We start from the raw sequence: 55949 nt of genomic DNA on the forward strand, positions 1-55949 counted from the left end.
CGCGTCGAGCGCCTCGCCCCACGGCTCAGGCTTCATGACCATTCCGGCTCCGCCGCCGTAGGGCGTGTCGTCGACGGTGCGGTGGCGGTCGTGGGTGAACTCCCGCAGGTCGTGCACGCGGACATCCAGGATGCCGGCGCCGCGCGCCTTCCCGAGCAGCGACACCTCGAGGACGTCGAAGAACGCCGGGAAGATCGTGACGACGTCGATGCGCACGTCAGCGCTCGACGTCGGAGTCGTCGGATGCCGGGGTCGCGTCGATCGCGTCCGCACCGGCATCCGTCTCGTCGTCGCCGGGAAGGTCCTCGAACAGGCCGGCGGGCGGCGTCACGATGACGCGTCCGGCGGCGATGTCGACCTGGGGGACGATCGCGGCCACGAACGGCACGAGGATCTCGTCATCGGTCCCGGTCGGCCGGACCACGAGCAGATCCTGCGCGGGCAGATGGTCGACGCGGATCACGCGGCCTACGCTCGCGCCGTCCCGGAAGACGTCGAGTCCGGTGAGCTGGTGGTCGTACCAGGCGTCGTCCTCAGCGGGAGCCGACTCGTCCTGGTCGATCCACAGGATGGCGCGGACGATGCTCTCCGCGGCGGTGCGGTCCTCGACCTCGTCGAAGAAGACCACGGGGTGCGAGTTCATCCAGCGGAACTCGCGGACGGTCACCGTCTTGCCGTGCCACGGTGAGGACTCCGGCACCTGCAGTGTGAAGACGGCACCGGGGACGAATCGTCCGTCCGGGTCGTCGGTGTACAGCTCGAGCTTGAGGGCGCCCTTCAGGCCGTGGGCCTTGACGAGTCGCCCGACGCGCAGCTGTGTGCGCGCGGGTCCTGCAGCGGCCATGTCAGTCGTCCGCGACGTCGACACGGACGCGCGCACCGTCGGCGAGAGCCGACACGAGAGTGCGCAGCGCCTTCGCCGTGCGCCCGCCGCGCCCGATCACCCGGCCCCGGTCATCGGGGTGCACGCGCACCTCGAGGACGTCGCCGCGGGGCGACGACGAGGAACGGATGGTGACATCGTCCGGGTGATCGACGATCCCCTTGACGATGTGCTCGAGCGCGGCGGAGAGCAACGGACTTACTCGGCGTCGGTCTGCTCGGCCTCGGCGCCAGCCTCGACCTCGGCAGCCTCGTCGGCGGCGGGAGCAGGCTCTTCAGCCTTCTTCTCGGCCTTCGGCTTGATGACGGACTTCTTGGCGGAGTCCAGCTGGAACTCCTCTTTCGCCCCGGCGGTGCGCACGGTCGAGACCGCGTTCGCGTCGCCCTTGAACTTGCCCCAGTCGCCGGTCAGCTTCAGCAGCGCCGCGACCTGCTCGGTCGGCTGCGCGCCGACGGACAGCCAGTACTGCGCCCGCTCGGAGTCGACCTCGATGAACGACGGCTCCTCGGTGGGGTGGTACTTGCCGATCTCCTCGATGACACGACCATCGCGCTTGGTGCGCGAGTCGGCGACGACGATGCGGTAGTAGGGCGCGCGGATCTTGCCGAGGCGCTTGAGACGGATCTTGACAGCCACAATTCTCCTGAGTGGTGTTGTGAGGTGATGAACGACGCCTGGGCTGTGGGGTGCACACCCGGCGGAAGCTCTGCGGGTGGACTGCGGTGCCGGATAGAGGGTCGAGCGCGCGGTCCAAAGGACTATTTTGCCAGATCGTGACGCATGCTGCGAACCACCGCGCGACGACGTGTCAGACTGACCCCATGTCGGTGCCCTTCGCGACCTCCGCCCGCTCCACCGTCGGGCTCGAGTGGGAACTCATGCTGGTCGACCCCGACACCGGGGATCTCGTGTCTCGCGCACCCGAGCTCGTGCCGGAGCTCGAGGAGCGCACGGAGCTGGAGCGCTACACCGTCACCGGTGAGCTGCTGACGAACACAGTGGAGGTCACGAGCGGCGTCGGTGACACGGTCGCCGCCGCGGTCGACGACATCGCGGACGCGATCGCGGAGGTCCGCCGCCTCACGACCCCGCGCGGCATCGACCTGATGTGCGCCGGGAGCCACCCGTTCGCGCAGTGGTACGACCAGCAGGTCACCGACAAGACCCGTTACAACAAGCTCATCGAGCGCACCCAATGGTGGGGGCGCAACATGATGATCTGGGGCATCCACGTGCACGTCGGGGTCGAAGACGTCAATAAGGTCCTTCCGATCATCGGGGCGCTGTCGATCTACCTGCCGCACCTGCAAGCGCTGTCCGCATCGAGCCCCTTCTGGGCCGGGGAGCGCACCGGCTACGCCTCGAACCGTTCGCTGGTGTTCCAGCAGCTACCTACCGCCGGCCTGCCATGGCCGCTGGCCGACTGGGCGCAGTTCGAGCACTACCTCGACGACATGGTCGGCACCGGTGTCATACAGGATGCGACCGAGGTGCGCTGGGACATTCGCCCGGCGCCGCGCTGGGGCACGATCGAGGTTCGGGCCTGCGACGGCATGTCGACGCTGCCGGAGCTCGCCGCCGTCGCGGCGCTCGTGCAGACGCTCGTGGAGCACTTCTCCCGTCGGCTGGACGAGGGCGAGACTCTGCCGAGCCTGCAGCCTTGGTTCGTTCGGGAGAACAAGTGGCGCGCCGCACGTTACGGGCTGGGGGCGCGGGTCATCGTCGACCCCTCGGGGACGCAGCGTCTCGTCGCGGAGCATCTGCGCGAGACGATGGCCGACCTCGCCCTGATCGCCCAGGAACTGCACTGCGCCCGCGAGTTCGCCGGGCTGGAGACGATCCTCGACGAGGGCGCCAGCTACGCGCGGCAGCTTGTCGTCGCCGATGCCGCCGAGGGCGACCTGCGCGCCGTCGTCCAGCATCTGCTGCGCGAGTTCCGGCAGGGCCCGAGCTTGCGCGAGCACCTCGCGGAGCACGCCTGAGCGCTACGGCGCGCTACCGGTCCGGGCGATCCCCTCGGCATCCGCTTCGGGGACCCATTCCGATAATCCGTGCTCGGTCTTCTGCCAGTAGTGCGGCTTCGTGATGAGTTGCCACAGCGCCTTGTAGGACGCAATGGAGTGCAACAACCAGTAGATGGGGTTCAGCAGCGCCCACGCGACGAGCCGGAACGCCCCGCGCTTGTACGGTCCCATCATGTTCAGGTAGACCATCAGCGTGTTGCCGGCGACGAAGTTGAGAAGACAGAGCCACAGCACCAGCGGCGGAAATACCGCGCTCAACTCGGCGAGCGGAACCAGGAACGACGCGATGAGGATCACCGTGAACGGGATGACACCGAGGAAGGTGATGGGCGTTCCACCGATGAGCAGGGCGAACGCCCCGAATCGACGCCACCCGATGTTGCGCAGCAGGCGCACGGGGCGGCGGGCATGCACGAGGGCGGTCTGCATATACCCCTTGATCCAGCGGCTGCGCTGACCGATGAAGATGCCGATCCGGGAGGTCGCCTCCTCCATCGTGGTGGAGTCGACGACGCCGACGCGGTATCCCAGGGCACTCGCGCGGATCCCGAGGTCGGCGTCCTCGGTCACGTTGTAGGGGTCCCAGCCGCCGAGCTCCCGCAGCGCCGCGGTGCGGAAGTGGTTGGACGTGCCGCCGAGCGGGATCGGGAGGTCGCGCACGTCGAGCCCGGGCAGCATGTAGTCGAACCAGTAGCTGTACTCGAGGGCGAACATGCGGGTGAGCACGTTCTCCCGCGCGTTGAAGTAATTGAGCGCCGCCTGCATGACGACGGTCTCGGGGGTGCTTCGGTGGAAGGCGACCACGGTCTTCTTGAGCTGGTCCGGCTCCGGCGCGTCCTCCGCGTCGTAGATGACCAGGAACTCCCCGCGAGCCACCTGCAGCCCGACGTTGCAGGCGCGCGGCTTGGTTTGCGGGGTCCCCTTCGGAATCGTGACGACGACGAAGTTGTCGGGCGGGTTCGACAGGGCGATCGCATCCCGGGTCTCGTCGTCCTCCTCCTCGACCAGGATGAGAACCTCGAGGCGCTCGGCGGGGTAGTCCAAGCGGCCGAGGTTCTCCACGAGCCTGCCCACGATGCGCGCCTCGCGGAACACGGGCACCAGCACGGTGTAGATCGGGAGCTCGTCGTCCTCCAGCGCCCTCAGATCGTCGGCGGCGATGCGCTCGGCGAGATCGAAGCGCGAGCCGAACAGCGCGATGCTGAACTTGAACACGGTCGAGGCGAGAAAGACGACGCTCGCGGCGCCGATCACGGTGATCAGCGTCTGCAGAGGCCAGAGGATCCCCGCGGCGACGAGAAGGATCAGGACGACGGCCAAGCACACCTGCTGCGTGCGGGAGAGGACCGTCTTGGCCGACAGCTCCTGGTCGCGCTGCGCCAGCCCCTCCGACGCCTCAAAAGCGAAGTCCGCCCCGAACTGCGCCATGACAGCGCCGACGATCCGCGACTGCAGCATCGGCTCGACGGTTATCGGCGAGCCGATCAGCTTCTCGACCCGAGCCCGTTGGGAGCGCCCGAGCGGCTGCGCCGCCCCGACGACCACGACGTCGCCCTCGCGACGCAGGGGGAGCCACCCATTCCGGACGTATTCGTGACGGAGCTCGCGCTCGAGCAGTGCGGAGGCGACATCCGGTCCGGTCATAGCGCGCCTCCCGTGAGAGTGGACATCCAGGTGAGGATGGTGGGACGTCCGAATGCGCTCACCCAGCCGATGCACAGGAGCAGGAGAGCCGTCCCCCCGAGGATCCATGCGTGCGGGCGCGTACGCGGCCGTTGGATGAGGGCGATGGCGAACAGCAGCGACATGACGAAGCTGTTGCCCGCGGTGCCCGGGGGCGCGTAGCCGAGGAGGTACGCGAGCGTGGTGCTGACGGTCAGGAGCACCCCGACAAGCCCGAGCCACAGGTATCCCAGCACGCCCGCGGCGAGAGCGATCACGACCGTGGGCGAGTAGTAGAGCGCACCGGCCGGGGTGGCCAGAGCGCTGAGCAGCGTGTCGGCGTTCGACTGACTCCACGCAGGGGCACCCCCGAGCATGGCGAACGGCCCCACCCGGAAAGCGACTCCGAGCGCCGCGAACGCCGCGTAGAACGCGACGGTGGGATAGGCGATCACGAGCGCATTGGCGAGGCGGGCACGTTGCCGGGATTGCACCAGGACCAGGCTGGCCGCCGCGACGACGAGCACGGCGAACGCCGCGGTCGTGTCCGAGAACGCAGCTAGTGCCAGCAGCAAGCCCGCACGGAATCCCGCTTGCGTGTTGGCGAACGTGGTGAAGCGCAGGAGTGCGATCATCGCGAACCCGAAGAATGTCAGGCTCAGCACGGCCTGGAAGTTCGTCGTGACGATGTAGAAGAACATCGGCGTCAGGCTGAGCGTCACGACGAGCGCCACCGCGAGCGGGCGAGGAACCGCCTTGCGCTCCAGCGACTGGACGATCAGCTGCACGAGGAATGCCCCGACGACACAGCCTGCGATCGACAGTCCGAACGCACCACCGGGGATGACGGATGCAAGTATGCCGGTGATCAGCGGATGGAGCGCCTCGATGGGCTCGATGCCCGCCCCGAGTCGGAGATCGGCGATGCGCGCTGCCAGCTCCGCGTTGGCCGTCGCGGTCTGCTGCCCGTCGGAGGCGATCTCGAACCACACCGCGACAGCGGCGAAGATGAGGAAGAATCCGAATCGGAGCAACCATCGCTTCCACCGGCGAGCGGGGAACTTCGGCAGCACGCCCGACGCGCTCTCGATGTAGAGCGGCGTATCACGGTCGAAGAGTGTCGTCTGTGTCACCGCAATATACCCGCGCCCTCTCCCGTGGGCGCCGACACGGGCCCGACGACGTTTCGATCAGACTAGTTGGTGCGCGCGCCGGCCCGACGTGCGCCCGGGGCGTGCGCTTCCACTGCGCTGCCCTCGGGGCGATGCGGGTCAGCCCTTGCCGAAGAACTTCTGGATCTCAGCGAGGTCGGACTCGGACGGCTGCGGTGCGCCGCCTCCCAGACCGAAGCCCGAACCGGTCGGCGCGGTCTGCGCGGCCGCGGCGATGCCGGCGTTCTCTGCCGCGCGCTTGGCGGGGTTGCCCGACCGCGAGCCGCCGCCCTTCTTCTGCTTGTTCCCGCGCTTGGCCGAGGCGCCGGGCTTGCCGCCGAGCGATCCCATGCCGGGGATCGAGGGAACCCCGCCGCGCGCGACGGTCTTCATCATCTTCGCCGCCTGATCGAACCGCTGCACGAGCTGGTTGACGTCGGTCACGGTCATTCCCGACCCGCGCGCGATGCGCAGCCGGCGGGACCCGTTCAGGACCTTGGGGTTGCGCCGCTCCCCCGGCGTCATCGATCGGATGATGGCCTCGGTGCGGTCGATCTCACGATCGTCGAAGTTCTCGAGCTGCTGCTTCATCTGGCCCATGCCCGGCAGCATCCCGAGCATCTTCTTCATCGAGCCCATCTTCTTCATCTGCTGCAGCTGCTCGAGGAAGTCCTCCAGCGTGAACTGCTCGGTCGCAAGCTTCTCGGCGACCTTGCGCGCTTCTTCCTCGTCGAACGCCTGCTGCGCCTGCTCGATGAGGGTGAGGATGTCACCGAGGTCGAGGATGCGGCTGGCCATGCGATCGGGGTGGAACGCCTCGAGGTCGTCGAGGCCCTCGCCGGTCGACGCGAAGATGATGGGTCGGCCCGTGACGGATGCCACCGACAGCGCCGCACCGCCCCGCGCGTCGCCGTCGAGCTTGGACAGCACGACACCGGTGAAGTCGACGCCGTCCTGGAACGCCTTGGCGGTGTTCACGGCATCCTGACCGATCATCGCGTCGATGACGAACAGGACCTCGTCGGGGTCGGTGGCCTTGCGGATGTCGGAGGCCTGCTTCATCAGCTCGGCGTCGACGCCGAGGCGGCCGGCGGTGTCGATGATGACGACGTCGTGCTGCTTCTGCCGGGCGTAATCCACGCCGTCCTTCGCGACCTTCACGGGGTTGCCGATGCCGTTGCCCGGCTCGGGGGCGTAGATCGCGGCGCCGGCCTGCTGGGCGACGACCTGCAGCTGGTTGACGGCGTTGGGGCGCTGGAGGTCACAGGCGACGAGCAGCGGCGTGTGGCCGTCCTTCTCGAGCTGCTTGGCGAGCTTGCCCGCGAAGGTCGTCTTACCGGAACCCTGCAGGCCCGCGAGCATGATGACGGTCGGGGCGGTCTTCGCGAACTGCAGGCGACGCTGCTGGCCGCCGAGGATCGCGATGAGCTCCTCGTTGACGATCTGCACGACCTGCTGCGCGGGGTTCAGGGCCTTGTTGACCTCGTCGCCGAGCGCGCGCTCGCGCACCTTCGCCGTGAAGTCCTTCACGACCGGCAGCGCCACGTCGGCATCGAGCAGCGCACGCCGGATCTCGCGGACAGTCCCGTCGACGTCGGCGGGCGTGAGCTTGCCCTTGGTGCGGAGGTTGCGGAACGTCTCTGTCAGCCGGTCGCTGAGGGTGCCGAAAGTCGCCATGATGGCTCGATTCTACCGGCCGCGTCTTCCGCGCCCGGCGCGCAAGCTAACGGCAAGTTCGGTGCCGCGACACGCCGCAGGCGCGGGCGCAATCGCGGCGTGTCGCGCAGCATCCCTTGCAGTTGGTGTCGTGGACTCGACTGCGCCCCGAGTCAGAGAGGACGGATGCCGCGGCGAGGGCCTCGTCGAGAAGGCCGCCGAGGTCGCCGCGCGCGGTGCCGGCGGACGCCCACGCCCACACAGCGGCGAGAACGGCCGCGGCAGCCACCCCCGCCCGCACGTCTGCGATGAGCCGCGGTGCACCGCCCGCGACGAGCCGGTCCGACACGGCACGGGCGAGCCGTCCGGTGCGCAGCGCCCGCTCGTCGTCGAGGTCGCCGGCGATGCCCATCGCGTCGGCGTTCGTGATCGCAAGCGCGAGCGCGTCGGGGGCGAAGCGGTCCACGAGCGTGTGCAGCGCGTCCCGCACCGGCGTGCCCGCGGTCAGCGCCGCCACCGCGGCATCCATCCGCCCATCGAACCCGCCCCAGAGGACATCGGCCTTCGAGCCGAAGTAGTTGAAGAAGCTCGACCGGCTCACGCCCGCGCGGCGAGTGATCTCCGCGACGGTCGTGTCCGCGTAGCCGCGCTCGAGGAACAGCTCACAGGCCGCCTCCGCGATCGTGTCGCGCGAGGTCGCCCGGGGCCGTCCGCGCGCGTCGGCGCCCGCGCTCATCGCAGCGGCCCCGGCACCCACAAGACGTCACCGTCGACATCGCCCTCCGGACGCGTCCCCGCGACGATGACGTCGGCGCAGGTCCACGGGCGCTGCGCGTCCTGATAGGCGAGCTCGGCGGCCATCCAGTCGTGCCAGAAGGCGATGGATGCCGCCTCGTCCCCGTTCCCTCCGTGCGCGATATCGCGGGCGATGCCGCGGCGCTCGGCCTCGGCGACGTCGGACTGCACCCAGACGACGGCATCGACGACGTCGGCGAGCTCGCGGCACGCGGCACCCACGCCCTCGAGCACAACGAAGGTCGTGGCCGCCGGCACATCGATCGCACCGGCGCGCTCGTGGGCATCCCACGCGGGCGGGCGGTAGTGCACGTCGCGCCCCGCCGCGAGCGGTGCAACCAGCCCTTCGAGCACGAGCGGACTCCACGCGAACATCGGGGCGTGCCACGCGAAGTCATCCGTGCCGATGTGCACGGCGCCGGGCAGGTGATCGACGAGACGCGCCGCCAGGGTCGACTTGCCGCCGCCGCTGCGGCCGTCGACCGCGATGATCCGGGTGCGCCCCGGGCGTTCGGCGACCGAGGTGAGGTGCGCGGTCAGCTGGCTGACCGGAGTGCGCTGCCACGCGCCGACCGCGGGCTCCCCCGGCGCGGGCCTCAGTTCGACGCGGAGCGGGTCGAGGTGCATGCGCTCACCCTAACGCGAGCGCTCGCGGCGCCGCCGTGACGTATTGTTGGTCTGCGTCCAAGAAACGCGACGGCAGACCAGTCAGGAGAGACGATGCTCGACATCCGCACGGTGGGGCTCGCGCCCGACCTCGTCCCCTACACCGAGGGCTGGGCCCTGCAACGCGAGATCCACGCCGACGTCGTCGCCGGGACGCGTCCGGACACCCTGCTGCTCGTCGAGCACGAGCCGGTGTTCACTGCCGGCGCCCGTACGGCTCGGCACGAACGGCCGACGGATGGGACGCCGGTCGTCGACGTCGACCGCGGCGGCAAGATCACGTGGCACGGTCCGGGTCAGCTCGTCGGGTACCCGATCGTGCGGCTGCACGAGCCCGTCGACGTCGTCGCGCACGTGCGGCGACTCGAAGGGATCCTCATCGACGTGCTCGCGGGTCTCAGCGTCGACGGCTATCGCGTCGAAGGGCGCAGCGGTGTGTGGGTGCGTCGGCCCCTGTCCGAGGACAAGATCGCCGCGATCGGCGTGCGTGTGCAGCGGGGCGTCACGATGCACGGCTTCGCGCTCAACTGTGACAACTCCCTGCTGCCGTTCTCGCAGATCGTCCCGTGCGGCATCTCGGATGCCGGGGTCACGACCCTCTCCGAAATGCTCGGTCGCGACATCCGCCCCGTCGACGTGGTGGATGCCGTGAGCGCCGCCTTCCAGGCATCCTTCGCCGCCCCCGTGTCCGGATCCGAGGTCGCGGCATGAGCGGCTGCGGTGTGACTCCGACCGGCGAGGCGGGTCCCGCGAACGCACCGGAGGGGCGCAAGCTCCTGCGTCTCGAGGTGCGCAACGCGCAGACCCCCATCGAGCGCAAGCCGGAGTGGATCAAGACCAAGGCCAAGATGGGGCCGGAGTACCAGGCGCTGCAGGCGCTCGTGAAGGGCGAGGAGCTGCACACGGTCTGCCAGGAGGCCGGGTGCCCCAACATCTACGAGTGCTGGGAGGACCGCGAGGCGACGTTCCTCATCGGCGGCTCGCAGTGCACGCGCCGCTGCGACTTCTGCCAGATCGACACCGGCAAGCCGGCCGCCTACGACACCGACGAGCCGCGTCGCGTCGCGGACAGCGTCCGCCGGATGCAGCTGCGCTACGCCACCGTGACGTGCGTCGCCCGCGACGACCTGCCCGACGGCGGGGCGTGGCTCAACGCCGAGACGATCCGTCAGATCCACGCCGTCAACCCGGGAACGGGCGTCGAACTGCTCGCGACCGACTTCAACGGCGAGCCCGCGCTGCTCAGCGAGGTGTTCGATGCGCGGCCCGAGGTCTTCGCCCACAACGTCGAGACGGTCCCGCGTATCTTCAAGCGCATCCGACCCGCGTTCCGGTACGAGCGCTCCCTCGACGTGCTGACGCAGGCGCGGAACGCCGGGCTCATCACGAAGTCGAACCTGATCCTCGGGATGGGCGAAGAGCCCGAGGAGGTCGTGCACGCACTGCAGGATCTGCATGACGCCGGCACCGACATCGTGACGATCACGCAGTACCTGCGTCCGACGCCACGCCACCTGCCGGTCGCACGCTGGGTGAAGCCGCAGGAGTTCGTCGAGTTCAAGGAGGAGGCCGAACGGATCGGCTTCCTCGGGGTCCTCGCCGGCCCCCTCGTGCGCTCGTCCTATCGCGCGGGGCGCCTCTGGGCGCGGTCGATGGCGGCGAAGGGGCGCGCATTGCCCGCGGACCTCGCGCACCTGGCAGACGCCGACCTGGGGTTCGCCCAGGCCGTCTGAGTCAGTCGGCGCTCGTCACCGACTGCACGTCGCCGTCGCTCGTGAGGTTCACGAGGAGAACCTCGTCGGTGGCGTCGGGATCGAGCGCATACTCCAGCACCGCGAACGGGTCGGAGCCGCCGTGCTCGTCGGCGAGGATCGTCATGCTCACCAGCTGCAGCGAGCGGATGATGTCGATGTGGACGTCGCCGGAGATGTCCACCAGCACATCGTCGAGGTCTTCCCCGAGGCTCTCCTGCTGCTGCAGCAGGTACTCCGTGACCTCACTCGTGCGGTCGTCGAGCTCGGCGACCATGGCGTTCCGCGACGCCAGGTCGATCTGCTCGAGCGAGGAGATCATCGCGGCGGCGACGTCGAGGGCGGCCTGGGACACGTCGTCCTGGTCGGGAGCGGTGAGGTCGACCGTCACCCGCTGATCGGCGAAGTCGACCACCTCCGACCAGAAGATCGAACCGTCGGGTCCCGATTCCAGCAGTCCGAAGTAGTCGTGCTCGATCGCCATGGCCCTATGCAACCACCCTCCGGCGCCTCAGTCCACCAGCGCCGCGGCGAAGACGTGCGGCGTGAAGCCGGTGAGGTCGCCGATGCCCTCACCCTGGCCGAGGAGCTTGACCGGGATGCCGGTGCGCTCCTGCACGGCGAGCACGAACCCGCCCCGGGCCGACCCGTCGAGCTTCGTCAGGACGAGCCCGGTCACTCCGGCATGCTCGAGGAAGGACTCGGCCTGCATGACGCCGTTCTGGCCCGTCGTCGCATCGAGCACGAGCAGCACCTCGCTGATCGGCGCCTGCTTCTCGATGACGCGGCGGATCTTCGTCAGCTCGTCCATGAGCCCGTTCTTGGTGTGCAGTCGTCCCGCCGTGTCGACGAGGACGATCTCGGTGCCGTGCTGCTTTGCGTAGTCGATGGTCTGATAGGCGACGGATGCCGGGTCCTGACCCTCGTGCTGGGGCCGCACGATCGTCGCTCCCCCGCGCTCGGCCCATGTCGCGAGCTGGTCGACGGCGGCGGCGCGGAAGGTGTCGGCCGCCCCGACCACGACGGAGCGACCGTAGCGCTGCAGGAACTTCGCGAACTTGCCGATCGTCGTCGTCTTGCCGACGCCGTTCACCCCGACCACCAGCACGACGGCCGGACGCTCGGTGAGTCGCAGCGTGGTGTCGAACTTGGCGAAGTGCTCCTCGAGGGTCTCCTTCAGCATCCGCTGCAGGTCACGCGGATCGGTCGTGCGGAAGCGCTCGACCTTTTCCCGCAACTCCTCCACGATCCGCTCCGTGATGTCGGGGCCGAAATCCGCCGTGAGGAGCGCCGTCTCGAGGTCCTCCCACGTGTTCTCGTCGATCGTGGGCTTGACGAACATGCCGCGCAGCGCGCGACCGAGCGACCAGGAGTTCTCCGCCATGGTTCCAGCCTAGAGGCGCGTCCGTCGCCTCCGGCGTCAGACGGCCTCGCGCTCGCGCACGCGCTGCCCGACGACGGCCGAGACGCCGTCCTGCCGCATCGAGACGCCGTAGAGCGCGTCGGCGATCTCCATGGTGCGCTTCTGATGAGTGATGACGATGAGCTGGCTCGACGCACGCAGCTGCTCGAACACCCCGAGCAGTCGCCCAAGGTTCGCATCGTCGAGCGCGGCCTCGACCTCGTCGAGGATGTAGAACGGGCTCGGCCGCGCCTTGAAGATCGCCGTCAGGAGCGCGACCGCGGCGAGCGACCGCTCACCGCCGGACAGCAGTGACAGGCGCTCGATCTTCTTGCCCACCGGACGCACCGACACCTCGATGCCCGTCGTGAGCGGGTTGTCGGGATCGGTCAGCGAGATGCTGCCCGACCCTCCCGGGAAGAGGATCGGGAACACCTCGCCGAACGCCGTCTTGGTGTCTTCGAACGCCGCGAGGAAGATCGTCTGCATCCGCTCATCGAGGTCGGCGATGATCGTCTGCAGGTCGGTGCGGGTCTGGACCAGGTCGGCGAGCTGCTCGGTGAGGAACGCGTGACGCTGCTCCAGCGCCGCGTACTCCTCGAGCGCGAGCGGATTGACGCGGCCCAGCTGCCCGAGCTTGCGCTCGGCCTCCTGCAGCCGCCGCCGCTGAGCCGCACGATCGAACGGCGTCGGCTCCCCCTCGCCGTCGTCGGCGGGGATCGGCTGATCAGGTCCATATTCCGAAACAAGAATATTCTCGTCGAGGCTGAGCTCGGACGCGACGCGTTCGAGCAGGCTCGTCACGTGCAGACGCTTCTCGTGCATCTGCAGCTCGAGCCCGTGGACGCTTTCGGTGAGCCGGCTCAGCCGCTCGCGGACGGCGGCATCCTCCGCGCGCAGCGCGGTGAGCTCGCTCGTCAGCGCGCTGCGAGCCTGCTCGGCCAGCTGGAGCTCGACACGCGCCTGCGTGACCGAACGGTCGACCGAGTCGAGCACCGGCGGCAGCGTCTCGGCGACCTCGGCGGCCAGCTCCCGCTGCGCACGGCGGATGACCGCGCGCCGGGCGGCCTCCTCGGCCGCGACGCGTTCGCGCTCGCGCTGGCGGACGAGCTGGTCCACGCGTGCCTCGCCGGCGCGGACGCGCTCTTTGAGGGTCTCGACCTCGAGTCGCGCGCGCATCTCACGGTCACGGGCCGTCTCCAACGCCTCGAGCAGGCCGTCCCGCGCCGACGCGTCGAGGATGGGGCGCGGGGCCTGCTGTGCCGTCTGCAGGGCGTCGTCCGCGGCACGCGCGGTCTTCTCGGCGTCGGCGACCGCCGCCTGCGCCTGGCCGAGACCAGCCTCGAGGCGCTCGCACTCCGCGACGGCAGCCTCGTGCCGCACGGTCGCGCGGTTGACCTGCTCGGTGTGCGCGGCGAGGGCGGCATCGTGCTCGCGGAGGCTCTGCAGTGCGTCCTTCGTGTGGCGCCGTGCCGACTCCCACGCCGCCTGCGCCTCGGCCAGCGCCTCCCGCAGCGAATCGGCGACGACGCGGATCTCGGCCAGCCGCTCCTCGGCGCCGTCCCGCTCCGCCGCGAGCTCCAGGCGAGAGCGGCCGCCGCCGGAACCTGCACGCACGGTGAACGGCGTGACGACCTCGCCCGCTCGGGTCACGATGGTCACCGGCGCCCCCGCCGTCGCCGTCGTGAGCGTGCGTGCGGCGTCGTGTGCGGCCGCGAGGTCGTGGACGATCGCGACGTAGGCGAGCAGACCCCGCACGCCCTCCGGCCCGGTCACGACATCGGCCGCCGGCGTCGCCCCTTCGACGCCGGTGAGATCCGGTGCGGGGGCCGACGCCGACGCCAGCAGGATGTCCACGCGGCCGAGGTCGTCCTCGCGCGCCGTGCGCGCCACGTCGAGGGCGGCGGCGATGTCGTCGACGAGCACGCCCTCCGACAGCGCGCCGAGTGCGGCGGCGACGGCGGCCTCGAACCCCGGCTTCACCTTCACGGCGTCACCGACCAGCCCTCGGATGCCACGGCCACCGCGCTCGATGAGGGCAGCGGCCGCGTTGCGCACATCGAGGGCGCGGCTCAGCGCCGCGGACTGCGCGGTGAGCGACTCGACCTCGCGTTCGGCCGCGTGCAGGCGTTCCCGCAGCGCCGACACCTGGGCCTCGGCGTCGGCGGCGTCACGCTGGGCACGTTCGTACGCCGCCGCGTGCTCCGCAGAGGATCCCTCCGGGACGAGGTCGGGATCGACGCCGGCGAGCACCTCCTCGGCCTCGGCGCGTCGCTGCTGGGCCGCCTCGAGGGCGCGCTGCTGGCGCTCCACCGCCGCGCGCACCGCGTCCAGGCGGGATCCCGCGGCATCGGCGGCGCCGCGCAACTTCGTCAGCCGCATATCGTGCTCGGAGACGAGCGCGCTCTGCGCCGCGATGTCGGCGTCGAGGGCGTCGAGCTCGGCGCGCGCCCGGATGACGTCGCGGCCGGCGGTGGCGGCGGCATCCTGCGCACCGCCGAGACCCGCGGCGATCTCGTCGACTTCGGCGCGCGCCTCGTCGATCGCGCCCTGGCTGACGGTCGTGACCTCGATCGCGAGCTGTCCGTCGTCCTCCAGCAGCGCGAGCCGCTGCCCCGCCAACGAGTAGAGCCCGCGCAGTCGCTCCTGCACACGCTCCAGCGCGAAGGCGGTGCTCCGGGCGGCGTCGACGGCCTCAGAACGCTGCTGAGCCTCCAGCGCGTCGATGTGCAGCTTCAGCTGCTCGGCCTGGTCCTGCAGCACCAGACGCTCGGCGTGTCGCTCCTGCTCGTTGCGCGCATGGTCGGCCAGCTGTGCCCGAAGCCCCACGAGATCGTCGGCGAACAGCCGCGCCTTGGCGTCACGCACGACAGCCGCGATCGTGGCGGCCTCCCGCGCGATCTCCGCCTGCTTGCCGAGCGGCTTCAACTGTCGACGCAACTCCCCCGCGAGGTCGCTGAGCCGCGTGAGGTTCGCCTCCATCGCCTCGAGCTTGCGGAGCGTCTTCTCCTTGCGGCGACGGTGCTTGAGAATGCCGGCGGCCTCCTCGATGAAGCCGCGGCGGTCCTCGGGGCTCGCCTGCAGCACGCTGTCCAGGCGCCCTTGACCCACGATGACGTGCATCTCGCGGCCGAGGCCGGAGTCGCTCAGCAGCTCCTGCACGTCCAGCAAGCGGCAGCTGTCGCCGTTGATCGCGTACTCGCTGGTGCCGTTGCGGAACAGCGTCCGGCTGATCGTGACCTCGGAGTACTCGATCGGCAACGCGCCGTCGGCGTTGTCGATCGTGAGCTGCACCTCGGCACGGCCGAGCGGGCCGCGCGTGGACGTCCCGGCGAAGATGACGTCCTCCATCTTGCCGCCGCGCAGCGTCTTGGCGCCCTGCTCGCCCATCACCCAGGCGAGGGCGTCGACGACGTTCGATTTGCCCGACCCGTTGGGTCCGACGATGCAGGTCACGCCGGGTTCGAGCGCGAAGGTCGTCGGCTGGGCGAACGACTTGAAGCCCTTGAGCGTCAGGCTCTTCAAATGCATTCGGGCGTCCTCCGCGGGCAGGGTGTGCGGACCACGCTAGCGGAACCGATCCGCAATCCCGTCTTGACGCGGCGCATGCGGAGGGTCTAGCGTGACAGATCGCGTCTGAAGTCGAGAGGAGGTCCCAGAAATGATGATGCACATTGACACCGCCGGAGCGCTCGCTCCCGTCGTTGCGTTCACCGGGACCGGCTCCTTCGGCGCATTCCGCCGCACGGCCGGCTGACCGTCGCACGGGAGAACTCCGTCCGGGGACGGACCTGAGCATCCCGCACGCCCTTCTCGCGCCTTCGTCGCCTCCGCGACCACGCGCCGCTGCCGCAGCCCGGCACCGCCTTCGGAGCGCTCGCTCCCTCACGAAAGAACCGCACATCATGCATCCCTTCACCGCGTCATCGCTCGACGCCACCTCACATGAGAACCGCCGCCTCCGGCTCGCTCAGCGCGATCGGCTGCAGCGGGAGCAGGACTGGCAGCGTCTCCTGCAGATCCGCCCGTTCCTGTGACGCCGCTCCCCTTCGGCCGGGGCGTCATCACGACGCCCCGGCCGAAGAGCCGGCAGACGATCACCGACACCGACACCACCCAGGACATCCCATGAGCCACATCCCCGGGGTCGAGTTCCGACCCCTCACCATCCCGGCATCCGTCGACGACACCGATGCCGCCGACTTCCGCGAGTTCACCCGCGTACGCAACCTCGTGTACCGCGAGATGTCCGGCAACGATGACGACGCCAAGACGCCGGCAGAACTGCTGCCGCACTACCAGAGCGATGTCGACGAGATCCGCCACGCGTGGGCGGTCGTCGCCGACGGCGTTTTCATCGGCCGCGCCGGCGTCGACATCCCGCTGGAGGAGGGCTCGCGCACCGCCTACTGGCTGATCGAATTGCTCGCGAGCCACCACGGGCGGGGCATCGGCTCCGCCGCGTACGAGCTCATCGAGCAGACGGCGCGGACGCACGGCCGGACCGTGCTGCAGTCGTGGGCCGAGCACCGCGATGCCCCGGGTCCGCGCCTGGAGGCGCCGACCGGCTTCGGCTCGATCCCGACGGACCACGCCGCCCGCTTCTTCCTACGGCACGGATACACGCTCGAGCAGATCAACCGGCAGAGCGCGCTCGATCTCACCACCGCGGACGAAACGGTCGCGACCCTCCTCGCCGAGGCGAAACGTGCCGCGGAGGGCTATCGCGTCGTGCAATGGAACCTCCCCACGCCGGCCGAGTACGTCGAGGGCTACGCGTGGATGAAGTCGCGCATGTCGACCGACGCCCCCAACGCCGATCTCGAGGTCGACGAGGAAGTGTGGGATGCCGACCGGGTCGCCCGTCATGATGCGAAGTACATCGCCGCAGGTCAGACGGTTCTCGTGACCGCGGCTGTGCACGAAGCCACGGGCGGGCTCGTCGCTTTCAACGAGCTGGTGCGCGGCGGCGACCCCGACGCGGCCAGCCACCAGGAGGACACCCTCGTCCTGCGCGAGCACCGTGGCCACAAGCTGGGACAGCTCGTCAAGTGCGCGGGCCTGACCCGGTGGCGCGCGACCGAGGCCCCAGCCTCGCCGAAGGTGATCACCTACAACGCGGAGGAGAACCGTCCGATGCTCGACATCAACGAGGCGATCGGCTTCGTCCCCGTCGTGTACGAGGGCGCGTGGAAGAAGGTGCTGTCGTGAGGTGAACGGTCACCGGCGCCGCTGACAGCGCGGGCAGAAGTGACTCGACCGGTTGGTGAACGACACGCGGACGATCGGCGTGCCGCAGCGAGGGCACGGCTGCGACGTCCGCCCGTATGCGTTCAACGAGTGCGCGAAGTAACCGGCCTGACCGTTGACATTCACGTACTGCGCGTCGAAGCTCGTGCCGCCCTCGGCCAGCGCCTTCTGCAGCACCGCGCGCACATCGGCGAGCAGGCGCCCCGCCGCCCGCGCCGACAGCGCGGCGGCGGGGGTCTCGGGGTGGATGCGCGCCGCCCAGAGGGCCTCGTCGGCATAGATGTTGCCGATTCCGCTGAGCACCGTCTGATCCAGCAGCACGCGTTTGATCGCGGAGCGCTTCGCGCGGACCGCAGCGATCACGGCGCGGTCGTCGACGGCGGGGTCCAGCGCGTCGCGGGCGATGTGCGCCACTTGCGACGGGGTGGCCGCGGCATCCGTCCCCCATCCGCCCGCGGCGCCGTCGGGGGTCGGGACCAGGGTGTCGACGGCGAGTGATCCGAACGTGCGCTGGTCGCTGAAGACGACGTCGATCTCGCCGTGCGACGGATGCTGGATGTGCAGGCGCACGCGCTCGTGACGCTCGTCGGGGGCGCCGGGGGCCCGCAGCAGCAGCTGGCCGCTCATGCCGAGGTGGGCCACGACGGCCTTCCGCGGTCCTCGGGCGCCGGCCTCCGCCGATGCGGACAGTGGCAGCCACAGGAACTTGCCCCGCCGCGCCGCCGCCGTGATGGTGCGACCGGTGAGGGCGCGTTCGAACGACGCGGCATCTCCGGTGTGGCGGGTCAGTGCCCGCGGGTCGTGAGCATCGACCGCGACGATGCGCGCGCCGACGACGGCCGGCTCCAGTCCCGCCCTGACGACCTCGACCTCGGGCAGTTCAGGCACGGTCGCTCAGCGCGTGCCAGACGGCGAGGGCAGCGGCCATCTCCGCCTGCTTCTTGCTCGACCCGGTACCGCTGCGGGCGACATCGCCGACAGCGACGGTCGCGGTGAAGACGCGGTGGTGGTCGGGGCCCTCGGCCTCCACGACGTACGCCGGCGGGGCGAGATCAAGTCGCGCCGCGAGCTCCTGCAGGCTGGTCTTCGGGTCCATGGCCGCGCCGTATCGCTCGGGGTCGGCCATGAGCGGCTGCACGAGCCGGAGCACGAGGCCGGTTGCGGCATCCGGACCCGCCGACAGATAGGCGGCACCGATGACGGCTTCCATGGTGTCGGCGAGGATCGAGTCCTTGTCGCGGCCGCCCGTCTGATCCTCGCCGCGGCCCAGGCGCAGATGCGCGCCGAGCCCGATGCTGCGGGCGACTTCGGCCAGCGCGACGGTGGAGACGACACTCGCGCGTCGCTTGGCCAGCGCGCCCTCATCGAGTTCGGGGTGGGTCGTGAACAGGTGGACCGTCACGGCCTGGCCGAGGATCGAGTCGCCGAGGAACTCCAGCCGCTCGTTGTGCGGCGTCCCGCCCTTCTCATACGCGAAGGAGCGGTGCGTGAGCGCCAGCGACAGAAGCTCGGGGTCGATGTCGACCCCGAGCTTGTCGGTGAGCACCGCGTGCTCCGTCACAGCATCCGTCATCGGGAAGCTGCCGCGATCAGATGTCGGCGACCTTGCGGCCCTTGTACTCGAGGAACAGCTCGGTGCCCTGCGAGTCGGTGACGACCTTCGCCTGGTGCGGGCGGCTGTAGACGACCTTGCCGTTCTCGACGGTCTTGACGAGGGCGGGCGCCTCGGCCTTCCACTGCGCGCGACGCGAACGGGTGTTGGAGCGGGAGACCTTCCGCTTCGGGGGGTTACCTGCCATGGCTAGCTCTTCTCTGTATCGGAGGCGAGGGGGCGCGCGGCCACATCGTCCTGGTCTGGGGTGAGGGCCTTCAGCGCGGCCCAGCGCTCGTCGATCGGGGTTTCCGGCACGGTTCCTGCGGCCAGCTTGTCGCCCGTGACCGGATCAAGGCCGGGGCAGTCCGGCTGGCACACCGGCTGGAACGGAAGCGACAGGACGATCGAATCCCTGACCGGAGTTTCAAGATCCACGTGGTCGTCTTGAACCTCGAAGTCGGTCGCTTCCGTCCCAGGATACCCGAAGAGCTCCTGAAACTCGACTTCGACAGGCCGGTCGATGTCCTCGAGACAGCGCCCGCACACCCCGCGGTACGTCGTGTCCACCTCTGTCGTGACGAGGATGCCCTCGTGCACGGACTCGAGTCGCACCCGCAGCTGCACAGGTTCGCCCTGTGCCACGTACACGAGCCCCTCGCCCCACTTGGCCGGGGCGGGCACCTCGACGTCGAACTCCCGCATCTCTCCGGCGCGGTGCGCGATGTCACGCACCGGGAAGACGAACGGACCGCTCACATGCTTTCTGACCACCCGGCAATGCTATCCGCCGGCGGCACCGCGGGGGCCGTCAGCCCTCGCGCGCGCCGGTGTCGAGGAAGCGGGCCACGGGTCCGGGCACGAACGGTGCGACGTCGCCGCCGAGAGCAGCGACCTGGCGCACGAGCGAACTGGAGACCATCGCGTGTGCAGGGTCGGGCAGCAGGAAGACGGTCTCGATCGCGGCGAGGTGACGGTTCACGATCGCCATCGGCGTCTCGTAGGCCACGTCGACCTGTGAGCGGATGCCCTTGACGAGCACGCCCGCGTCGACGTCCTCGGCGTAGTCGACGAGCAGACCCATGCTCCACGACGCGACGATGACGTTGCCCTCGATCTCCTGCTCGGCGATGGACTGCTCCAGGAGCGTCAGACGCTGCGCGATCGGGAGCATCGCCTCCTTGCCGGGGTTGTGCACGACGAGCACGTGCAGCTCGTCGTACAGCGCGGCCGCGCGGCGGATGACGTCGAGGTGTCCGAGGGTCGGCGGGTCGAAGGATCCAGGGACGACCGCGATGCGGTTGTTCATGCGTTCAGCCTAACGGCGCGGCGGGGTGGGATTTCGACGCGCTGCGATCGATCAGCCATGTGCCGCGCCGCGTCAGTTCTTCGCGAGTGCGGCGCGCTCCTGCTGGCCCACCCGCCGTTCGATGGCCGCGGCGAGGCCGGGATGCCGCAGCAGTGCCGGGTCCTCGTCGAGCACCTGCTCCGCCGCCGCACGCGCGAGCGCGATGAGGTCCGCGTCGGCGACCACCCGCAGCAGGCGCAGCGACGTGCGCGCGCCCGACTGGGCGTCGCCCAGAACGTCGCCCTCACCGCGCAGCTCGAGGTCGACCTCCGCGAGCGCGAAGCCGTCGGTCGTGGCCGCGACGGCGTCCACGCGGGAGCGGGCGGGGCTGCCGGCGGGAGCCTCGGTGACGAGCAGGCAGAGCCCGGGAACGGCGCCGCGACCGACGCGGCCGCGCAGCTGGTGCAGCTGGGACACGCCGAACCGATCGGCCTCCAGGATCACCATGGTCGACGCGTTGGGGACGTCCACACCGACCTCGACGACCGTCGTAGCGACGAGCACGTCGATCTCGCCGCGCGCGAACGCCTGCATCACGGCATCCTTCTGCTCCCCCGGCATGCGTCCGTGCAGCGTCTCGACGCGCAGCGCGTCGTATGCCGGAAGCTGCGCGAGCATCTCCCGCACCTGAACCACCCCCCAGCGGGTGCGCGGCTGCTCGCCCTCGAGCACCGGCGCCTCATCGGCGGCATCCTTCGCATCCTTCCCCGTCGCCTCGGCGTCGATCGCGGCGCAGACGACGAACACCTGGTGCCCCGCGGCGACCTCCTCGACCACCCGCTCCCACACCCGGGCGAACCAGGCGGGCTTCTCGGCCAGCGGCGCGACGTGGGTGGCGATGCCGGCACGGCCGGCCGGCATGGTGCGGATCGTGGAGACGTCGAGGTCGCCGAAGACCGTCATCGCGACGGTGCGCGGGATCGGGGTCGCGGTCAGCACGAGCACGTGCGGGGCCGTGCCCTTCGCGCGCAGCGTCTCACGCTGTTCGACACCGAAACGGTGCTGCTCGTCCACGACGACGAGGCCGAGGTCGGCGAACGTCGTGGACGCGCTCAGCAGCGCATGGGTGCCGACGACGATCCGTGCCTGACCGGATGCCGCGCGCAGCGCCGCCTTGCGACGCTCCGCCGCCGGCAGCTGCCCGGTGAGAAGCGTCGGCATGAGCTCGGGGGCGAGCTGCGGCCCCAGCATCCGTGCGATGGAGCGCACGTGCTGCGCGGCGAGCACCTCGGTCGGGGCGATGAGCGCGGATTGGCCGCCGGACTCGGCGACCTGCAGCATGGCACGCAACGCGACGAGCGTCTTTCCGGAGCCGACCTCGCCCTGCACGAGACGGTTCATCGGCCAGTCGCCGGCGAGGTCCGCGCTGATCCGGTCGCCGACGGCGATCTGATCGGGCGTCCGCGCGAACGGCAGGCTCTCGTCGAAGGCGGCCAGCAGGGCGCCCGGGCGGCGCGCGGTGGCCGACATGGCACGCACGAACTGCCGCTGCTGCAGCAGCGCCGTCTGCAGCACGAACGCCTCGTGCATGCGCAAGGTGCGTCGCGCGGCGTCGACCTGATCGATGAAATCCGGCGCGTGGATGCGTTGCAGCGCTGTGCGCATGTCGAGGAGGCCCTGCGCGAGCCGGAACTCCTCCGGCAGCGGGTCGGCGACGTCGCCGAGCTTGCCCAGCACATCGGCGACCGCCTTCTGCACCTGCCACGTGGCCACGGTGCTGGTGGCGGGATAGATCGGGATGGGGGTGTTCTGGTTCGCCTCGGCCGTCAGCCGGGCGAGGTCCACGTCCTCGAACAGCTGGTAATCGGGGTGGGTCAGCTGCTGATGCCCCTTGAAGACACCGACCTTGCCGGAGAAGATGCCCTGACGTCCCACCTGCAGGTCGTTCTGCCGCCACGACTGGTTGAAGAACGTCAGCACGAGCGCCCCAGCGCCGTCGCTGATCACGACCTCGAGGATCGACCCGCGTCGCTGCTTCATCGAGCGCGATGACACCGAGCGCACCTCGGCGACGATGGTGACCTGCTCCCCCAGCGGCAGGGAATCGATCGGCGTGAGCTCCCCACGTCGCGCGTAGCGGCGCGGGTAATGCGTCAGCAGGTCGGCGACGGTGTCCATGCCGAACGCGCGCTCGAACAGCTTCGCCGTCGCGGCGCCGAGCGCATCGACGAGGCGCGTCTCGAGCGTCAGCACGGGCATGCGTCGAGTCTATGCAGGTGCGGCGACACCCCGTCCGCGCCGTACAGTGACAGGGTGATCCGCCGCCTTCTCGCCCGCCTGTTCTGGCTGTGCAGCCGCTGGCGCCTGCGCACGGAGCCGGCGCCGACGCGGCCGACCGTGCTCGTGGGCGCTCCCCACACCTCGAACTGGGACTTCGTCCTCATGCTGGCGATCGCCTGGCGCCTCGGCATCCACATCCGCTGGCTCGGCAAGGCGAGCCTGTTCGCCGGCTGGCGCGGCCCCGTTATGCGGGCGCTGGGCGGCATCGCCGTGGATCGGGCCGACGCGGCCCGGGTCGTCGCCGAGATCGTCGCCCGCGTCAACGCCGGCGAGGTGTTCAGCCTCGTCGTGACCCCCGACGGCACCCGCGGCGGCAACGCGTACTGGAAGAGCGGGTTCTACCGGATCGCGAGAGAGACCGGGATGCCGGTCACGCTCGGCTACGTCGACCGCACCACGATGACAACGGGGCTCGGGCCGACGATCGAGCTCACCGGGGACGTCGCCGCCGACATGGACCGCATCCGCGCGTTCTACGCCGACAAGGCCGGGCTGCGCCCGGAGCGCCGCATCGAGCCGCGCCTGAGCAGCGAGGGCGCGGAGCCGTCGGTCTGACGCGGTTAGGGTGAGGCTGTGACCCGCATCATCGCCGGAGCCGCCGGATCGCTGACGCTCGCCGTGCCCGATGCCGGCACGCGACCCACGAGCGATCGCGTGCGCGAGTCGCTGTTCAGTGCGCTGGAGTCGGCCGATCTCATCGCGGATGCGGCGGTCCTCGACCTCTACGCCGGTTCGGGGGCACTGGGGCTCGAGGCCGTCAGCCGCGGGGCGGCCTCGGCGGACCTCGTGGAGAAGGCGTCCCGGGCCGCGTCGGTGGCCGAGCGGAACGCCCGCGCGATCGGCCGGGCCGTTCCGGGGGCATCCGTTCGCGTGCACCGCGCGAGCGCCGACGCGTATCTGCGGTCGGCGAACGGCGTCTTCGACCTGGTGTTCCTCGACCCGCCCTACGATGTCGGCGAGACCGAGCTGTCCTCGACGCTGTCGCTGCTCGTGCCACACCTCGCCGCGGGGGCCACCGTCGTGATCGAGCGCGCCTCGCGCTCCGCGGAGCCTTCGCTGCCGCCCGGTCTCACCCACGACCGCGCGAAGAAATACGGCGACACGACCCTGTGGTGGGCGCTCCGCGCCTGACCCGGCGGGGCGTTCCGGGCGGATGCCGGGGGCTCAGCCGCGGCCGGCGTCCCAGTCGCGGTGCGGATCCCAGCCGAGGTGGCCTGTGACGGGTGCGCCGCCGACGGTGACGGCCGGCGACCCCTCGCGCGGGGCGACGCGGCCCACAGCGCGGAAGCCCGCCGGCAGGCGCACCTCGGGCGGGAAGCACACCAGCAGGGCGTGGCCTTCGCCGCCGCGGAGGTCGTCGGCATCCATCCCCGCATCGAGGTCGATCGACACGCGCGACGCGTCGGCCAGGCGCGTCGCGTCCAGCAGCAGACCGTCCGAGACGTCCATCATCGCCGTCGCACCGGCACCGGCCGCCACCGGCCCCAGCGCGATCGGAGGCCGGGGCCGCAGCTGAGCCGCAAGGTCGTCGCGCTCCGCCGCGGTCAGCGCCCCGGCATCCACCGGCACCGGTCGCCCCTCCGCGTCGCGGAAACGATCGAACAGCAGGGCAAGGCCGCGCGCGGCCGCGCCGAGCTCCCCCGCCACCGCGACGACATCGCCCGGTCGGGCACCGGAGCGAAGCACCGGTGGCCTCCCGTCGAGCACGCCGATCGCCGTCACCGCGATCGTCAGGGTGTCGGATGCCGTGAGGTCACCGCCCTCGACGGCGCATCCGGGGGCGAGATCGGCACAGGCCTCGCGGAGCCCCCGCGCGAGATCCTCGACGAAACCGACGGTCGTCTCGTCGGGCAGCGCGAGCGCGACGAACAGCGCCGTCGGACGCGCACCCATCGCCGCGACGTCGGCGAGATTCACCGCCGCGGACTTGAACCCGAGGTCGAACCCACCCGACCAGGCGAGGCGGAAATCCGGTCCGTGCACGAGCGTGTCGGTGGTCACGACGATGCGACCGCCCGGCGCCGACAGCACGGCGGCGTCATCCCCCGGCCCCACCTCCGCCCGCGACGCGTCGCCGAGCACGGCCAGGATGCGGGCGAGGAGCGCCCGCTCGCCCAGGTCGCCGACCGTCTGCGCGCCGGGGTCCGTCATCCCTCCACGGTAGCCTGGAGGGGTGCCCCGCCTCCGCCTGCTCGCCCTGCCCCTGGCCGTCGCGGTGATGTTCGGCGGTGCGGCCTGCAGTTCGACGGTCTCGATGACCCCGGCGAAGGGTGCGAACGACCCCGCCTGCGCCGAGGTCAGCGTGCGCCTTCCCGACACCGTCGACGGTCAGGAGCGCCGCTGGACCGACGCGCAGGCGACCGGGGCATGGGGAAGCCCCGCGACGGTCCTTCTGACGTGCGGGCTGGCGGCGCCCGGCCCCTCGACCCTCGACTGCCAGACCGTGGACAACGTCGACTGGCTCATCGATGGCAGCGAGGCGCCGCACTACCGATTCACCACGTTCGGGCGCACGCCCGCCGTCGAGGTGTATCTCGACTACGACGCGGTCAGCGGCCGCGACGTGCTGAACGCCCTCGCGGCCGCCGTGAAGACGCTGCCGACCGACGGCCGCTCGTGCACCGAGCGTCCCACCACCTGACGCGACGGTTCAGCGTACGCGGGCGAGATCGATCAGCTCGCCGATCAGTTCGGGGTAGCTCATCCCGGTGGCGATCCAGCACTTCGGGAACATCGAGATCGGCGTGAACCCCGGCATCGTGTTCACCTCGTTGACGAAGAACTCTGTTCCGGTGAAGAAGAAGTCCACGCGGGCGAGGCCCTCGCCGCCGACGGCCTCGAAGGCGCGCACGGCGATCCGCTGCATCTCGGCGAGCTCTCCCGGCGCCAGGTCGGCGGGACAGACGAGGTCGATGCCGGGAGCGTCGAGGTACTTCGCGTCGAAGTCGTAGAACTCCCGCCCGCTGATGACGATCTCCCCCGCGACGCTCACTCGCGGGCCCTCGCCGTCGCGACCGGCCAGGACGCCGCACTCGACTTCGCGGCCGACGACCGCCTGCTCCACGAGCACCGCCGGATCCTCCGCGAACGCGATGTCCAGCGCCGCATCGAGCTCGGACCAGTCCGACACCTTCGACACGCCGACGCTCGATCCAGCCCGAGCAGGCTTGACGAAGGCGGGCAGCCCCAGGGCCCGGATCCGGCGCTCCCACAGCGTGCGGTCGCGGTCGAGGTCGCGCCGGGTGACGGTGACCCACGGCACGACGGGGACACCGGCGGCCTTCAGAACGCTCTTGGTGGTGTGCTTGTCCATGCCGATCGCCGACATCAGCAGGCCCGCCCCGACGTACGGCAGGTCGAGAAGCTCCAGGAAGCCCTGAATCGTGCCGTCCTCGCCGAAGCGGCCGTGGAGGATCGGGAAGACCACGTCGACTTCGCCGAGGGAGCGGATGCCGTCGGCATCCGTCACGCGCAGCTCGCGCGATCGCGCCGAATCGGGCCAGAGGATGCGGGTGCCGTTGTCGACCACCTCGGGGAGGTGTCCGGGATCGAGCGCGAACTTGTCCGGGTCGTCGTCCTCGAGGATGAATGCCCCGTCGCGCGTGATGCCGATGGGGATGACGTCGAAGCGGCCGCGGTCAATCGCCCGCAGCACGCCCCCGGCCGTTGCGGAACTGATCGAGTGCTCGCTGGAGCGACCGCCGAAAAGCACCGCCACCGCCGTCCTGTCCATTCTGGGTCCTCTCGCCCGTGGGCCTGTCGTCGTCCGTCGTGAGATGGGGCGCGATGTCGCGCGGGTTCATCGTGCCGTCGAGCACGCGCTTGACCTGCTCGACGATGGGCATCGCGACGCCGGACTCACGCGCCAGCTGCAGCACGGGCGCCACCGAGGCGAGTCCCTCCGCCGTCTGGTTCATCTGCTTCACGACGTCCTGGAAGCTGTAGCCCTGCCCGAGCAGGCGGCCGGCGGTGTTGTTGCGGCTGAGGGGCGACTGGCAGGTCGCGATGAGGTCGCCGAGGCCCGCGAGGCCCTGCAGCGTCTCGTGCTGGGCGCCCTGAGCCACCGCGAAGTCGGTCATCTCGACGAGGCCGCGCGTGATGATGGAGGCTTTGGTGTTCTCGCCGTAGCCGACGCCGTCGACGATGCCGATGGCGACGGCGATGAGGTTCTTCAGCACGCCGCCGAACTCGGTGCCGATGACGTCGGTGTTCACGAAGGTGCGGAAGTACGCGTTCCGGGCGCGCAGCGCGACGGCTTCGGCGGTCTCCCGGCTCGTCGAGGAGATGACGGCGGCCGTCGGCTGCTCGCGGGCGATCTCGAGGGCGAGGTTGGGGCCGGACGCCACGGCGATGCGCGCTGGGTCGCAGTGCAGCTCCTGCTCGATGACCTGACTCATCCGCAGGCCGGTGCGCTTCTCGACGCCCTTCATCAGCGAGACGACCGGAGCGTCGGTGGCTGACACGAGCGGCCGGACGGCCTTGAGGTTCTGTCGGAGCGCCTGGCTGGAGATCGCGAGGTACACCTGCGATGCGCCCTCGAGCGCCTCGGACAGATGATGGGTGGCCGACATCGACCGCGGCAGGTTGATGCCGGGGAGGTACTCGCTGTTGCGGTGCCCCTCCTGGATCTCCTGCGCGAGCTCGGCGCGCCGCGCCCACATGACGACATGGGCGCCGCCGTCGGCGAGCACCTTGCCGAAGGTCGTGCCCCAGCTGCCCGCACCGATCACGGCGACGCGGGGCAATGCGGAATCGGACCGACGCGCAGACAATCTAGGGTTCAAGGCGCCCCGTTTCGTTCTGCCCGTGCGCCGCCGGGTTCCAGCGCTCCGCGGGCGGGTTCTCCCCGCGCAGTTCGCCCAGCAGGCCCGAGATGTCCGCCATGACGGCGTCGGTCGCCGCGATCAGGGCGGCGCCACCGGAGGGGCGGCGGTACGGGGCGAGGTCGGTGGGCGGGCCGAGCCTGACCTGCACGCGCTTGCGCGGCGGCCAGAAGCTGAGCTTGCCGTAGCGGGGTAGGATGCGCTGCACGCCCCACGTGGCCACCGGGATGACGGGGATGTCGCCGGCGAGGGCGAGCCGGACCGCCCCGGTCTTGCCGCGCATCGGCCACATGTCGGGGTCACGGGTGAGTGAGCCTTCGGGATACACGATGACGCCGCGGTCGTGCTCGACGAGCGCCTCGGACTGCTCCAGCGTCACCTTCGCGGCCGCCGACGAGGAGGAGCGGGCGACGGGCACCATGCCGGTCGCACGGAGCGCCGCGCCCAGGACGGGCACCCGGAACAGGCTCTCCTTCGCCATGAACCGGGGAGCGCGGCCCATGCGCCAGGTCGCGACGGCGATGATCAGCGGGTCGAACTCGCTGTAGTGGTTGGGGGCGAGGACGTAGGGACCCTCGGCGGGCAGGTGCTCGGCGCCGCTGATCTCGATCCGCGCGAACCAGCCCACGGCGGGGATGACGGCGGCCGCCAGCGGCCAGAAGACGCTCGGCCGGGTCTTCTCGGGCGACGCGGCGCGCCGCGCAGGACGGGGCGCCGTGCTCATCCGACGACGTCGAAGTCGGCGCCGAGCGCCGTGAGCTTGTCGAGGAACTTCTCGTAGCCGCGCCGGATGATGTCGACGCCGCGCACCGTGGAGGTGCCCTGCGCCGCCAGCGCGGCGATGACGTAGCTGTACCCGCCGCGGAGGTCGGGGACGACGACGTCGGCGCCGTGCAGCGGGGTCGGACCCGTGATGACGGCGGCCTGCTCGAGCGCGCGACGCGCGACCCGGCGGTCGGGACTGGCGAGACCCTCGGGGTGCACGACGATGTCCGCGCCCATCTTGTTGAGCGCCTGCGTGAACCCCAGACGGTTCTCATAGACGGTCTCGTGGACCGTCGACACGCCGTCGGCCTGGGTCAGCGCCACGATGAGCGGCTGCTGCCAATCGGTCATGAAGCCGGGGTGCACGTCGGTCTCGACCATGACGGGCTTGAGCGGACCGCCACGGCGGAACCGGATCCCCTCCTCCGTGATGTCGAAGTCGCCACCGGCCTTGCGGAAGACGTTGAGGAAGGTCAGCATCTCCTGCTGCTTAGCGCCCGCGACGAGGATGTCACCGTCGGTGGCGAGGGCCGCGCACGCCCACGACGCCGCCTCGTTGCGGTCGAAGATCGACCGGTGGTCGTAGCCGCGCAGCGACTCGACGCCTTCGATGAAGATGACGCGATTGGGCTCATAGGAGATGATCGCGCCCATCTTCTGCAGCACCGCGATGAGATCCATGATCTCGGGCTCGATCGCGGCGCCCCGCAGCTCGGTCGTCCCCTTGGCGCGCACGGCGGTGAGGAGCACCTGCTCGGTGGCTCCGACACTGGGGTACGGCAGCTGGATGTTCGCCCCGTGCAGGCCGTTGGGCGCCGACAGGCGGATCCCGCTCGGCAGCTTGTCGACGGTCGCGCCGAAGGCGCGCAGCGCGTCGAGGTGGAAGTCGATCGGACGGTCGCCGATCCGGCATCCGCCGAGGTCGGGGATGAACGCCTGGCCGAGCAGGTGCAGCAGCGGGCCGCAGAAGAGGATCGGGATGCGGGAGGCGCCGGCGTGCGCGTCGATCTCCTCCATATGGGCCGACACCGCGCCGCGCGGGTCGAGCCGCAGCACGCCCTCGCCGTCGTCGGTGATCGTCACGCCGTGGACCTCGAGCAGCGACCGCACGACCTGCACGTCGCTGATGTCGGGCACGTCCCGGAGCACACTCTCGGTCTCGCCGAGGAGGGAGGCCACCATCGCCTTCGTCGCGAGGTTCTTCGCGCCCTTGACCTCGACGCGTCCGCGCAGGGGCCGGCCGCCGCGGATCTCGAGGACTGAGCCCGCTCCGCCGGAGGGTGTGGACGCCGAGGCGCTGAGCAGGGTGTTCATCGATCGGACCTCATTCGGTGTGTCGGCGATGTGCGCCGAGGACGTTTCAGACGGAGCCCCTGATGGGGGCATCGCCTCAGCGGACGGGGAGCGTCCGCGGCCGCCACGCCTCCCGGCGCGACTCGAACTGCGCGATCCTGTCTTCGTTGCGCAGCGTCAGCCCGATGTCGTCGAGCCCTTCGAGGAGCCGCCATCTAGTGTAATCGTCGATGTCGAAGGGGACCCGGAGGTCGCCGATCACGGCGGTGCGCTCGGCGAGGTCTACCGTCATCTCGATGCCCGGGGCCGCGTCGATGGCCGCCCACACCGCTTCGAGGTCGTCCTCGGAGATCACGCCCGTCACCAGGCCCTGCTTGCCCGCGTTGCCGCGGAAGATGTCGGCGAACTTGGGACTGAGCACGGCCTTGAAGCCGTAGTCCCGCAGCGCCCAGACGGCGTGCTCGCGGCTGGACCCGGTGCCGAAGTCCGGACCGGCGACGAGGATGGATGCCGACGCGAACGCGGGCTGGTTGAGGATGAACCCGGGGTCCTGACGCCAGTTGGCGAAGAGGGCGTCGTCGAAGCCGGTCTTCGTGACCCGCTTGAGGTAGACCGCGGGGATGATCTGGTCGGTGTCGACCGCCGAGCGCTTCAGGGCCGCGGCCACACCGGTGTGCGTCGTGAACTTCTCCATGTCAGGCCTCGACCTTCAGGGCGGCGGGCAGGTCGGACGGGCTCGCGAGTCTGCCCATCACGGCGGTCGCGGCCGCCACGAGCGGCGAGACCAGGTGCGTGCGACCACCCTTGCCCTGCCGGCCCTCGAAGTTGCGGTTGCTCGTGGACGCGCAGCGCTCCCCCGGTGCGAGCTGGTCGGGGTTCATGCCGAGGCACATCGAGCACCCCGCGAAGCGCCACTCAGCGCCGAAGTCGGTGAACACCTTGTCGAGGCCCTCGGCTTCGGCCTCCAGGCGCACCCGCGCCGAGCCCGGGACGACCATGACGCGCACGCCCTCGGCCTTGCGGCGGCCCTCGATGACCGAGGCGAACGCGCGGAGGTCCTCGATGCGGCTGTTCGTGCACGAGCCCATGAACACGGCATCCACCGTCACGTCCTTCAGCGGGGTTCCCGCCTGCAGATCCATGTACTGCAGCGCCCGCTCGGCGGCGGCACGCTCGTTGGGGTCGGTGAAGGATGCCGGGTCGGGCACGACGTCGCTCAGCGAGACGCCCTGGCCGGGGTTCGTGCCCCAGGTGACGAACGGCTCGAGCTCTGCCGCATCGAGGAAGACCTCGGCGTCGTACACGGCGCCCTCGTCGCTCGGGAGCGTTCGCCAGTAGGCGACCGCGTCCTCCCAGTCCTGCCCCTGCGGGGCGTGCGGCTTGTCCTTCACGTACGCGAAGGTGGTCTCGTCCGGGGCGATCATGCCGGCGCGTGCGCCGGCCTCGATCGACATGTTGCACATCGTCATCCGGCCCTCCATCGACAGCGACCGGATGGCGCTGCCGCGGAACTCCAGGACGTAGCCCTGGCCGCCGTTGGCGCCGATCTTCGCGATGATCGCGAGGATGATGTCCTTCGCGGTGACGCCGGGCTTCAGCTCACCCTCGACCGTGATCGCCATCGTCTTGAAGGGCTTGAGCGGCAGGGTCTGGGTGGCCAGGACGTGCTCGACCTCGCTCGTGCCGATGCCGAACGCCATCGCCCCGAACGCGCCGTGAGTGGAGGTGTGACTGTCGCCGCAGACGACGGTGATGCCGGGCATCGTCAGTCCCAGCTGCGGGCCGACGACGTGGACGATGCCCTGCTCCTTGTCGCCCAGCGAGTGCAGCCGGACGCCGAACTCCGCCGCGTTGCGACGCAGCGTCTCGATCTGCGTGCGGCTGGTGAGGTCGGCGATGGGCTTGTCGATCTCGAGCGTCGGGGTGTTGTGGTCCTCCGTCGCGATCGTGAGGTCGAGGCGCCGCACCGGCCGGCCCTCCGCGCGCAGCCCGTCGAAGGCCTGCGGGCTCGTGACCTCGTGAACGAGGTGCAGGTCGATGTAGATGAGGTCGGGCTGGCCGTCTTCGCCCTTGACGACGAGGTGGTCGTCCCACACCTTCTCGGCGAGGGTGCGCGGGCGGTCGGGGATGGTTGTGCTCATGTCTGTCTCGTTCTCCTGAGTGGGATCAAGCCCGCGACGGACTCCGCGACGAGGGAGGGCTCAGAACGAGGTCTCGCCGCGGCCGCTAAGGAGAAGACGAGCGATCCGCACGGGGTCAGACTACCACCGTGCGGATCGCCGTCTGCGCGGCGCCTGCCGTCAGCGGCCGTCGACGGTCGGGGGCGTGCCCTTCTCGTCGGCCACCCGTTCGGCGGCTTCGACCGGTGTCTGCGCGGGAGCGGCGGGCGCCGCCAGACGCTCCCGACGGGACGCGATGAGGCTCGCGGCGGTCGCGACGACCATCGAGAGGATGATGACGCCGAGCGACATCCACGTCGAGATCTCCGGAGCCCAGTCGATGTGCTCGCCGCCGTTGATGAACGGCAGCTCGTTGACGTGCATGGCGTGGAAGAACAGCTTCACGCCGATGAAGGCGAGGATGAACGCGATGCCGTAGTGCAGGTACTTCAAGCGGTCGAGCAGATCGCCGAGGAGGAAGTAGAGCTGACGCAGCCCCATCAGCGCGAACAGGTTCGCGGTGAAGACGATGAACGGGTTCTGGGTGATGCCGAAGATCGCCGGGATCGAGTCGATCGCGAAGAGCAGGTCGGTCATGCCGATCGCGGCGAACACGATGATCATCGGCGTGAAGATCTTCTTGCCGTTGACGACCGTGCGCACCTTGGCGCCGTCGTAGTGATCACTGATGTCGACCATGCGACGCAGGGTGCGCACGATGAACGACTCCTGCTTGACGTCGTCGTCGTGGTCTCCGCCGGGGAATGCCTGTCGCCATGCGGTCCAGATGAGGAACGCCCCGAAGATGTAGAACACCCAGCTGAACTGCTCGATGATCGCCGCCCCCGCGAGGATGAACAGACCGCGCAGGATGAGGGCGATGATGATCCCCACCATGAGGACTTCCTGCTGGTAGCGCCGCGGGACAGCGAACTGCCCCATGATCAGCACGAACACGAACAGGTTGTCGATCGACAGGCTGTACTCCGTGAGCCAGCCGGCGATGAACTGGCCGGCGAACTCGTGGCCGGCGAACAGCCACAGCATCCCCGCGAAGATGAGGGCGAGCGTGACGTAGAAGACGACCCAGAGGGTCGACTCCCGGGTGGAGGGGATGTGGGGGCGCTTGAGGATGAGCAGCAGGTCGGCGACGAGGATGAGCACCAGGACGACGAGCGAGCCGACTTCGAACCAGACGGGAAGCTCCATGCGGGCCTTTCGGAGGGAAGACGAAACGTCGAAAGTCTCTCCCCCGCTCCCGGATCACCGGGGCGGCGCGTGCCCGGAACCCCGACGACGGGGCCCGTACTGACGGGTCACGCGAAACGGGATACTCCCTCTCGCTCGCACAAGGATAGACGAGTTCTGAGACGGTCGTGACGCGCCCGACACTCTCTTCTCGGAAGGCACCTTCTTCCGAGACGATGAGGGGACCATGAGCGACACCGGCATCCGGACCGACGCCGAACTGGTCGCGGCGGCAGCCGCGGGCAGTCAGGCGGCCTTTCGCGCGCTGTATCGCGCCTATATCCGCCCCGTGTTCTGGGTCGCGCACGCCCTCGTGGGCACGCGGGCGGATGCCGAGGATGTCGCGCAGGAGACCTTCCTCGCGGCGTGGCGGAAGCTTCCCGGCCTCGACCTCGCGGGTGACTCGCTGCTGCCGTGGCTCGTGACGATCTGCCGGTTTCAGGCGGCGAATCGCGTCCGGCGTCAGCAGCGCGAACGCGCACACCTCGCGGCATCCGCCGACGAGACGCTGCCCGCCACCGTGGATGTCGAACGCCAGGTCGTCGACGCGCATCTCGTGGAGCAGATCCTCCGCGAGGTGCGCACGCTCGGTGAGCTCGACCAGGGCATCTTCCGGCTGTGCGCAGCCGAGGGGTACGGGTACCAGGCCGCCGCCGACCGGCTGGGCGTGTCGCACGGGGTGGTCCGCAACCGTCTCTCCCGCATCCGCACCCGACTGCGGAGCACGATCGAACCGGAGGGGACATGAACGACACCGCACTGCCCGCGCTGTCCGACGGGCGCATCGAGGAGATGGAGCGGGCGCTGTTCGCCCAGATCGCCGATGAGCGCGACGAGCGCCTGCAGATCGCCGACCGGGCACGGCTGCGCGCCGTGCGCCGCGGCCGGATGTGGATGGGCGGCGCCGCGGCTGCGGCCGTCGTCGCGGTCGCCGCCGTCATCGCCCCGCAGGTGCTGCCGGGCGTCACCGGGAGGACAGAGAGCGCGGCGGTGGCACCGGCATCCGGCTGGTCGCTGACCGATGGTGCTGTGACGGACTCTGCCGGAGGTGCCGAATCGGCGGCGGGGAGCACGGCCAGCGGTGAGGTCGGCGGCGACGCCCGAGAGATCGCCGCGTCCGCGTCGGCGACGGTCGAGGTGGACGATGCCGCCGCCGCCGTCGATGCCATCGGAAAGGCGGCCGTGGCCGCGGGCGGCTATGTCGAGACCATGAGCGTCGGCCAGGCCGGTGAGGTCGCCGTCGACCCCGCCGCAGGCGGCGGCGAGGTCATGCCCTGGCGACCGTCCGGCTCCTGGATCACCGTGCGCGTGCCCGCCGACCAGCTGACGGCGACGCTCGCCGGGCTGTCAGAGGCCGGGACCGTCACGTCATCCCAGATCGACCGGCGCGACGTCACCACCGAGGCCGTCGACCTGCGTGCCCGCGTCGCGGCGCTGGAGACCTCCGTCGCCCGACTCACCGAACTGCTCGCCCAGAGCACGTCGACCGCCGACCTCATCGCCGCCGAGTCGGCGCTGTCGGAGCGTCAGTCCGAGCTGGACTCGCTGCGTCAGCAGCTGACCTGGCTCGAAGGCCAGGTCGACATGTCGAGCGTCACCGTCACCCTCACCGAGCCCGCGCCGACCGTCCATGCCGATCCCGCCGGCTTCGGCGACGGCGTCGCCGCGGGGTGGAACGGGCTCGTCGCGACGCTCAACGGAGTCGTGATCGCGATCGGGTTCCTCCTCCCCTGGCTCGGCGTGCTGGCGATCGCCGGTCTCGTCGTGTGGGCGGTGCGCGGGGCCGTCCGCCGGCGGCGCGCAGCGCGGGGCACGGATGCCGGGGGTGACGCGCCGGAGGCGTGAGCGCCCCTGTGCCGCTCGGCTTTCCCCGGGGAAAGCGAAACGCCCGGCCGATGGCCGGGCGTTTCGTGGTGGTGACCCCAGCGGGATTCGAACCCGCGTTACCGCCGTGAGAGGGCGGCGTACTAGGCCGCTATACGATGGGGCCTTGCACTTTTCGCTGCGCAAGCAACCGTTCGATTATGCCATGGTCGCCCGGTGTCGGCCAAATCGAGCCCGCCCGTCGTGTCGCGCCTTGCGGGTGCGGGTGTGGAAGCGTTGACTGAGCGCATGCGCGTCACGAAACACGAACACGCCTGTCTCCGCCTCGAGGCCGAGGGGCACCAGCTGATCATCGATCCGGGGTCGTTCACGCTGCCCCTCGAGAATCTGCACGGTCTCGTCGCCGTCGTGCTCACGCACGAGCACCCCGATCACTGGACGCCGGAGCATCTGCGACGGCTCCGCGACTATGCGCGCGATGTGCCGATCTACGCACCCGCCGGCGCGGCGACGGCGGCGGCGGAGTTCGGTGCCATCACCGTCTCCCCCGGCGACACCGTGACCGCCGGTCCCTTCACCCTCACCTTCCACGGCGGGCGGCACAGCGTGATCCACGAGTCGATCCCCGTGGTCGACAACGTGGGCGTGCTCGTCAACGACCAGTTCTACTACCCCGGCGACTCTTACGCGGTCCCGTCGCACGCCGACGTCGCGCTGCTCGCGGCGCCGATCGGCGCGCCGTGGCTGAAGATCGGCGAGGCCATGGACTTCGTCCTGGCCGTGGCGCCCCGTCGGGCGTTCGGCACGCACGACATGACGCTGTCGCGCTCCGGCCTGGAGATGCACCGGGTACGTCTCGCGTGGGCGACCGAGCAGAACGGCGGCGAGTTCGTCGCCCTCGAGCCCGGCGAGTCCGTCGACCTGTAGCCGGATCGCCACCCGCCGAGGCATGCGGGGCCGACAGCCACGCGAGGCCGCTCAGACGACGGATGCCGCGACCGTGGTGGTCGCGGCATCCGTCGTCTGTCGTTCTCAGCCTTCGGCGTCGTGGTCCGTCTCGAGGAACTGCACGAGCGAGTCGAGCGCCGCGTCCGCGCCGTCGCCGTCGGCCTTGAGGGTCACGACGGTGCCCTGCGTGGCACCGAGACCCATCAGCGTCAGGATGCTGCCGGCGTTGAGGTCGGGGCCGCCCTCCACCGCGATCGTCACGGGGATTCCGGTCTGCTGCACGGCCTGCACGAACAGCTTCGCGGGGCGGGCGTGCAGTCCGGAGCTGCTGGCGACGGTGGCCTGGCGTTCTGCCATGGGATCCTCCTGGTGAAAGACGAACGGTCGTTGCTTCGAGACTATGCGGTGAGGGCGGCTGCGGGAACCGTCTCATCGACGGGAGAAACCCCGCGGCGGTGCGCGAAGCGCTTGAGCGCGACGACCGAGAACGCCGAGACGACCGTTCCTGCGGCGATCGCGACGAGCCACAGCCAGAAGCTGTCGATCGCGAAGAACACGAACACGCCGCCGTGCGGAGCCTTCGCGGTCACCGCGAACGCCATCGACAGACCTCCGGTCACGGCGCCGCCGAGCATCGTCGCGGGGATGACGCGGAACACGTCGGCGGCTGCGAACGGAATCGCGCCCTCCGAGATGAACGCGGCACCGAGCAGCCACGCCGCCTTGCCGTTCTCGCGCTCGGGCTCGGTGAACAGGCCACGCGCGAGGACGGTGGATGCCAGCGCCATCGCGAGCGGCGGCACCATGCCGGCCGCCATGACCGCCGCCATAATCTGCAGGTAGCGGTCGTCGCCGGCGAGCCCCGCCGACAGACCCGCGGTCGCGAAGCCGTAGGCGACCTTGTTGATCGGGCCACCGAGGTCGAAGCACATCATGAGGCCGAGGATGACACCGAGGATCACGACCCCGGCGCCGGTGAGGCCGCCCAGCCAGTCGCTTAGCGCAGTCATGAGCCACGCGATCGGGCCGCCCAGGACGAGCAGCATCAGGCCGGAGGCGAAGATGGATGCCAACAGCGGAATGATCACGACCGGCATCAGGCCGCGCAGCCACCGCGCCACGTTCAGCTGATTCAGCCACCACGCGGCGAGACCGGCGAGCAGACCGCCGACGATGCCGCCGATGAAGCCCGCGCCCATGAGACCGGCGACGGCACCGGCGACGAAACCGGGGGCGATGCCGGGGCGATCGGCGATGCCGAACGCGATGTAGCCGGCGAGGGCGGGGATCAGGAAGCCCATCGACGTGCTTCCGATGATGAACGCGACCGAACCGAGGTATTGGCCGAGCGGGCCGAGCGGTGAGGTGATGTCGGTCGTGGGCAGGTTCCACAGGGCGTTATTCAGGACGACGTCGCCCGCGTTGTCGGTGACGTTGTAGCCGCCGAGCAGGAACCCGAGGGCGATCAGCAGACCACCGCCGGCGACGAACGGGATCATGTAGCTAACACCGGTCAGCAACGCCCGCTTGACGTTGCCGCCGAGCGAGGTCGGTGCCGCCTGTGAGGTCGAGGCCTCGCCCGCCGACGCGCTGACCCGCGCCGCCGCCGGGTTGCCCACGGCGGCGACCGCTTCGGCGATCAGGTGCGACGGCTCTTCGATGCCCTTCTTGACCGGGACCCGCACGACCGGCTTGCCGGCGAAGCGCTGCTCGCCGCGCACGTCGACGTCGACCGCGAAGATGACGGCGTCGGCGTCATCGATGACCTGCTGCGGCAGCGCCTTGTAGCCCGACGATCCCTGCGGCTCGACGGCGAGGTCGACGCCCGCTTTCTGACCGGCGGCGGTGAGGGCGTCGGCGGCCATGAAGGTGTGCGCGATCCCTGTCGCGCAGGCCGTGACCGCAACGATCCGGGCGGGGCGCCCGTCGACGGTGAGTCCGGCGGCGGGCGCCGGCGCACCCGCCGGGGCGGCTGCCGGCGATGCCGCGGATGCCGGAGCATCCGCCACCGCCTCCTGCACGAGCGCGACGACGTCCTCCGGAGTCGTGGCGCCGCGCAGCCCGGCGGTGAAGTCCTCGCGCATGAAGGCGCGCGCCAGGCGCGAGAGCACAGCGAGATGCTCCTCCGCGGCGGTATCGGGCGCCGCGATCAGGAAGACAAGATCGGCCGGGCCGTCCTCGGCCCCGAAGTCGACGCCGGGCTTGAGTCGGGCGAAGGCGAGCGTCGCCTCGGTCACGGCGCGGCTCTTGGCGTGCGGGATGGCGATGCCGCCGGGCAGGCCCGTCTCGTCGGTCTGCTCGCGCTTCCAGGCGTCGGCGGCGAGAGCGGCCGCGTCGGTCGCGCGACCGGTCGCCGCGACGCGCGCCGCGAGCGCGTCGATGACGGCTCGCTTGTCGGTGCCGATCGGCTCGTCGAGACTGACGAGTGCCGGCGTGATGATCTCAGACACAGTGACCTCCAGTGGTTCTGTCTCGGGTGGTTCGGTGGGAGGGCTTCAGGGGGCGAGGGCGCGGACCGGCACGTCGCCGGGCAGCAGGTCGGCGGGTGTGGGGGCCTGCGTGCCGGGCAGGGCGGCTGCGGCCGATCCGTACCGGATGCCGCTGCGCAGGCATTCCTCGGGCGATGCGCCTGCGGACTCTGCGAGCAGGAAGCCGGCGAGGGAGCTGTCACCGGCGCCCACGGTGCTGCGCACCCGAGTCGGCGGCGGGGTGCCGTGCCAGGCGCCGGATGCCGTGACGAGCACGGCACCGGCGGCACCCAGCGTGACGAAGGCCGCGCCGACCCGCGCCGGGACGAGGTCGGCCGCGGCGACGCGCACCGCGTCGGCAAGGTCGCGGCCGGCGTCGAGCGCGGTACCGGTCAGTTCGGCGAGCTCGTCGTCGTTCGGCTTGATCAGATCGGGGGCGCCGGCCGCCACGACGGCGTGGAGCGCCGCGCCCGAGGTGTCCACCGCGATCCGCGGCGGGTCGCCGGCCGCACGCACGGCGCGGATCACGTCGACGTAGAAGCCGTCCGCAACGCCGGGCGGCAGCGAACCGGCCAGCACCAGCCAGCGCGCGCCGCGCGCGGCCTGGACCGTCGCGGCCACGAGCGCCTCGGCATCCGCCTGCGTGCGCGTCACACCCGGCAGGTTCACCTTCGTCGTCACGCCTCCCCCATCGACGATCGTGAGGTTGGCGCGCGCTGCGCCGGGCAGCGGCACCGGCACGACCGGGACGGCGGCCGAGCGCAGCACGCCCGCGAACGGGTCATCCGCGTCGAGGGGCAGGACGGCGGCGCTGCGCATCCCGGCGCCGACGACGACACGCGTGACGTTGATGCCTTTCCCCCCGGGATCCTCTCGGACCGAGAGCGCCGACTGCACCTCGCCGACGCGCAGCGGCGTCGACAGTGTCACAGTGCGGTCGAGCGAAGGGTTGGCCGTGAGGGTGACGATCATGCGACCCACACCTCCACGTCGGCCGCCTCGAGGCGTTCGGCGAGCTCGCCGCCCGGTGCGGCGTCGGTCGCGAGGATGTCGAGATCGTCGAGACGGGCGAAGGAGATCAGTAGTTCGGCGTCGAACTTGTCGGCGTCAGCCAGCACGACCACGCGCCGCGCCGCCGAGATGATGGCACGCTTGACGGCGGCCTCGTCGGGATCGGGGGTGCTGAGACCGAACGTCGCGGACAATCCGTTGGTGCCGATGAAGGCGAGATCGGGACGGAGGCGCGAGATGGCGTCGACGGTCTGGGCGCCCACGGCGGCCGCCGTCAGGCCGCGCACGCGCCCGCCGATCGCCGTGAGGCCGATGCCCGGAGCACCCGCGAGCAGGTGCGCGATGGTCATCGAGTGGGTGACGACCTCGAGGGGACGGATGCCGGAGGAGCGCTGCACCAGCAGGTGCGCCAATGCGGCGGTCGTCGTTCCGGCGTCGATGTAGATCGACCCGCCGTCGTCGGCGCCGACCGCGTCGAGAGCGCGGGCGGCGATGGCGAGCTTGACGTCGCCACGCTGCTGCGTGCGCTCGGCCAGCGACGTCTCCGCGGTGCTGACCTTCGTTCGGGCCACCGCACCACCGTGCACACGGCGGATGTGACCGCCTGCTTCGAGGTGGTCGAGGTCCCGACGGACGGTTTCGGTGGTCACGCCGAAGCGTCGGGCGAGGTCGACGACGACGACACGACCCTCGGTCGCCACCAGGTGCTCGATCAGCTGCTGCCGCTCCGTCGCGTACATGTTTCCTCCTCGAATACACACACGGTACAACACAAACAAAGACTAAACAAGACTCGGCCGCCGTCACGGCTCCGGGGCTGACCGTTTTGTGGAGCATCTACAAGAGACTCAGCGTCACGCCGGATGAGACTTGGTGTCACCCGGAATCTCCGCCGGTCTTTCCCCCGACGACGGACGCGCGCTGTTACGGTCATCACGCTCTGACGACACACCGACGGCGGCCGCCGGCCGCGCGAGGCGAGGATCCCCCGATGATCCGTCGTCGCCCGGTTCGCCGGGAGCACCCACCACGCCTGCAACGACGCAGGCGCGAGAGACCGGAGTCCTCAATGACGAGAACCGCGACGCACACCCACGGCTGGGGAATGCGCATCACCGCCATCGTGCTCGGCGTCCTGCTGGCCGCGATGACGACCATGTATCTGCTGACGGCGGCGAAACTGTCCGACGGTGCCGCGCAGGTGGATGCCGGCGCAGCCCAGGCCTCAGACGGATCGCAGGACCTCGCCGACGGCGCGGTCTCGCTCGCCGACGCCGCGGCGGACCTGTCGGCCGGTGCGGAGAAACTGGATGCCGGGGCCACTTCCGCCGCGACAGGTGCGACGACCCTGTCCGACGGCGCCACGAACGCCGCCACGGGCGCGCAGGCGCTGTCCGCCGGGGCCGGCACGCTCGCCGCCGGGGCAGCGGCCGCATCGACCGGCGCGGCGAAGGTCCGTGACGGCGCGGCATCTGCGGCGGCCGGCGCGGCGCGCCTGTCGGCCGGCGCCGCCGCTGCCGCAGGCGGGGCGCGTGATCTCGCGGCCGGCGCGACGACGGCAGCCGAGGGCGGGGCTGCCCTGGCCACCGGCGCGGCGACACTCGCACAGGGCGTCGTCGGGGCCGACCAGTACTCGCGCGCGGTCCTGGCCGCACTGAGCGAGAAGATCACCCCGCAGGTCGGCGCGCTCGCCCAGGCGTCGACGCAGGTGAGCGGCAACGCCGACAGCGCGACGTTGCACCTGGCAACTCTCGCCGCGCTCCTCGCGGCCGCCGAGGCCGATCCCGCATCGGCGGACTGGGCGACGATCTCGGCGCTGACGACGGGACTCCAGCAGGAGGTCGGGGCGATGTCCGCGCACGCCAAGGCCGCACCCGGCCTCGCCGCCGGAGTCTTGGCCGCGCAGGGCGGCGTCAGCAACATCATCAACGGTGACGCCGCGCACCACTGGCCGGGCACCGTCGCCCTCGCGAACCAGGACAAGGGCGCGCCCTTCCTGGCCGCGAAGGCGCAGGAGCTCTCGGCGGGACTGGTCGCCCTGAAGGACGGCGCCGCCCGCCTTGCGGCCGGCACCGGTGAGCTCTCGGCAGGCGCGGGTGCGCTCGCGGGCGGCACCCAGACGCTGTCGACGGGGGCGCTTGCACTGAGCTCGGGCGCACAGAACCTGGCCACCGGGGCGGGCAACCTGTCGGCGGGGGCGACGTCGCTCGCCGACGGCACGCAGCGCCTCTCCCAGGGCGCGGGTTCGCTCGCCACCGGATTGAACGACCTCTCGGCGGGCGCGACCACGCTCTTCGACGGCTCGGTGAAGCTCGCCGAGGGATCGGGCGCGCTCTCTGCCGGGGCCACGAGTCTCGCCGACGGGAACGCCCGGATCGCCGACGGCACCGGTCAGCTCGCGACCGGCACGTCGGGACTTGCGCCGACGCTGCTGCCGTGGCTGTTCGGCGTGGCGATCGCCGGCCTGATCGCGATCGCCGCGTGGGTGGCGCACCGCCTCGTCCACCGCACCCGGGAGCGTGAGCTGGCGCTCGCGTAAGCGACTCACACACAGAAGAGGGTCCCCGCCGCGATGGCGGGGACCCTCACGTGTACCGGAGGCTTACGCCTCGCTCATCACGTTCACTTCCTGCTGGCCGCGGGCGGCGAGGGCTGCCGCACGCGCGGCGATGCGGCGCTCCTGCTCGATCTGGCCGGCATCCAGGGTCTCCTGGTCGACGGGGTAGCTCTCGACCTTGTTCACGCCGTTGTACTTGGCGATGTAGGCGTCGAGCTCGGGGCCCGACTCCCACGACGTGATGAGGCAGTAGCGCGGCTCGGTGCCGTAGTGGGCGGCGGCGTGCCACAGGCGCTGCGTGTCCACGATGAGCTGAGCGCCGGCGGGCAGCGCGATCCGTGTCTCCTGGCTCGGGTCGGTCCGGTTCTCGCGCAGGACGAAGTAGCTCGTCTTGTCGTCGGTGAGGTTGAAGAACCCGCGGACGACCCAGCCGGTGCCGTCGGGGTTCAGGCGGTTGTTGTCGTCCTGGTGGAGGTTGTAGAGGCAGTCCGCGTAGGTGTTCGGCTGCAGCTCGATGATGCGGCAGCGACCGACGTTGGCGCCCGGCTCCTTCGCGCGCTCGGTGAGCGTCGGCGCGATCGCGGTCTGCGAGTCGATCCAGACGCCGCCCTTGTCGGTGCGGGGCGGCTTGTGGTTCCAGAAGCCGTTGCACTCGATCTCACCCTTGGCCGACGCCAGCGGTGCGAAGCGGGTGTCGCCGGAGCTCTTCCAGTCGACGTACTCGACGTCGAGCCATTCCTTGGGATCGATCTCCTTGCCGTACGGATCGAGGACGACGTAGCCGGTCTCCTCGAGTGCGGCGCTCTTGATGTATGCCATGACGGATCATGCCCTTTCTGTCGGACAAGCGAAGTTTTTACAGGCCCGACTTAGGCAAGCCTACCTAGCCGCGGCGGGTGCGACAGTAGACTCGATCGGGGTTTCCGAGGAGTGATTCGCACCAAAATGAGCAACGCCACGACCGTCCCCGCCGCCAACGTCGCGGCCGTCGCCGTCAACACGATCGGGTGGCTCTCGGCATCCGACACCACCATCGTCGTCCCGGTGTATCAGCGCCAGTACCGGTGGGACATCGGCGGCTGCGAGCAGCTTCTGGGCGACATCCGCGCCGTCGCCGGCGCCGATTCGGCGGACACGCACTTCATCGGCTCCATCCTGTCCACGGCGGGTGGGGAGGATGCCGAGGACGCGCACCTCGTGCTGATCGACGGTCAGCAGCGGATCACGACCCTGATGCTCCTGATCGCGGCGCTGCACCACACTCTGCGCGATGACGACCCGCGGCTCGCCGCGGAGCTGGAGCGGGTGCTCGTGCGCACCGACGACCCGACACGCACGAAGCTGCGCCCGCACCGCGCCTGGGCCGACGTGTTCGAGAGCGTCGTCCTCGACCGACGCGCCGAGGGCGAAGAGGAGCGGGTGTCGCGGTTCGACGACAACTACGCCTTCTTCCGCAGCCAGATCCGCCCCGATGAGGCGGCCGCCATCTGGCGGGGTCTGCAGAAGCTCGAGCACGTGTCGATCACGCTCGGCGCCGAGGCCAACGCGCAGCAGATCTTCGAGAGCCTCAACTCCACCGGCGAGCCGCTGCGCGATCACGAACTGATCCACAACTACGTCCTCATGGGTCTCACGCACGCCGAGCAGACCGAGATCGAGCGCGACTACTGGCTGCCGATCGAGCACGCCACCGGGGAACAGATCGGCTCGTTCTGGCGGCATTACCTCGTGATGCTGACGGGGCGGGAGGTCTCGGTCACCGGTGGCCGCGGCGTCTACGACGCTTTCCGGCACGAGTTCCCGCGCCTCGACGTCGCGACGCTCCGTCAGCGCGCGGCGCAGTGGCGCGAGTTCGCCGAGATCTACCGGCTGCTGCTGGAGCCGGCCGAGTCGCCCGATGCCGCGGTCGGCGCACAGTTCGCGTCCCTCGGCACCTTCGGCCGGGGCGTCTACCCGCTCGTGCTCCGGCTGTACCGCGACCACATCCACGGCGAGCTCGCGCACGACGAGCTCATCGCGAGTCTCGAGCAGCTGCAATCGCTGTTGCTGCGGCGCACGATCGTCGGCGTCACCACCGATCGCCTCGTAGCCCGGCTGTGTCGCGCGGCGCAGCTCGGCCGCGACGAGCTCGTGCACGCGATCGCGCGCATCACGCCGTCCGACGAGCGCACGCGGGTGGGCCTGAAATACAGCGCGCTCCCCCACGCGCGCTACGTGCTCGGCCGGATGTCGGGCGTCGGCGCGGAGGCGGGGTGGGACCTCGAGCACATCGCGCCGACGGCTCCCGGCGACGACTGGTCGCCCGACGGCATCCGTCGCTGGGCGGAGCTCTCCGACGACGAGCAGAACAGCTTCCGCGCGCTCGCGCCGACCCTCGGCAACCTCGCGCTCCTGGAGGAGTCGCTGTTCGAGCGCGCGTTCGATGCTGCCTACCCGGCAAAGCGCGCCGTCTACGGCGACAGTGCGCTGGCGTTGACGCGCGAAGTGGCGGATGCCGAGGTGTGGAGCACCGCGGCGATCGCCCGTCGCACCGAGCAGCTGACCGAGCGCTTCCTGCAGGTGTGGCGCCGCCCCGCGGTGGTCAGCATCGACGACGACAACCTCACGCCGATCCTCGACGCGAAGCAGCGCCGTGGCTGGCCTCGCGGGTGGGAGCGGGAGTTCGACTACGTCGAGTTCCGGGGCGAGCACTGGGAAGTGAAGGACATCCGGTATCTGTTCCACCGGATCTTCCAGCGCCTGTGGGCGGAGTCCCCCGCGTCGCGGCAGAGCGTCATGGATTTCAGCGCGCGCCGCGGCGGCCCGGTGTATCCCGCGATGGCATGGAACGGGCAGTGGGACCGCCTGTCCGCCGACGAGGACAGCCCGTTCCTCTACATGGGCTGGGACTCGCGCTACATGCTCTCGGCCGTCCAGGGCGTTCTCGAGGAGGCCGGCTGGGCGAGCGAGGTGTTCGTCAAGTACTCCTACATCGGCGACGCGATGCGCTGACGCATCACCGCGCCAACGACAAAACCCCCGGTTCTCCGGGGGTTTGCGTCTTGCTGGGGTACCTGGACTCGAACCAAGAACAACTGAGAGCCGCTTGGCCTGTCCGAGCGAAGCCCCGAATCGGTGGAGTTCCCCGTAATTTCAGGGATCTCATGGGGTTGACTCTACCGCGGGCTACCGACAGCTACGCAGTGATTCGTGCTGATTCGCGCCTCTCGGGAGGGTTTCTGGTCACCAATCTGGTCACCGGTTCTCGACGTCATCGAGCCGCTGGACGGGCACGAATGCGGCGAGCGGTTGGGGATCTCTGGTGAGGTCGTACTGACGCAGCAAGGCGATGTATCGGCGCTTGTCGATGTCCCAGTCGTACGTCTCTGCGATCGCCTCCGCGTCTTGCGCAGCGAGGAACACCAGGTCGGCGAGCAGGCGCGTCGTTCGCCCGTTCCCATCGACGAAGCCGTGGATGCGGACGGTCTCGGCATGCACGGCGATGCCGAGTTCGCGCGCGGTCCAGTCGTCGGTGTGCTCCCACCGGTACCGGATGTTGTCGAGCGATCCGCGGAGCTCGACGGCGATGTGCTCGGGTTCGACGCCGATGTTGAGATCACGCCTTCGGTACCGACCTGCCCACGTCCACAGGTCTCCGTAGAGCTTCTGATGGAGGTCACGGAGGAACGCGTCCGTGAGGATATCGGCGAGCACGAGTCGCCCGTCGGCGATGTCGTCGAGCAACGCGATGCTGACCTCATCGTTGATCGCCTGCTCGGCCTCGTAGAGGTCGATCTTCTTCGGCTCATCGCCGAAGATCTCACGAGCCTGTGGGGTGAGGGCGTCTGCTTCTTCCGGGCCCAACGGCGTTTCGCCGTAGCCGGGCTCAACACCCATCAAACGCGCTGCTTGCGCGCGGCGAGGAAGCGCTCGACCCGTTCAGAGCGAGTGACACCGACCGGCACCGACCTGTTCTCCAACGCAGCCGACGCCCGCGTCGAACGCAGAGCGGCACGATGAAGCGCCTCACGAGTGACGTCCTTGCGCTTCATATGCTCACCTCCGGGAGAACAAGATCGACTTCATTCTATCGTGCCGACTCCCATCTGGTGGGGCACGGTGCACGCCCCGCCCCCAGGCACTTCTCTGACGAGCAGTGGGGCGGAAGCCGACGTACTCCGCGAGAATTGTTCACGATGGCGCGTCCCGACGTGATGTGCCCGTGACGGGAGAAGGAAGATGGCATCCGAGAAGTTCGAGGCACCGGATCTTCAGAAGTTCATCGCCTCGCTGCGGTCCGACGCTGATGACCTGGACGACCTCTGGCGGCGTCCCGAACCACAGCTTCTCCCTGTCCCCTCGGCGGTGCGGGGTTTCCGCATCCGCATCGATCTGCAGCGCACGAAGCCGCCGGTGTGGCGACGTGTCGAGGTGCCTGGCGATATCCTCCTCCCGCGGTTGCACGAGGTGATCCAGGCGGCGATGGGATGGGCCGACAGCCACCTGCACCGCTTCCGCACGAGCAATGACCGCAACGCTCCCGAGTTCCTCACGCAGTTCGACCTTGACGAGGGCGGAGAGGGGGTGCTCGAAGACGACGTACGTCTCGATCAGGTCATCGCCGACGAGGGTGATCGGCTCTGGTACGACTACGACTTCGGCGACGACTGGAAGCACCTCCTGCGCGTCGAGAAGGTGCTCGACACCCCTCGTCCGGCGCCGGTGTGCGTCGGTGGGAAGCTTGCCTGTCCGCCAGAGGACTGCGGCGGCGTCTGGGGCTACACCGAGCTCGCCGATTGGGTGCGCAGCGACTACGACGACGCGCTCCGCCCCGAGGTGTTCGACAGCACGGAGGAAGGACGCGCCTGGCTGCCCGACGGCTGGCATCCCGATGCCTTCGACATCGATGGGACGAACGAGCTGATCGCCGCGGTCACCGCGGAGCCGATCCCGGTCGTCGAGGAACTCGAGTCGCTGCTCGAACTCGCACGCAACCGCGGCGCGCGCGGCCTGCGCGACGCGCTCGCGCATCCATCCGCTTCCGGTGCCACTGATGTCAGCACCGACGAGGCTGCCGATCTCACCGAGCCGTTCCGTGTCCTCCTCGAGGTCGTCGGAGATGGCGTGGCGCTCACCAGCGCCGGGTATCTGAAGCCCGCCGCCGTCGAGCAGATCGCACACCGCACGGGCATCACCGAATGGTGGATCGGCAAGGCCAACCGCGAGGACCTCACCTGGCCCATCTGGGAACTCCGCGCCACGGCGCGAGCACTGGGACTCGTGTCGGTGCGCAAGGGACGCATCGCTCCGACTCAGGCCATCGCCAAACGCCGAGACGACCCGCAGGCGATCCTGCGACACATCACCGGCCGGTTCCCGCTCGGAACAACCCCCGCAGAGCGGCACGCCGGATGGATGGCGCTCGCCGTCGTCGCCAACGAGACACCCGCGGAACTGTGGGAAGCGAGCATCAGCGAGCTCCTCTTCGACCTCGGCTGGCGCGACCGTGAGGACCCCTACCGTGCTCCCTCCCCCGACAGCCTCACGCTCGATACACTCAACCTGCTCGCGGGCACGATCCGCGCGAGCTGGAGGCCCAAGGGCGTGAACGCCGCCGTCGCAGCCATCGCCCGGGGCGTCATACGGGCTTGACCGTGTGGTCACCGGATCGGCTGCGGCTGAGCCCGACGAAAGCCGTCACAGGTCGGTCGTACCTGTAGTGGATTCTGTCGGCTCGGACGGCGTGACGGGTGCCGTGCGCCAGCTCCGTTCGGCGGGGCTCCAGATGGCTTTGCCGTCGAGCGCGTCCAGCACCGGGTCGACGAAGACAGCAGCGGCAGCAACGGCGTCGGAGAACCGCTCGGGCAGATTCGCGCCCGCCTCGCCAAGCCCCTTCCGGTAAGCGACATAGGTCGAGTTGCGCAGCACTGCGAGCCCCTCGGCGGCTTGCGCCAGAGGGATCAACGTGGTCCCGCGGAACCCTGCGGTGGCCGTGAGCGCTTCGCGCAGTGCTCCGCACTGAAGAGCCTGTGTGCCGGTCAAGAGGTGGATGTCCGCGAAGTCACGCACGCGCGTGTTCGCTCGTCCCAGTTCGATCGCGGTGACGAGTTTCTCTGCGAGTACCGTCTCGATCGGGTAGCCCAGGATGCAGATCGGCGGAGCGTCCGGCCGCAGCGATGGCAGCTCAACTGTTCGCGGGGCCGGAGTGACGGGGTCGCCGAAGTTGATGTCGAGCCGCAGCTTGACCTGCGCTGTTGCGAGCTGTGCCGTCATCGTCACCCGCACGCCGGAATACAGCGCGTCGTCACGAATCACCGCAGTGGTGACTGTGTCGGACAGGAACTCCACGCCGTCGTCTGGGTCTTCGATCGCGGCGATCTCGGCCACACGACGGGCCACGGTCTCTTGATCAGAGGCCATATTACGAGCGAGGGCGTCAGCGTCGACCGTGGGACGGCGGGTGCCGAACGAAGCCAGCAACATCCCGCCCTTCAGGATGAAGTCCTCGGCGTACGGTGAGCGCGACATCCGCGACAGCCATCGCTCGACGATGTACATCGTGAGCAGTTCCTGCGTGCCGCGCTTCTGGCGGCGAGCCTGGTTCTGCAGGTCGAGGTATGCGCGCCCTGCGGCGCTCTCTCGCGTGGGGCGACTCATCGGGCACTCGCAACATCGAGCGCAGCACGCATCGGCCCAAACGTCCCCAGCGCCTCCGCGTACTCCAACAGCAATGCCGGTTTCGAATTCGGCGCTGCCAGGTATCGGTAAAGCGCGGCGTGCGCGATCGGCTCGCCAAGGCGCTTCCGAAATCTCATGAGATCCACCACCGTCCTCGCCGCATCGTAGATGCGCACTGGCTCTCCCGGCCCCGCCTCGAACGACGTCAGCCCCAGTTCGAAAGAGGCCTCGTCGAAGCGGAACACCATCACCGGAGGATAGGTGATTACCGGCGTATGCGACCGCTTGGGAACCGCGATCTGCACCAACGCCGGCATCTCGTCCGTCAGGTCATGGATCGCTGCCGCCGAGATACAGCACACGATCGCGCGAGGAGCGCGGTGCGCCACTGCGATCATGTCGGGGTACGACGCCGGGGGCGCGTCTGCTCGACGGAAGACCCCGCGCGAGAGTTCGATGACCTGCCCGCCATCTCGCCAGGCATACAGATCTCGCGGATGCACACCGTGCGCCCGCGAGGTCTCCGTCGTGAACGTCGACGGGAGCGACTCATCCAACTCCTTCACGGATACAATCCTTGCACAGACCACTCAACTATGTAGGGTTTTTATCCATCTCGGGTCACGCGTTCTTCTCGTTCTGGTCAACGGCTCCCGAGTCAACCCCCTCGAGTGTCGATGTCCTGCGCTCCGATCAGCTCGCGTCGCAGCACTTGAACGACGAAGGCTTGCCACCGATCGGGCGGCATCCGATCCCGCATGTCCTCCGTCGCCCGCCGAACGGTCGTCGCCGGGACACCCTCGTAGCGAGTGAAATCCTCGTCGGGCAGGGTCAGGACGGTTCCCCAGTTCCGTCCACTCCGGCGGCGTGTGCCCACACGCACCTTCGGCGGGTTGAACTGTCCGAGCCAGGGCAGTTCGAGCATAGACTCACGGTGCAGGAAAGCCCTTCTCAGCAAGTGCCACGGCAATCGCCGGCTCGGCGAACGAGGTCGGACGATCACGACGCCGTTGCGGGGGCAACCTCCACAGATCCTGCCGGCACCCGCTATGGCTTCTCGTCGTCAGTATGGCACCACAATCAGTGCGCTATTGCCCCTCCGTCTGAAACCAGATCCCTCGGAAGCACGGTGACCCACGAGTGGGATGCAATCCCACGCCGAGCCTCAGACCAGATCGAGCTCGCTGTAGAGGTGCTCGCCGGGAAAGATGTCGCGACTGCTCAGCGCCGCCAACTCTCTATAGATCGCCTCGTGCTTGACCGTCTTCTGGACCTTGACCAGGTGCCGCGCCACTTCAACGAAACTGCTACTCGTCACGCCGTGCTTGGCGGCCAGGAAGTGGGCGTCGGCATCGTTCGCGATCACCTCAGCAGTGGTGCTCTTCGCCCAGAAGACCGACTCCGCCTCACCGTCGTTCTTCAATGGATGCAAGCTGGTGCCCGGCGGGAGCGTGGCCAAAGCACGAGTTTGCAGCTCCGTCTTCATCGCCCCCAAGAGAACGGGCTCGGGAGTCGGGACTACCTCGGCAGCCGCGATCAGCTGCTTGTAGCGTCCTTGCACTACGCGTGCTGCCTGCTTCACCCCACGCTTTCGGTGCGGACCCACCGGGGGCAAGACCAGGTTCGCGTTGTGTGCAACCTCCGCGACGACGGCACCAACGACCTTCGACCGCGGCAGGAAGTGCACGTCGAAAAGATCGGCGAGAACTTGCGACCCACCGAGGCAGAAGAGTGGGCCGGAGTCGAGGTAGTGGTCACCAATCTGAGCGCGCTGCGGTGCGGTCATTGCGACGCCCATCTCAGGTCCAGGACCGAGTTCACAACGTCTCCGACGTCGACACCCTCCCGTACGAGCCGCTGCAGCTCCCTGAGAACTTGCTTCGGTTTGACATCTTGTTGGCAGCTCACCAGCCGCCGCGCGATATCGGCGAAGGACTCGTGCGCGACGAAACGAGCAGCTGCGACGTGGCGCGCGCCGTCGTCGTTCGATACGAATCGGAGCGAGCGCACCGCGGCCTCGTGAATGGAGTACGTTTCCCCAGCATGCTCATTCGCGCGCACTGTCCGCCCAGGACGCTTCCTAGCCGCATGATCTTCGAGATCCTGGCGAATCGCCGAGATCGTCGCCGGCTCGGGCACGGGCGTCGGGATTGCGGTGGAAAGCAACGTCTTGCCGTACCTGGCCACGGCACCTGCGCCAGCACGCTTCACACCGCCGATCCGGTGAGGATCGCCCGGGGCCACGTGGGCAGACGACCAACCACGAACTTCGTCGGCAACCACGGCGACAACTGCGCCTTGACCGGCGAGGTGGACGTCATACAACTCGGCCATCACCTCTGACCCACCGAGACAAAGCACGGGACCGGTGTCCAGCAGGTGAGGTCCGATGGCGCGGCTACTCACCGCCGTCTTCCACGACGTCAGCACGATCGTCGATGACGATCAGCTTTGCGAGCGAATCCTCTGCGTCGATGGAAGTCGTTGCGAGCCATGGGTCATCGGCGTATGACGGCCAGCCGTCGGGCTGGAGTCTCACCGCCTCCGTGATCTCGAGCGGCTCATCGACCACGTTGTAGTCGGCGTCGATCTGGAACACGGGGTGCCGCAGTCCGAGGGCATCGAGATCCGTGCCGTGGAGCGCGCCGAGCGCGCGCGCAATGTCATCCGCGCCCCGCCCCTCGGCAGTTTGAAGGGCGAGCTGCTTCACGGCTGCGATCCCAGCGCGCCACCACCTCCGACCGGCAAAGGCTGCGAGCTGGCCGGTGTACTTGGCCTGCTTGAGGGCAGCAGCGGCGTCGCTGTCCCCACCGAGCAGAACATCGAGGGCGCTCGGCTTCAGCCCGAGGTAACTCGCCGCTCGACGATCGTCGACGAGGAACGTTGGGAACGGCAGGATGCGCTGGATGAACCACGATAGCCAGCGACGTCCTGCCGACGTTGCCGCGAGCACGGTCCACGGAGGTCGACACAGTTCGATCTGAGCGATCGCGTCTTCTCGCCACGGCTGTTCGCCGAGGGCAAGCCACTGCAGTTGAGCCGTCGGGTCAGTTGGGTTGCCCCACTCGGTCGGAAGCGCCTTGGTCGCGACCGCCAGCGCCGCGAAGCGCGCTAGCGTCTCGGCGTCGACTTGCGCTTTCTCTGCAACCCACTCGAGGTCATGACGGCTGGCCACAGTCATTGGCCGGATGAACGCCGGAGTTCCTTCTGCGAGGACCGCGAGGTGACCAGTGCGCAGCACCAGCGCAGTGTTCCGAGGAGTGGGCGCCGTCTCAGGACTCGGTCCGCGTCCGTCCAGTGCAGAACGCAGTACAGCGGCAAGGGCAACGCCATCCCGGACGAACAGCCCGATGCTGTCCTTCACAGCCTCGCGCGCGGTCCAGTTCTCAATGAACTCGTCGATCAAGACCAAGCTCGCGTGGTTCAGATCTTCGGCCGTTAGGTCGTCCGGAAGAACATGCTTCGCTTCGACGCCGTACGCATTGAGCGCGAGCGCGAACGCCTCCTGCTGCGGATCGTCGTCCACCAGCAGGACGAACGGCTGCTCCGTCATTGCGCTTTGCCCTTCTTCGGGAGAACCACTTTGATCGACGTACCAGGACCGTGCGTTGGCTCGATGAATCGGACATCACCGCGATAATCGTCCGTCAACGCCCGGACGATGGGTAGGCCAAGTCCTAGGCCCTGGCCGAGCACGTCGTCAACGACCGTCGTTGTGCTCTCGAAGGGGAGGAACCAACGTTCGGCCTCGTCAAGGTCGACGGCCGCACCGTCGTTACTGATGATGACCTCGAGTGCGTTGCCCAGATCCTGCCCGTCGATCCAGATGTTGCCCCCCTCGGCTGCATTCTTTACTGCGTTGGTGAGCAGGTTCGTGAGCATGATCATCACCTCAGCCGGAAACATCGGTGCCGTCCGAAGATCGGAACCGACCTCGACTCTGACGGTGATCCCCTTTGCTGAGATTGGGCCCGCGAGGAATCGGAGCACCGACTCCACGCGTTCATGGACCTTGACCTGCGACCGGCGTCTACGCGGGTCCGCGCTGAGGACATCGGTCAGATAGGAGCTTTGGCGGGCAAGCGTGTGAGCGAGCTCGTCAGCCGTGCGCAGCGTGACCTGCAGCGTGTTCCGTTGCGCGGGCTCTATGACTCTGTCCAGGAGGCCGCGGAGCAGTTCCCGGATGGTCGTTGCCGACGCAAGCATGCCGTTGATGTCATGTACGAACGCACCGAGTTGGAGCCCTACACCGGCGAGGATGCGCAACTCCGGCTGGTAACTCTGTACCGCCTGCAACGCGCCGCGCGCAGCGTTGAAGCCCGCAGCGAGCTGCTGCGTACGCTCGTCAAGCGGCTCCGCGCCTTCGACCCCTTGCCGCGCAGCCACCTTTGCGGCCGCTTCGGCAGCAGCGGCGATCTTGCGATCGTCTTCTTCAGTCGGTCCATGCGGTGCGAGAACGTCGAAGGGCGTCCGACCCGCGGGGTCAAAGACGGGCTCGGTCGGGGCCGTGGGTCGGGGATGCTCAGAAGTCTCCTCACCCGGCTCAACAGGAGTAATCGCATCGAGTCGCTCCCGCTGATTGAAGACCGACCGCCGAACCCGAACACTCAGCCGGACACCGTCCTGCACGATCTCCCGAATCGCCCTGAAGGTCGGTCCGGGGACGAATCCTTCGCGGTTGATCAAACTCTCCAGGCCGGGCGCACCCACCGTGGTGAGGAACACAGCGCCGAAGTAGCCGTTGCTCGGGATGGCGTTGAGCGCTTCTCGCTTGTCCACGTCCAGGTCGTCGCTCGCCGACTCATCCAGTTCGATCGTGTAGAAGCGCGGTCCGGACCGGTACTCGCGATCGATCTCTAGCCAATCGTCGCCGTACTCAGCGTACGGAAGTACGCGGAATCCCTCAAGGTAGACACGGATCCCACTCGTTGATCGAACGAATCCCTTGAGCGGCCCCCGCCGGCTGCTCGCACCCGGCATCATGTAGAACCGGGCCTGGAAGCGCAGCGCAGGATCAGCCTGCGCTTCGAACGAGTACGCCCGCGCCAAGGGCTCGGAACGCGCATAGGTCGTCGTAGGAGAGATGCGGTATCTGGTCCGGCCGCCGGAAACATCGATCTCGATGCACCATTGGAAGTCCTCTGCCGCCTTCGCCCAGAAGTCGTCGCCGGGCGCAAGCTCACCCGAGAGTTCCAGTTCGAAACCCGGGTCGTCCTCCGCGGTACCTCGCACCGTGGGCCTGCCAATGAGCGACTCACCAGCGATCGCAAGTGACTCGGAGTCCGAGCCGAGCAAGAGCGTCGGCGGTTGCGCCGACTGCATCTCATCGACGAATTTGCCGATCTCCGAGCTAGTCCAGGTTCGCTTCAGCGATCGCATGGACAGCACCGTTCCGGCAGGCGTTCCCGGTGAAGCCGGAAGGTCAGTAACCGAGAGACCCTCTTTCAGGTCGTTGAGGGTCTGCTGCTTGTCGATAGCGTCCCAGTCGATCCGGGCTTCGACACCAGGCTCATCGCCGCCGACGACCGCATGGTCCGGCACGCTCCGGACCTCCAACACCTTAGCGAGCTTCTGGCTGGCGAGCCGGCCGATGCCCTTCTGCCCGGTATAAGCACGCTTGTACTTGGGCGAGAGCCGCTCGCCCTCCTCCTTGTCTCGCCCGGCGATTCGCAAGAACGCCGATCGAAAACGAGCTGCCGTCATCCCGTTGCCGTTGTCCTCGACGGTCAGCACGGCGTCGTCCGGGTGCGCGAGGTTCTGTGCGTCGATCCGGACGACCGTCGCGTCGGCGTCGTAGCCGTTCTTGACGAGTTCAAGGATCGCGGTGCTATCCCGGCCCACAAGGAGATCGCCGAGTTCGCGCAACAGGTGAGTGTCGACGATGAAGCCTTCCTGACTCACTTCGACCTCCCTCCGCCTACGACGAGCCCGGTCAAGCCTAGGCGGACGGGCGCGGTCGACAGGGTCGGGAGGTTCACCGTGAGCTCCCCGATCGTCTTCGGGCTCAGACGATGAAGGCCGTTTGCTTCCACAGATGCGCTCGATCTCAGGGTCGCCTGGCCCTCCGTGCTGCGAAGCCAATCGAGCAGCGTAGTGCGCTCCGCTGTTGTCGCGTCTGCGGTCCAGTACAGCCCGAACAGGTTGTTGGTGATCGCCAGCCCGGTCGGGTTCTCAAGCACGTGAAAGACGTCGCGAGCGAGCGCCGAGATGATCACGTCGGGGATCTTCAGTTCGTCCGACAGATCGAACCAGCGTGCGCGCTTCGAGCAAAGGTGCAGTTTATGAAACCCCTCGTCCTCGCCCGCACTGATCCACGCGTCCACACCTTCGTCAGTGCCCCGGTCGTACCCTTCCAAGGCCAAGAGTTCTGCCGTCTCGAGGGTCGGCAGCGTGCTGTCACTACCAGGACGCAGGCGCCGCGCAAGCGGCCGACGAAACTCGGCCGGAATGTGCAGCTCATCCCAGGCCCTCGTCGTCTTCACAAAGAACGGATTCGCGCCCGTCGCCGTTCCACGGGTCACTCTGCCGAGGTCCCCGAAGGCTCTACCCCGACCTTGCTGCCGTGCGACAGTGAGGCGCGCTCTGCCCGGCGCGGCGAATGCCGCCTCGCCGTCCGAGCGGCTCAGAGTCAACCGCTCGGAACCGGACCAGTCGGATACCTCGATCGGCTGAGCCGTTGGAACCTCCGGACCGACCTCGACCAAGACAGCATCGACAATCGCCTCATGAAACCGCCACGAGTCAGCGAGCCGCAGAGATACTTGACGCTGCGTCAGAGCCCTCAGACGGCCTCGCAGCTTTCTCCCGTAGTCGGCGCGCATCCAGCCCGCTGGAATGATCATCGCGAGTGAATCCTCGGCCCGGAGTTTCGCGAGGGTCATAGCGAGGAACAGCGTCGAGAGGTTGGCTCGCGCGCCGACGAGCCCGCCCGCGGCCTGCAGAAGGTCGAGACGCACCACCGGATCAAGCAACTGCCAGCGGGTGTAAGGAGGGTTTCCAAGATAGAGCGTGGGGGCGCTTGGCTGGTTGGAGTCAAGCCAGCGTCGATAGTCCGCGAGGACCAGCTCGACGTTCCACACGGGGGGTTTTCCTACGGCAACGGCCTGGAGACCCAGAGTTAGCGGATTGATATCGATCGCTTGAATACGGGCGGCTGGCCACTTTGCATGAGCAATCTCCGAGAAGATCCCAACGCCGGCACCCACGTCGACAACTGCTGAAGGTGCTTCATGGCGGGCAGCGAACCCATCCACGATGGCCTGCGCGTACTCGCGCGGAGTGAAGAAGGTGCCGAGCGGGCGACGCTTAGCTGGAGACACGATGGCCGCATAGAGGTCCGCGAGGTGGACGACCGCGTCCGCCGCGATCAGAGTATCGAGTGCCGCGAGTACAGCCCCCGGAACGTCGACTGCACCGTCGGGGGTCAATGCCGCGACGAGTGCAGCGGGCGCATCGCCAACTAGGCGCGCGCGCAGCAGAGCTCCGAGCCGAGCAAGCTGCCTCAACTCAGAGTCGCTGATTCCAGCGATCGGTCCGAGCGCAGGTGAGTCCGAAGTCACATCGCGAACCCACGCGAGAACCTCGGACAGCGCCGCTTCGGAGTCAGCCATACTCAACTCTCCACCGCGACAACCGTGGCGTGTCGGGTGACCCGCCGAAACTTGAACTGGACACTACCGTCGGCTCCCGACATGAGGTCCGCCCACGACCTCACAGCCCACCCTCCCCGCGGATGTA

Annotated in this window: 56 protein-coding genes and 1 tRNA gene (2 of these 57 only partly in view); 14 read left to right on the forward strand and 43 right to left on the reverse strand. The window is 69.3% G+C overall.

The window, feature by feature from the left end:
- The 4 genes in view from trmD to rpsP are tightly spaced (at most 5 nt apart) and all read right to left on the reverse strand, a layout consistent with a single transcriptional unit that may run on beyond the window.
- Positions 1-216: the 5' portion of a tRNA (guanosine(37)-N1)-methyltransferase TrmD gene (trmD, locus tag ACPYN4_RS05310; RefSeq protein ID WP_076690647.1), read on the reverse strand. It extends 477 nt beyond the left edge of the window; 216 of the gene's 693 nt are visible here — the first part of the coding sequence; the start codon lies at positions 214-216; its stop codon lies off the left edge, out of view.
- Between the two features lies 1 nt (position 217).
- A complete protein-coding gene (rimM, locus tag ACPYN4_RS05315; protein ID WP_076690646.1) occupies positions 218-844 on the reverse strand; it encodes a ribosome maturation factor RimM in 627 nt (208 codons plus the stop codon).
- 1 nt (position 845) lies between these two features.
- Positions 846-1076, reverse strand: coding sequence for an RNA-binding protein (locus ACPYN4_RS05320; RefSeq protein ID WP_076690645.1), 231 nt, complete (start codon positions 1074-1076; stop codon positions 846-848).
- Positions 1077-1081: 5 nt separating this feature from the next.
- Positions 1082-1519: a 30S ribosomal protein S16 gene (rpsP, locus tag ACPYN4_RS05325; protein WP_076690644.1), complete on the reverse strand. Its 438-nt coding sequence runs from the start codon at positions 1517-1519 to the stop codon at positions 1082-1084.
- 185 nt (positions 1520-1704) lie between these two features.
- Between rpsP and ACPYN4_RS05330 the strand changes: the two genes are divergently transcribed.
- Positions 1705-2865 carry a glutamate--cysteine ligase gene (locus ACPYN4_RS05330; protein ID WP_424445802.1) on the forward strand — a complete coding sequence of 387 codons (1161 nt, stop codon included), beginning with the start codon at positions 1705-1707 and terminating at the stop codon, positions 2863-2865.
- A gap of 3 nt (positions 2866-2868) precedes the next feature.
- On the opposite strand, the gene ACPYN4_RS05335 is transcribed toward ACPYN4_RS05330, so the two are convergent.
- The 5 genes from ACPYN4_RS05335 to ACPYN4_RS05355 all read right to left on the reverse strand — a co-directional run bounded on the left by ACPYN4_RS05335 (position 2869) and on the right by ACPYN4_RS05355 (position 8798).
- The gene (locus ACPYN4_RS05335; RefSeq protein ID WP_424445803.1) at positions 2869-4551 is read right to left on the reverse strand and encodes a glycosyltransferase; all 1683 of its coding nucleotides are present in this window, start codon (positions 4549-4551) and stop codon (positions 2869-2871) included.
- On the reverse strand, positions 4548-5702 hold the full coding sequence (locus ACPYN4_RS05340; protein ID WP_315549101.1) for a hypothetical protein: 1155 nt from the start codon (positions 5700-5702) through the stop codon (positions 4548-4550). The genes ACPYN4_RS05335 and ACPYN4_RS05340 overlap by 4 nt, the downstream gene beginning before the upstream one ends.
- Positions 5703-5840: 138 nt before the next feature.
- The gene (gene ffh / locus ACPYN4_RS05345; protein WP_424445804.1) at positions 5841-7397 is read right to left on the reverse strand and encodes a signal recognition particle protein; all 1557 of its coding nucleotides are present in this window, start codon (positions 7395-7397) and stop codon (positions 5841-5843) included.
- Between the two features lie 46 nt (positions 7398-7443).
- Positions 7444-8112, reverse strand: coding sequence for a TetR/AcrR family transcriptional regulator (locus ACPYN4_RS05350; RefSeq protein WP_424445805.1), 669 nt, complete (start codon positions 8110-8112; stop codon positions 7444-7446).
- Positions 8109-8798 (reverse strand): uridine kinase family protein, encoded by a 690-nt coding sequence (locus ACPYN4_RS05355; RefSeq protein ID WP_424445806.1) that lies wholly within the window; start codon positions 8796-8798, stop codon positions 8109-8111. Before ACPYN4_RS05355 ends, ACPYN4_RS05350 begins: the two co-directional genes overlap by 4 nt.
- Before the next feature lie 93 nt (positions 8799-8891).
- On the opposite strand from ACPYN4_RS05355, the gene lipB reads away from it, so the two are divergent.
- Both lipB and lipA read left to right on the forward strand, forming a co-directional pair.
- Complete coding sequence (lipB, locus tag ACPYN4_RS05360; protein ID WP_424445807.1) at positions 8892-9548, forward strand: lipoyl(octanoyl) transferase LipB; 657 nt, start codon at positions 8892-8894, stop codon at positions 9546-9548.
- A complete protein-coding gene (gene lipA / locus ACPYN4_RS05365; protein ID WP_424445808.1) occupies positions 9545-10570 on the forward strand; it encodes a lipoyl synthase in 1026 nt (341 codons plus the stop codon). Before lipB ends, lipA begins: the two co-directional genes overlap by 4 nt.
- Position 10571: 1 nt before the next feature.
- Here lipA and ACPYN4_RS05370 read toward each other — a convergent pair whose 3' ends face one another.
- Genes ACPYN4_RS05370 through smc form a run of 3 tightly spaced genes read right to left on the reverse strand, consistent with a single transcriptional unit; the run spans position 10572 to position 15521 of the window.
- Positions 10572-11072, reverse strand: coding sequence for a DUF2004 domain-containing protein (locus ACPYN4_RS05370; RefSeq protein WP_076690635.1), 501 nt, complete (start codon positions 11070-11072; stop codon positions 10572-10574).
- Between the two features lie 27 nt (positions 11073-11099).
- A complete protein-coding gene (gene ftsY, locus ACPYN4_RS05375) occupies positions 11100-11972 on the reverse strand; it encodes a signal recognition particle-docking protein FtsY (protein ID WP_239281857.1) in 873 nt (290 codons plus the stop codon).
- A 36-nt stretch (positions 11973-12008) separates the two neighbouring features.
- Positions 12009-15521 (reverse strand): chromosome segregation protein SMC, encoded by a 3513-nt coding sequence (gene smc, locus ACPYN4_RS05380; RefSeq protein ID WP_424445810.1) that lies wholly within the window; start codon positions 15519-15521, stop codon positions 12009-12011.
- A 374-nt stretch (positions 15522-15895) separates the two neighbouring features.
- Here smc and ACPYN4_RS05385 point away from each other — a divergent pair, with 374 nt between their 5' ends.
- A complete protein-coding gene (locus tag ACPYN4_RS05385; protein WP_275445327.1) occupies positions 15896-16027 on the forward strand; it encodes a hypothetical protein in 132 nt (43 codons plus the stop codon).
- A gap of 91 nt (positions 16028-16118) precedes the next feature.
- The gene (locus ACPYN4_RS05390) at positions 16119-17201 is read left to right on the forward strand and encodes a GNAT family N-acetyltransferase (protein ID WP_287269639.1); all 1083 of its coding nucleotides are present in this window, start codon (positions 16119-16121) and stop codon (positions 17199-17201) included.
- Positions 17202-17210: 9 nt separating this feature from the next.
- On the opposite strand, the gene mutM is transcribed toward ACPYN4_RS05390, so the two are convergent.
- From mutM to ACPYN4_RS05420, 6 genes are all read right to left on the reverse strand, one after another.
- A complete protein-coding gene (gene mutM / locus ACPYN4_RS05395) occupies positions 17211-18128 on the reverse strand; it encodes a bifunctional DNA-formamidopyrimidine glycosylase/DNA-(apurinic or apyrimidinic site) lyase (protein ID WP_281653401.1) in 918 nt (305 codons plus the stop codon).
- On the reverse strand, positions 18121-18813 hold the full coding sequence (gene rnc / locus ACPYN4_RS05400; protein WP_239281853.1) for a ribonuclease III: 693 nt from the start codon (positions 18811-18813) through the stop codon (positions 18121-18123). The genes mutM and rnc overlap by 8 nt, the downstream gene beginning before the upstream one ends.
- Positions 18814-18829: 16 nt before the next feature.
- Complete coding sequence (rpmF, locus tag ACPYN4_RS05405; protein ID WP_040165203.1) at positions 18830-19039, reverse strand: 50S ribosomal protein L32; 210 nt, start codon at positions 19037-19039, stop codon at positions 18830-18832.
- 2 nt (positions 19040-19041) lie between these two features.
- Positions 19042-19590: a YceD family protein gene (locus ACPYN4_RS05410; protein ID WP_424445933.1), complete on the reverse strand. Its 549-nt coding sequence runs from the start codon at positions 19588-19590 to the stop codon at positions 19042-19044.
- Positions 19591-19642: 52 nt separating this feature from the next.
- Positions 19643-20140 (reverse strand): pantetheine-phosphate adenylyltransferase, encoded by a 498-nt coding sequence (gene coaD / locus ACPYN4_RS05415; protein ID WP_239281852.1) that lies wholly within the window; start codon positions 20138-20140, stop codon positions 19643-19645.
- Positions 20141-20212: 72 nt separating this feature from the next.
- Positions 20213-22378: an ATP-dependent DNA helicase RecG gene (locus tag ACPYN4_RS05420; RefSeq protein ID WP_315549076.1), complete on the reverse strand. Its 2166-nt coding sequence runs from the start codon at positions 22376-22378 to the stop codon at positions 20213-20215.
- Between the two features lie 54 nt (positions 22379-22432).
- Here ACPYN4_RS05420 and ACPYN4_RS05425 point away from each other — a divergent pair, with 54 nt between their 5' ends.
- Positions 22433-23014 carry a 1-acyl-sn-glycerol-3-phosphate acyltransferase gene (locus ACPYN4_RS05425; RefSeq protein ID WP_239281850.1) on the forward strand — a complete coding sequence of 194 codons (582 nt, stop codon included), beginning with the start codon at positions 22433-22435 and terminating at the stop codon, positions 23012-23014.
- Between the two features lie 18 nt (positions 23015-23032).
- Positions 23033-23590: a 16S rRNA (guanine(966)-N(2))-methyltransferase RsmD gene (gene rsmD, locus ACPYN4_RS05430; RefSeq protein WP_239281849.1), complete on the forward strand. Its 558-nt coding sequence runs from the start codon at positions 23033-23035 to the stop codon at positions 23588-23590.
- A gap of 33 nt (positions 23591-23623) precedes the next feature.
- On the opposite strand, the gene thiL is transcribed toward rsmD, so the two are convergent.
- On the reverse strand, positions 23624-24610 hold the full coding sequence (thiL, locus tag ACPYN4_RS05435) for a thiamine-phosphate kinase (protein WP_424445811.1): 987 nt from the start codon (positions 24608-24610) through the stop codon (positions 23624-23626).
- Positions 24611-24632: 22 nt separating this feature from the next.
- Between thiL and ACPYN4_RS05440 the strand changes: the two genes are divergently transcribed.
- Complete coding sequence (locus tag ACPYN4_RS05440) at positions 24633-25100, forward strand: DUF3515 family protein (RefSeq protein WP_424445812.1); 468 nt, start codon at positions 24633-24635, stop codon at positions 25098-25100.
- Positions 25101-25109: 9 nt separating this feature from the next.
- On the opposite strand, the gene ACPYN4_RS05445 is transcribed toward ACPYN4_RS05440, so the two are convergent.
- From ACPYN4_RS05445 to ACPYN4_RS05475, 7 genes are all read right to left on the reverse strand, one after another.
- Positions 25110-26192: a D-alanine--D-alanine ligase family protein gene (locus ACPYN4_RS05445; protein ID WP_281653406.1), complete on the reverse strand. Its 1083-nt coding sequence runs from the start codon at positions 26190-26192 to the stop codon at positions 25110-25112.
- On the reverse strand, positions 26098-27243 hold the full coding sequence (locus ACPYN4_RS05450) for an NAD(P)H-dependent glycerol-3-phosphate dehydrogenase (protein ID WP_424445813.1): 1146 nt from the start codon (positions 27241-27243) through the stop codon (positions 26098-26100). Before ACPYN4_RS05450 ends, ACPYN4_RS05445 begins: the two co-directional genes overlap by 95 nt.
- Positions 27233-28006, reverse strand: coding sequence for a lysophospholipid acyltransferase family protein (locus ACPYN4_RS05455; RefSeq protein ID WP_281653408.1), 774 nt, complete (start codon positions 28004-28006; stop codon positions 27233-27235). Before ACPYN4_RS05455 ends, ACPYN4_RS05450 begins: the two co-directional genes overlap by 11 nt.
- Positions 28003-29361 (reverse strand): UDP-N-acetylglucosamine 1-carboxyvinyltransferase, encoded by a 1359-nt coding sequence (murA, locus tag ACPYN4_RS05460; protein ID WP_287269609.1) that lies wholly within the window; start codon positions 29359-29361, stop codon positions 28003-28005. Before murA ends, ACPYN4_RS05455 begins: the two co-directional genes overlap by 4 nt.
- A 76-nt stretch (positions 29362-29437) precedes the next feature.
- Entirely contained in the window at positions 29438-30034 is a 597-nt protein-coding gene (leuD, locus tag ACPYN4_RS05465) for a 3-isopropylmalate dehydratase small subunit (RefSeq protein ID WP_287269606.1), read from the reverse strand.
- 1 nt (position 30035) lies between these two features.
- A complete protein-coding gene (gene leuC / locus ACPYN4_RS05470; protein WP_239280662.1) occupies positions 30036-31481 on the reverse strand; it encodes a 3-isopropylmalate dehydratase large subunit in 1446 nt (481 codons plus the stop codon).
- A gap of 159 nt (positions 31482-31640) precedes the next feature.
- Entirely contained in the window at positions 31641-32708 is a 1068-nt protein-coding gene (locus ACPYN4_RS05475; RefSeq protein ID WP_281653411.1) for a TerC family protein, read from the reverse strand.
- A gap of 226 nt (positions 32709-32934) precedes the next feature.
- On the opposite strand from ACPYN4_RS05475, the gene ACPYN4_RS05480 reads away from it, so the two are divergent.
- Both ACPYN4_RS05480 and ACPYN4_RS05485 read left to right on the forward strand, forming a co-directional pair.
- On the forward strand, positions 32935-33495 hold the full coding sequence (locus ACPYN4_RS05480; protein WP_239280660.1) for an RNA polymerase sigma factor: 561 nt from the start codon (positions 32935-32937) through the stop codon (positions 33493-33495).
- A complete protein-coding gene (locus ACPYN4_RS05485; RefSeq protein ID WP_424445814.1) occupies positions 33492-34592 on the forward strand; it encodes a DUF4349 domain-containing protein in 1101 nt (366 codons plus the stop codon). The genes ACPYN4_RS05480 and ACPYN4_RS05485 overlap by 4 nt, the downstream gene beginning before the upstream one ends.
- A gap of 69 nt (positions 34593-34661) precedes the next feature.
- Here ACPYN4_RS05485 and ACPYN4_RS05490 read toward each other — a convergent pair.
- Positions 34662-34737: transfer RNA gene (locus ACPYN4_RS05490), tRNA-Glu, on the reverse strand.
- 122 nt (positions 34738-34859) lie between these two features.
- Here ACPYN4_RS05490 and ACPYN4_RS05495 point away from each other — a divergent pair.
- Positions 34860-35498 carry an MBL fold metallo-hydrolase gene (locus ACPYN4_RS05495; protein WP_424445815.1) on the forward strand — a complete coding sequence of 213 codons (639 nt, stop codon included), beginning with the start codon at positions 34860-34862 and terminating at the stop codon, positions 35496-35498.
- 105 nt (positions 35499-35603) lie between these two features.
- Here the strand turns inward: ACPYN4_RS05495 and ACPYN4_RS05500 are convergent, their stop codons facing one another.
- The 4 genes from ACPYN4_RS05500 to ACPYN4_RS05515 are packed head-to-tail and all read right to left on the reverse strand — an operon-like array spanning position 35604 to position 39738.
- Complete coding sequence (locus ACPYN4_RS05500; RefSeq protein ID WP_076690610.1) at positions 35604-35876, reverse strand: HPr family phosphocarrier protein; 273 nt, start codon at positions 35874-35876, stop codon at positions 35604-35606.
- A gap of 41 nt (positions 35877-35917) precedes the next feature.
- Positions 35918-37969 carry a PTS fructose transporter subunit IIABC gene (locus tag ACPYN4_RS05505; RefSeq protein ID WP_424445816.1) on the reverse strand — a complete coding sequence of 684 codons (2052 nt, stop codon included), beginning with the start codon at positions 37967-37969 and terminating at the stop codon, positions 35918-35920.
- 45 nt (positions 37970-38014) lie between these two features.
- On the reverse strand, positions 38015-38959 hold the full coding sequence (locus ACPYN4_RS05510) for a 1-phosphofructokinase family hexose kinase (protein WP_424445817.1): 945 nt from the start codon (positions 38957-38959) through the stop codon (positions 38015-38017).
- Positions 38956-39738, reverse strand: coding sequence for a DeoR/GlpR family DNA-binding transcription regulator (locus ACPYN4_RS05515; RefSeq protein ID WP_239280653.1), 783 nt, complete (start codon positions 39736-39738; stop codon positions 38956-38958). The genes ACPYN4_RS05510 and ACPYN4_RS05515 overlap by 4 nt, the downstream gene beginning before the upstream one ends.
- A gap of 329 nt (positions 39739-40067) precedes the next feature.
- Here ACPYN4_RS05515 and ACPYN4_RS05520 point away from each other — a divergent pair, with 329 nt between their 5' ends.
- Positions 40068-41537 carry a hypothetical protein gene (locus ACPYN4_RS05520; protein WP_424445818.1) on the forward strand — a complete coding sequence of 490 codons (1470 nt, stop codon included), beginning with the start codon at positions 40068-40070 and terminating at the stop codon, positions 41535-41537.
- 63 nt (positions 41538-41600) lie between these two features.
- Here the strand turns inward: ACPYN4_RS05520 and ACPYN4_RS05525 are convergent, their stop codons facing one another.
- On the reverse strand, positions 41601-42374 hold the full coding sequence (locus ACPYN4_RS05525; RefSeq protein ID WP_424445819.1) for a hypothetical protein: 774 nt from the start codon (positions 42372-42374) through the stop codon (positions 41601-41603).
- A 126-nt stretch (positions 42375-42500) separates the two neighbouring features.
- Here ACPYN4_RS05525 and ACPYN4_RS05530 point away from each other — a divergent pair, with 126 nt between their 5' ends.
- Positions 42501-44546 (forward strand): DUF262 domain-containing protein, encoded by a 2046-nt coding sequence (locus tag ACPYN4_RS05530; protein ID WP_424445820.1) that lies wholly within the window; start codon positions 42501-42503, stop codon positions 44544-44546.
- A 243-nt stretch (positions 44547-44789) separates the two neighbouring features.
- Here ACPYN4_RS05530 and ACPYN4_RS05535 read toward each other — a convergent pair whose 3' ends face one another.
- Both ACPYN4_RS05535 and ACPYN4_RS05540 read right to left on the reverse strand, forming a co-directional pair.
- Entirely contained in the window at positions 44790-45431 is a 642-nt protein-coding gene (locus ACPYN4_RS05535) for a Fic family protein (RefSeq protein ID WP_076690564.1), read from the reverse strand.
- Entirely contained in the window at positions 45431-45586 is a 156-nt protein-coding gene (locus ACPYN4_RS05540; protein WP_259607983.1) for a hypothetical protein, read from the reverse strand. The genes ACPYN4_RS05535 and ACPYN4_RS05540 overlap by 1 nt, the downstream gene beginning before the upstream one ends.
- Positions 45587-45773: 187 nt before the next feature.
- Between ACPYN4_RS05540 and ACPYN4_RS05545 the strand changes: the two genes are divergently transcribed.
- Positions 45774-47186 (forward strand): plasmid pRiA4b ORF-3 family protein, encoded by a 1413-nt coding sequence (locus ACPYN4_RS05545; RefSeq protein ID WP_424445821.1) that lies wholly within the window; start codon positions 45774-45776, stop codon positions 47184-47186.
- Between the two features lie 45 nt (positions 47187-47231).
- Here the strand turns inward: ACPYN4_RS05545 and ACPYN4_RS05550 are convergent, their stop codons facing one another.
- The 9 genes from ACPYN4_RS05550 to brxL form a co-directional block, all read right to left on the reverse strand.
- Positions 47232-48191: a nucleotidyl transferase AbiEii/AbiGii toxin family protein gene (locus ACPYN4_RS05550; protein ID WP_424445822.1), complete on the reverse strand. Its 960-nt coding sequence runs from the start codon at positions 48189-48191 to the stop codon at positions 47232-47234.
- Positions 48188-48778 carry a type IV toxin-antitoxin system AbiEi family antitoxin domain-containing protein gene (locus ACPYN4_RS05555; RefSeq protein ID WP_141380544.1) on the reverse strand — a complete coding sequence of 197 codons (591 nt, stop codon included), beginning with the start codon at positions 48776-48778 and terminating at the stop codon, positions 48188-48190. Before ACPYN4_RS05555 ends, ACPYN4_RS05550 begins: the two co-directional genes overlap by 4 nt.
- A 92-nt stretch (positions 48779-48870) precedes the next feature.
- Positions 48871-49137 carry a hypothetical protein gene (locus ACPYN4_RS05560; protein ID WP_424445823.1) on the reverse strand — a complete coding sequence of 89 codons (267 nt, stop codon included), beginning with the start codon at positions 49135-49137 and terminating at the stop codon, positions 48871-48873.
- Positions 49138-49377: 240 nt separating this feature from the next.
- Positions 49378-49998 carry a hypothetical protein gene (locus ACPYN4_RS05565; RefSeq protein ID WP_424445824.1) on the reverse strand — a complete coding sequence of 207 codons (621 nt, stop codon included), beginning with the start codon at positions 49996-49998 and terminating at the stop codon, positions 49378-49380.
- On the reverse strand, positions 49995-50546 hold the full coding sequence (locus ACPYN4_RS05570) for a hypothetical protein (protein ID WP_424445825.1): 552 nt from the start codon (positions 50544-50546) through the stop codon (positions 49995-49997). The genes ACPYN4_RS05565 and ACPYN4_RS05570 overlap by 4 nt, the downstream gene beginning before the upstream one ends.
- 64 nt (positions 50547-50610) lie before the next feature.
- Positions 50611-51765, reverse strand: a complete 1155-nt coding sequence (locus tag ACPYN4_RS05575; protein WP_424445826.1) for a hypothetical protein — start codon at positions 51763-51765, stop codon at positions 50611-50613.
- Positions 51762-54113 carry a sensor histidine kinase gene (locus ACPYN4_RS05580; protein WP_424445827.1) on the reverse strand — a complete coding sequence of 784 codons (2352 nt, stop codon included), beginning with the start codon at positions 54111-54113 and terminating at the stop codon, positions 51762-51764. The genes ACPYN4_RS05575 and ACPYN4_RS05580 overlap by 4 nt, the downstream gene beginning before the upstream one ends.
- The gene (locus ACPYN4_RS05585) at positions 54110-55822 is read right to left on the reverse strand and encodes a class I SAM-dependent methyltransferase (RefSeq protein WP_424445828.1); all 1713 of its coding nucleotides are present in this window, start codon (positions 55820-55822) and stop codon (positions 54110-54112) included. Before ACPYN4_RS05585 ends, ACPYN4_RS05580 begins: the two co-directional genes overlap by 4 nt.
- A 100-nt stretch (positions 55823-55922) precedes the next feature.
- A protein-coding gene (brxL, locus tag ACPYN4_RS05590) for a BREX system Lon protease-like protein BrxL (protein WP_424445829.1) crosses the window boundary here: on the reverse strand, positions 55923-55949 show its 3' portion. The gene runs 2109 nt beyond the window's last position; 27 of the gene's 2136 nt are visible here — the last part of the coding sequence; its start codon lies off the right edge, out of view; it ends in the stop codon at positions 55923-55925.

This window comes from Microbacterium sp. CH-015, from assembly GCF_049707015.1.
Classification (GTDB): Bacteria; Actinomycetota; Actinomycetes; order Actinomycetales; family Microbacteriaceae; genus Microbacterium; species Microbacterium aurum.

Coding starts and splice junctions, on each gene's coding strand:
- coaD (WP_239281852.1), bottom strand. CDS start 20,140: ATGAACAACCGCATCGCGGTCGTCCCTGGATCCTTCGACCCGCCGACC.
- lipA (WP_424445808.1), top strand. CDS start 9,545: ATGAGCGGCTGCGGTGTGACTCCGACCGGCGAGGCGGGTCCCGCGAAC.
- ACPYN4_RS05500 (WP_076690610.1), bottom strand. CDS start 35,876: ATGGCAGAACGCCAGGCCACCGTCGCCAGCAGCTCCGGACTGCACGCC.
- ACPYN4_RS05485 (WP_424445814.1), top strand. CDS start 33,492: ATGAACGACACCGCACTGCCCGCGCTGTCCGACGGGCGCATCGAGGAG.
- ACPYN4_RS05535 (WP_076690564.1), bottom strand. CDS start 45,431: ATGGGTGTTGAGCCCGGCTACGGCGAAACGCCGTTGGGCCCGGAAGAA.
- ACPYN4_RS05480 (WP_239280660.1), top strand. CDS start 32,935: ATGAGCGACACCGGCATCCGGACCGACGCCGAACTGGTCGCGGCGGCA.
- ACPYN4_RS05445 (WP_281653406.1), bottom strand. CDS start 26,192: ATGGACAGGACGGCGGTGGCGGTGCTTTTCGGCGGTCGCTCCAGCGAG.
- ACPYN4_RS05495 (WP_424445815.1), top strand. CDS start 34,860: ATGCGCGTCACGAAACACGAACACGCCTGTCTCCGCCTCGAGGCCGAG.
- ACPYN4_RS05560 (WP_424445823.1), bottom strand. CDS start 49,137: ATGCTCGAACTGCCCTGGCTCGGACAGTTCAACCCGCCGAAGGTGCGT.
- ACPYN4_RS05385 (WP_275445327.1), top strand. CDS start 15,896: ATGCATCCCTTCACCGCGTCATCGCTCGACGCCACCTCACATGAGAAC.
- ACPYN4_RS05525 (WP_424445819.1), bottom strand. CDS start 42,374: ATGGCATACATCAAGAGCGCCGCACTCGAGGAGACCGGCTACGTCGTC.
- ftsY (WP_239281857.1), bottom strand. CDS start 11,972: ATGGCGGAGAACTCCTGGTCGCTCGGTCGCGCGCTGCGCGGCATGTTC.
- ACPYN4_RS05335 (WP_424445803.1), bottom strand. CDS start 4,551: ATGACCGGACCGGATGTCGCCTCCGCACTGCTCGAGCGCGAGCTCCGT.
- ACPYN4_RS05420 (WP_315549076.1), bottom strand. CDS start 22,378: ATGCCCGTGCTGACGCTCGAGACGCGCCTCGTCGATGCGCTCGGCGCC.
- ACPYN4_RS05515 (WP_239280653.1), bottom strand. CDS start 39,738: ATGTACGCGACGGAGCGGCAGCAGCTGATCGAGCACCTGGTGGCGACC.
- ACPYN4_RS05565 (WP_424445824.1), bottom strand. CDS start 49,998: ATGACCGCACCGCAGCGCGCTCAGATTGGTGACCACTACCTCGACTCC.
- ACPYN4_RS05455 (WP_281653408.1), bottom strand. CDS start 28,006: ATGAGCACGGCGCCCCGTCCTGCGCGGCGCGCCGCGTCGCCCGAGAAG.
- ACPYN4_RS05575 (WP_424445826.1), bottom strand. CDS start 51,765: ATGACGGAGCAGCCGTTCGTCCTGCTGGTGGACGACGATCCGCAGCAG.
- rimM (WP_076690646.1), bottom strand. CDS start 844: ATGGCCGCTGCAGGACCCGCGCGCACACAGCTGCGCGTCGGGCGACTC.
- ACPYN4_RS05330 (WP_424445802.1), top strand. CDS start 1,705: ATGTCGGTGCCCTTCGCGACCTCCGCCCGCTCCACCGTCGGGCTCGAG.
- ACPYN4_RS05540 (WP_259607983.1), bottom strand. CDS start 45,586: ATGAAGCGCAAGGACGTCACTCGTGAGGCGCTTCATCGTGCCGCTCTG.
- ACPYN4_RS05585 (WP_424445828.1), bottom strand. CDS start 55,822: ATGGCTGACTCCGAAGCGGCGCTGTCCGAGGTTCTCGCGTGGGTTCGC.
- murA (WP_287269609.1), bottom strand. CDS start 29,361: ATGAACACCCTGCTCAGCGCCTCGGCGTCCACACCCTCCGGCGGAGCG.
- ACPYN4_RS05510 (WP_424445817.1), bottom strand. CDS start 38,959: ATGATCGTCACCCTCACGGCCAACCCTTCGCTCGACCGCACTGTGACA.
- ACPYN4_RS05520 (WP_424445818.1), top strand. CDS start 40,068: ATGACGAGAACCGCGACGCACACCCACGGCTGGGGAATGCGCATCACC.
- ACPYN4_RS05370 (WP_076690635.1), bottom strand. CDS start 11,072: ATGGCGATCGAGCACGACTACTTCGGACTGCTGGAATCGGGACCCGAC.
- smc (WP_424445810.1), bottom strand. CDS start 15,521: ATGCATTTGAAGAGCCTGACGCTCAAGGGCTTCAAGTCGTTCGCCCAG.
- rnc (WP_239281853.1), bottom strand. CDS start 18,813: ATGACGGATGCTGTGACGGAGCACGCGGTGCTCACCGACAAGCTCGGG.
- ACPYN4_RS05550 (WP_424445822.1), bottom strand. CDS start 48,191: ATGAGTCGCCCCACGCGAGAGAGCGCCGCAGGGCGCGCATACCTCGAC.
- ffh (WP_424445804.1), bottom strand. CDS start 7,397: ATGGCGACTTTCGGCACCCTCAGCGACCGGCTGACAGAGACGTTCCGC.
- ACPYN4_RS05530 (WP_424445820.1), top strand. CDS start 42,501: ATGAGCAACGCCACGACCGTCCCCGCCGCCAACGTCGCGGCCGTCGCC.
- leuC (WP_239280662.1), bottom strand. CDS start 31,481: ATGAGCACAACCATCCCCGACCGCCCGCGCACCCTCGCCGAGAAGGTG.
- lipB (WP_424445807.1), top strand. CDS start 8,892: ATGCTCGACATCCGCACGGTGGGGCTCGCGCCCGACCTCGTCCCCTAC.
- leuD (WP_287269606.1), bottom strand. CDS start 30,034: ATGGAGAAGTTCACGACGCACACCGGTGTGGCCGCGGCCCTGAAGCGC.
- ACPYN4_RS05475 (WP_281653411.1), bottom strand. CDS start 32,708: ATGGAGCTTCCCGTCTGGTTCGAAGTCGGCTCGCTCGTCGTCCTGGTG.
- ACPYN4_RS05390 (WP_287269639.1), top strand. CDS start 16,119: ATGAGCCACATCCCCGGGGTCGAGTTCCGACCCCTCACCATCCCGGCA.
- ACPYN4_RS05545 (WP_424445821.1), top strand. CDS start 45,774: ATGGCATCCGAGAAGTTCGAGGCACCGGATCTTCAGAAGTTCATCGCC.
- rpmF (WP_040165203.1), bottom strand. CDS start 19,039: ATGGCAGGTAACCCCCCGAAGCGGAAGGTCTCCCGCTCCAACACCCGT.
- ACPYN4_RS05570 (WP_424445825.1), bottom strand. CDS start 50,546: ATGGCCGAGTTGTATGACGTCCACCTCGCCGGTCAAGGCGCAGTTGTC.
- ACPYN4_RS05355 (WP_424445806.1), bottom strand. CDS start 8,798: ATGCACCTCGACCCGCTCCGCGTCGAACTGAGGCCCGCGCCGGGGGAG.
- ACPYN4_RS05350 (WP_424445805.1), bottom strand. CDS start 8,112: ATGAGCGCGGGCGCCGACGCGCGCGGACGGCCCCGGGCGACCTCGCGC.
- thiL (WP_424445811.1), bottom strand. CDS start 24,610: ATGACGGACCCCGGCGCGCAGACGGTCGGCGACCTGGGCGAGCGGGCG.